The organism is Paenibacillus sp. LRG-1, assembly GCF_057220305.1.
In genome coordinates, this window is sequence record NZ_CM170126.1 from 3,560,416 (window position 1) to 3,617,399 (window position 56,984).

General features: G+C 46.5%; 63 protein-coding genes and 1 other annotated feature (2 of these 64 only partly in view). Of the genes, 5 read left to right on the top strand and 58 right to left on the bottom strand.

Going from position 1 to position 56,984, the window contains the following annotated elements; all coding sequences use genetic code 11:
• Positions 1 to 366, top strand: partial view of a YitT family protein gene (locus ACUUJN_RS15755; RefSeq protein ID WP_023989149.1) — the 3' portion only. Its footprint begins 504 nt before the window's first position; the window shows 366 of its 870 coding nt (coding positions 505–870); its start codon lies beyond the left edge, outside the window; its stop codon occupies positions 364 to 366.
• 77 nt (positions 367 to 443) lie between these two features.
• On the opposite strand, the gene ACUUJN_RS15760 is transcribed toward ACUUJN_RS15755, so the two are convergent.
• The 30 genes from ACUUJN_RS15760 to mtrB all read right to left on the bottom strand — a co-directional run bounded on the left by ACUUJN_RS15760 (position 444) and on the right by mtrB (position 26,743).
• A complete protein-coding gene (locus ACUUJN_RS15760) occupies positions 444 to 1,289 on the bottom strand; it encodes a sporulation protein YpjB (RefSeq protein ID WP_484668699.1) in 846 nt (281 codons plus the stop codon).
• Between the two features lie 80 nt (positions 1,290 to 1,369).
• Entirely contained in the window at positions 1,370 to 2,266 is an 897-nt protein-coding gene (locus ACUUJN_RS15765; protein ID WP_341057587.1) for a GNAT family N-acetyltransferase, read from the bottom strand.
• A 2-nt stretch (positions 2,267 to 2,268) separates the two neighbouring features.
• The gene (locus tag ACUUJN_RS15770; protein ID WP_484668700.1) at positions 2,269 to 2,913 is read right to left on the bottom strand and encodes a DUF1405 domain-containing protein; all 645 of its coding nucleotides are present in this window, start codon (positions 2,911 to 2,913) and stop codon (positions 2,269 to 2,271) included.
• A gap of 173 nt (positions 2,914 to 3,086) precedes the next feature.
• On the bottom strand, positions 3,087 to 3,266 hold the full coding sequence (locus ACUUJN_RS15775) for an IDEAL domain-containing protein (RefSeq protein WP_013371655.1): 180 nt from the start codon (positions 3,264 to 3,266) through the stop codon (positions 3,087 to 3,089).
• 22 nt (positions 3,267 to 3,288) lie between these two features.
• A complete protein-coding gene (locus tag ACUUJN_RS15780; RefSeq protein ID WP_025723088.1) occupies positions 3,289 to 3,795 on the bottom strand; it encodes a gamma carbonic anhydrase family protein in 507 nt (168 codons plus the stop codon).
• A gap of 52 nt (positions 3,796 to 3,847) precedes the next feature.
• Positions 3,848 to 4,957 (bottom strand): hypothetical protein, encoded by a 1,110-nt coding sequence (locus ACUUJN_RS15785; RefSeq protein WP_068941609.1) that lies wholly within the window; start codon positions 4,955 to 4,957, stop codon positions 3,848 to 3,850.
• A gap of 166 nt (positions 4,958 to 5,123) precedes the next feature.
• Positions 5,124 to 5,726 (bottom strand): histidine phosphatase family protein, encoded by a 603-nt coding sequence (locus tag ACUUJN_RS15790; protein ID WP_023989155.1) that lies wholly within the window; start codon positions 5,724 to 5,726, stop codon positions 5,124 to 5,126.
• 68 nt (positions 5,727 to 5,794) lie between these two features.
• Positions 5,795 to 6,421 carry a hypothetical protein gene (locus ACUUJN_RS15795; RefSeq protein WP_025723085.1) on the bottom strand — a complete coding sequence of 209 codons (627 nt, stop codon included), beginning with the start codon at positions 6,419 to 6,421 and terminating at the stop codon, positions 5,795 to 5,797.
• Positions 6,418 to 7,014, bottom strand: a complete 597-nt coding sequence (locus ACUUJN_RS15800) for an RNA polymerase sigma factor (RefSeq protein ID WP_179086207.1) — start codon at positions 7,012 to 7,014, stop codon at positions 6,418 to 6,420. Before ACUUJN_RS15800 ends, ACUUJN_RS15795 begins: the two co-directional genes overlap by 4 nt.
• An 808-nt stretch (positions 7,015 to 7,822) precedes the next feature.
• Complete coding sequence (locus ACUUJN_RS15805; RefSeq protein WP_068941606.1) at positions 7,823 to 8,911, bottom strand: prephenate dehydrogenase; 1,089 nt, start codon at positions 8,909 to 8,911, stop codon at positions 7,823 to 7,825.
• A gap of 26 nt (positions 8,912 to 8,937) precedes the next feature.
• Positions 8,938 to 10,041 carry a histidinol-phosphate transaminase gene (hisC, locus tag ACUUJN_RS15810; RefSeq protein ID WP_023989160.1) on the bottom strand — a complete coding sequence of 368 codons (1,104 nt, stop codon included), beginning with the start codon at positions 10,039 to 10,041 and terminating at the stop codon, positions 8,938 to 8,940.
• Between the two features lie 57 nt (positions 10,042 to 10,098).
• Positions 10,099 to 10,905, bottom strand: coding sequence for a tryptophan synthase subunit alpha (gene trpA, locus ACUUJN_RS15815; RefSeq protein ID WP_023989161.1), 807 nt, complete (start codon positions 10,903 to 10,905; stop codon positions 10,099 to 10,101).
• The gene (gene trpB, locus ACUUJN_RS15820; RefSeq protein ID WP_013310713.1) at positions 10,902 to 12,098 is read right to left on the bottom strand and encodes a tryptophan synthase subunit beta; all 1,197 of its coding nucleotides are present in this window, start codon (positions 12,096 to 12,098) and stop codon (positions 10,902 to 10,904) included. The genes trpA and trpB overlap by 4 nt, the downstream gene beginning before the upstream one ends.
• Positions 12,095 to 12,766: a phosphoribosylanthranilate isomerase gene (locus ACUUJN_RS15825; RefSeq protein ID WP_338532514.1), complete on the bottom strand. Its 672-nt coding sequence runs from the start codon at positions 12,764 to 12,766 to the stop codon at positions 12,095 to 12,097. The genes trpB and ACUUJN_RS15825 overlap by 4 nt, the downstream gene beginning before the upstream one ends.
• Entirely contained in the window at positions 12,763 to 13,557 is a 795-nt protein-coding gene (trpC, locus tag ACUUJN_RS15830; protein ID WP_069079970.1) for an indole-3-glycerol phosphate synthase TrpC, read from the bottom strand. Before trpC ends, ACUUJN_RS15825 begins: the two co-directional genes overlap by 4 nt.
• Positions 13,547 to 14,593: an anthranilate phosphoribosyltransferase gene (trpD, locus tag ACUUJN_RS15835; protein ID WP_075154393.1), complete on the bottom strand. Its 1,047-nt coding sequence runs from the start codon at positions 14,591 to 14,593 to the stop codon at positions 13,547 to 13,549. The genes trpC and trpD overlap by 11 nt, the downstream gene beginning before the upstream one ends.
• A 34-nt stretch (positions 14,594 to 14,627) precedes the next feature.
• Positions 14,628 to 16,178, bottom strand: a complete 1,551-nt coding sequence (trpE, locus tag ACUUJN_RS15840) for an anthranilate synthase component I (protein ID WP_028540639.1) — start codon at positions 16,176 to 16,178, stop codon at positions 14,628 to 14,630.
• Positions 16,179 to 16,564: 386 nt separating this feature from the next.
• On the bottom strand, positions 16,565 to 16,939 hold the full coding sequence (gene aroH / locus ACUUJN_RS15845) for a chorismate mutase (RefSeq protein WP_013310718.1): 375 nt from the start codon (positions 16,937 to 16,939) through the stop codon (positions 16,565 to 16,567).
• 2 nt (positions 16,940 to 16,941) lie between these two features.
• Positions 16,942 to 18,036, bottom strand: coding sequence for a 3-dehydroquinate synthase (gene aroB, locus ACUUJN_RS15850; protein WP_254347448.1), 1,095 nt, complete (start codon positions 18,034 to 18,036; stop codon positions 16,942 to 16,944).
• Position 18,037: 1 nt separating this feature from the next.
• Positions 18,038 to 19,207 (bottom strand): chorismate synthase, encoded by a 1,170-nt coding sequence (gene aroC, locus ACUUJN_RS15855; protein WP_028540638.1) that lies wholly within the window; start codon positions 19,205 to 19,207, stop codon positions 18,038 to 18,040.
• Positions 19,208 to 19,435: 228 nt separating this feature from the next.
• Positions 19,436 to 20,236: a CheR family methyltransferase gene (locus ACUUJN_RS15860; protein ID WP_023989169.1), complete on the bottom strand. Its 801-nt coding sequence runs from the start codon at positions 20,234 to 20,236 to the stop codon at positions 19,436 to 19,438.
• Positions 20,237 to 20,266: 30 nt separating this feature from the next.
• On the bottom strand, positions 20,267 to 20,710 hold the full coding sequence (gene ndk / locus ACUUJN_RS15865; protein WP_023989170.1) for a nucleoside-diphosphate kinase: 444 nt from the start codon (positions 20,708 to 20,710) through the stop codon (positions 20,267 to 20,269).
• Between the two features lie 110 nt (positions 20,711 to 20,820).
• On the bottom strand, positions 20,821 to 21,795 hold the full coding sequence (locus tag ACUUJN_RS15870; RefSeq protein WP_013310723.1) for a polyprenyl synthetase family protein: 975 nt from the start codon (positions 21,793 to 21,795) through the stop codon (positions 20,821 to 20,823).
• Positions 21,792 to 22,658, bottom strand: a complete 867-nt coding sequence (locus ACUUJN_RS15875; RefSeq protein ID WP_069079973.1) for a menaquinone biosynthetic enzyme MqnA/MqnD family protein — start codon at positions 22,656 to 22,658, stop codon at positions 21,792 to 21,794. The genes ACUUJN_RS15870 and ACUUJN_RS15875 overlap by 4 nt, the downstream gene beginning before the upstream one ends.
• Positions 22,615 to 23,274, bottom strand: coding sequence for a UbiX family flavin prenyltransferase (locus ACUUJN_RS15880; RefSeq protein ID WP_013310725.1), 660 nt, complete (start codon positions 23,272 to 23,274; stop codon positions 22,615 to 22,617). Before ACUUJN_RS15880 ends, ACUUJN_RS15875 begins: the two co-directional genes overlap by 44 nt.
• A complete protein-coding gene (locus tag ACUUJN_RS15885) occupies positions 23,274 to 24,146 on the bottom strand; it encodes a UbiA-like polyprenyltransferase (RefSeq protein WP_028540635.1) in 873 nt (290 codons plus the stop codon). Before ACUUJN_RS15885 ends, ACUUJN_RS15880 begins: the two co-directional genes overlap by 1 nt.
• Positions 24,139 to 24,867: a demethylmenaquinone methyltransferase gene (locus ACUUJN_RS15890; RefSeq protein WP_023989173.1), complete on the bottom strand. Its 729-nt coding sequence runs from the start codon at positions 24,865 to 24,867 to the stop codon at positions 24,139 to 24,141. The genes ACUUJN_RS15885 and ACUUJN_RS15890 overlap by 8 nt, the downstream gene beginning before the upstream one ends.
• 9 nt (positions 24,868 to 24,876) lie before the next feature.
• Positions 24,877 to 25,746 carry a heptaprenyl diphosphate synthase component 1 gene (locus tag ACUUJN_RS15895; protein ID WP_028540634.1) on the bottom strand — a complete coding sequence of 290 codons (870 nt, stop codon included), beginning with the start codon at positions 25,744 to 25,746 and terminating at the stop codon, positions 24,877 to 24,879.
• Positions 25,747 to 25,862: 116 nt separating this feature from the next.
• On the bottom strand, positions 25,863 to 26,414 hold the full coding sequence (locus ACUUJN_RS15900) for a hypothetical protein (protein ID WP_023989175.1): 552 nt from the start codon (positions 26,412 to 26,414) through the stop codon (positions 25,863 to 25,865).
• A gap of 98 nt (positions 26,415 to 26,512) precedes the next feature.
• Positions 26,513 to 26,743, bottom strand: a complete 231-nt coding sequence (gene mtrB / locus ACUUJN_RS15905) for a trp RNA-binding attenuation protein MtrB (protein WP_013310730.1) — start codon at positions 26,741 to 26,743, stop codon at positions 26,513 to 26,515.
• A 37-nt stretch (positions 26,744 to 26,780) separates the two neighbouring features.
• Between mtrB and ACUUJN_RS15910 the strand changes: the two genes are divergently transcribed.
• A complete protein-coding gene (locus ACUUJN_RS15910) occupies positions 26,781 to 27,074 on the top strand; it encodes a hypothetical protein (protein ID WP_068941599.1) in 294 nt (97 codons plus the stop codon).
• Between the two features lie 71 nt (positions 27,075 to 27,145).
• On the opposite strand, the gene ACUUJN_RS15915 is transcribed toward ACUUJN_RS15910, so the two are convergent.
• From ACUUJN_RS15915 to ACUUJN_RS15935, 5 genes are all read right to left on the bottom strand, one after another.
• On the bottom strand, positions 27,146 to 27,418 hold the full coding sequence (locus tag ACUUJN_RS15915) for an HU family DNA-binding protein (protein WP_013310732.1): 273 nt from the start codon (positions 27,416 to 27,418) through the stop codon (positions 27,146 to 27,148).
• Positions 27,419 to 27,665: 247 nt separating this feature from the next.
• Positions 27,666 to 28,652 carry an ABC transporter permease gene (locus ACUUJN_RS15920; RefSeq protein WP_013310733.1) on the bottom strand — a complete coding sequence of 329 codons (987 nt, stop codon included), beginning with the start codon at positions 28,650 to 28,652 and terminating at the stop codon, positions 27,666 to 27,668.
• On the bottom strand, positions 28,649 to 30,166 hold the full coding sequence (locus ACUUJN_RS15925; RefSeq protein WP_068941596.1) for a sugar ABC transporter ATP-binding protein: 1,518 nt from the start codon (positions 30,164 to 30,166) through the stop codon (positions 28,649 to 28,651). Before ACUUJN_RS15925 ends, ACUUJN_RS15920 begins: the two co-directional genes overlap by 4 nt.
• A 66-nt stretch (positions 30,167 to 30,232) precedes the next feature.
• Positions 30,233 to 31,348, bottom strand: coding sequence for a sugar ABC transporter substrate-binding protein (locus tag ACUUJN_RS15930; protein WP_013310735.1), 1,116 nt, complete (start codon positions 31,346 to 31,348; stop codon positions 30,233 to 30,235).
• Positions 31,349 to 31,681: 333 nt separating this feature from the next.
• The gene (locus ACUUJN_RS15935; RefSeq protein WP_068941594.1) at positions 31,682 to 32,614 is read right to left on the bottom strand and encodes a zinc-binding dehydrogenase; all 933 of its coding nucleotides are present in this window, start codon (positions 32,612 to 32,614) and stop codon (positions 31,682 to 31,684) included.
• Between the two features lie 131 nt (positions 32,615 to 32,745).
• Here ACUUJN_RS15935 and ACUUJN_RS15940 point away from each other — a divergent pair, with 131 nt between their 5' ends.
• Entirely contained in the window at positions 32,746 to 33,657 is a 912-nt protein-coding gene (locus ACUUJN_RS15940) for an MmyB family transcriptional regulator (protein ID WP_023989180.1), read from the top strand.
• Between the two features lie 331 nt (positions 33,658 to 33,988).
• Here ACUUJN_RS15940 and spoIVA read toward each other — a convergent pair whose 3' ends face one another.
• The 15 genes from spoIVA to ACUUJN_RS16015 form a co-directional block, all read right to left on the bottom strand.
• Positions 33,989 to 35,467, bottom strand: a complete 1,479-nt coding sequence (gene spoIVA / locus ACUUJN_RS15945; RefSeq protein ID WP_023989182.1) for a stage IV sporulation protein A — start codon at positions 35,465 to 35,467, stop codon at positions 33,989 to 33,991.
• A gap of 420 nt (positions 35,468 to 35,887) precedes the next feature.
• Positions 35,888 to 36,238 (bottom strand): 2Fe-2S iron-sulfur cluster-binding protein, encoded by a 351-nt coding sequence (locus ACUUJN_RS15950; protein ID WP_028540631.1) that lies wholly within the window; start codon positions 36,236 to 36,238, stop codon positions 35,888 to 35,890.
• Between the two features lie 39 nt (positions 36,239 to 36,277).
• The gene (locus ACUUJN_RS15955) at positions 36,278 to 36,928 is read right to left on the bottom strand and encodes a hypothetical protein (protein WP_068941592.1); all 651 of its coding nucleotides are present in this window, start codon (positions 36,926 to 36,928) and stop codon (positions 36,278 to 36,280) included.
• A gap of 178 nt (positions 36,929 to 37,106) precedes the next feature.
• Entirely contained in the window at positions 37,107 to 37,382 is a 276-nt protein-coding gene (locus ACUUJN_RS15960; protein ID WP_013310741.1) for a stage VI sporulation protein F, read from the bottom strand.
• 165 nt (positions 37,383 to 37,547) lie between these two features.
• On the bottom strand, positions 37,548 to 38,588 hold the full coding sequence (locus tag ACUUJN_RS15965; RefSeq protein ID WP_023989185.1) for an NAD(P)H-dependent glycerol-3-phosphate dehydrogenase: 1,041 nt from the start codon (positions 38,586 to 38,588) through the stop codon (positions 37,548 to 37,550).
• Entirely contained in the window at positions 38,581 to 39,189 is a 609-nt protein-coding gene (plsY, locus tag ACUUJN_RS15970; RefSeq protein WP_023989186.1) for a glycerol-3-phosphate 1-O-acyltransferase PlsY, read from the bottom strand. The genes ACUUJN_RS15965 and plsY overlap by 8 nt, the downstream gene beginning before the upstream one ends.
• 11 nt (positions 39,190 to 39,200) lie before the next feature.
• Entirely contained in the window at positions 39,201 to 40,523 is a 1,323-nt protein-coding gene (gene der, locus ACUUJN_RS15975) for a ribosome biogenesis GTPase Der (protein WP_013310744.1), read from the bottom strand.
• 147 nt (positions 40,524 to 40,670) lie between these two features.
• A complete protein-coding gene (rpsA, locus tag ACUUJN_RS15980) occupies positions 40,671 to 41,897 on the bottom strand; it encodes a 30S ribosomal protein S1 (RefSeq protein ID WP_013371699.1) in 1,227 nt (408 codons plus the stop codon).
• A 120-nt stretch (positions 41,898 to 42,017) separates the two neighbouring features.
• Positions 42,018 to 42,611, bottom strand: coding sequence for a lysophospholipid acyltransferase family protein (locus ACUUJN_RS15985; protein WP_013310746.1), 594 nt, complete (start codon positions 42,609 to 42,611; stop codon positions 42,018 to 42,020).
• A complete protein-coding gene (cmk, locus tag ACUUJN_RS15990) occupies positions 42,608 to 43,315 on the bottom strand; it encodes a (d)CMP kinase (protein ID WP_484668701.1) in 708 nt (235 codons plus the stop codon). Before cmk ends, ACUUJN_RS15985 begins: the two co-directional genes overlap by 4 nt.
• A 128-nt stretch (positions 43,316 to 43,443) precedes the next feature.
• On the bottom strand, positions 43,444 to 44,103 hold the full coding sequence (locus tag ACUUJN_RS15995; RefSeq protein WP_068941590.1) for a flagellar brake protein: 660 nt from the start codon (positions 44,101 to 44,103) through the stop codon (positions 43,444 to 43,446).
• A gap of 165 nt (positions 44,104 to 44,268) precedes the next feature.
• On the bottom strand, positions 44,269 to 45,654 hold the full coding sequence (gene ypeB / locus ACUUJN_RS16000; RefSeq protein ID WP_068941588.1) for a germination protein YpeB: 1,386 nt from the start codon (positions 45,652 to 45,654) through the stop codon (positions 44,269 to 44,271).
• A 264-nt stretch (positions 45,655 to 45,918) separates the two neighbouring features.
• Positions 45,919 to 46,614: a glutamic-type intramembrane protease PrsW gene (prsW, locus tag ACUUJN_RS16005; RefSeq protein WP_484668702.1), complete on the bottom strand. Its 696-nt coding sequence runs from the start codon at positions 46,612 to 46,614 to the stop codon at positions 45,919 to 45,921.
• A gap of 89 nt (positions 46,615 to 46,703) precedes the next feature.
• Positions 46,704 to 47,318 (bottom strand): genetic competence negative regulator, encoded by a 615-nt coding sequence (locus tag ACUUJN_RS16010; protein WP_013310751.1) that lies wholly within the window; start codon positions 47,316 to 47,318, stop codon positions 46,704 to 46,706.
• 197 nt (positions 47,319 to 47,515) lie between these two features.
• Entirely contained in the window at positions 47,516 to 47,893 is a 378-nt protein-coding gene (locus tag ACUUJN_RS16015) for a hypothetical protein (protein WP_023989191.1), read from the bottom strand.
• Positions 47,894 to 47,987: 94 nt separating this feature from the next.
• Between ACUUJN_RS16015 and ACUUJN_RS16020 the strand changes: the two genes are divergently transcribed.
• Positions 47,988 to 48,920: a polysaccharide deacetylase family protein gene (locus tag ACUUJN_RS16020; RefSeq protein WP_053325677.1), complete on the top strand. Its 933-nt coding sequence runs from the start codon at positions 47,988 to 47,990 to the stop codon at positions 48,918 to 48,920.
• A 140-nt stretch (positions 48,921 to 49,060) separates the two neighbouring features.
• Here ACUUJN_RS16020 and ACUUJN_RS16025 read toward each other — a convergent pair whose 3' ends face one another.
• Positions 49,061 to 49,402 carry a hypothetical protein gene (locus ACUUJN_RS16025; RefSeq protein WP_023989193.1) on the bottom strand — a complete coding sequence of 114 codons (342 nt, stop codon included), beginning with the start codon at positions 49,400 to 49,402 and terminating at the stop codon, positions 49,061 to 49,063.
• The gene (locus tag ACUUJN_RS16030) at positions 49,399 to 49,986 is read right to left on the bottom strand and encodes a type II CAAX endopeptidase family protein (RefSeq protein ID WP_025723057.1); all 588 of its coding nucleotides are present in this window, start codon (positions 49,984 to 49,986) and stop codon (positions 49,399 to 49,401) included. The genes ACUUJN_RS16025 and ACUUJN_RS16030 overlap by 4 nt, the downstream gene beginning before the upstream one ends.
• A 185-nt stretch (positions 49,987 to 50,171) precedes the next feature.
• Positions 50,172 to 50,421, top strand: a binding site (T-box leader).
• A gap of 261 nt (positions 50,422 to 50,682) precedes the next feature.
• On the opposite strand from ACUUJN_RS16030, the gene serA reads away from it, so the two are divergent.
• On the top strand, positions 50,683 to 52,275 hold the full coding sequence (gene serA / locus ACUUJN_RS16035) for a phosphoglycerate dehydrogenase (protein ID WP_053325678.1): 1,593 nt from the start codon (positions 50,683 to 50,685) through the stop codon (positions 52,273 to 52,275).
• 215 nt (positions 52,276 to 52,490) lie between these two features.
• On the opposite strand, the gene ACUUJN_RS16040 is transcribed toward serA, so the two are convergent.
• The 6 genes from ACUUJN_RS16040 to ACUUJN_RS16065 form a co-directional block, all read right to left on the bottom strand.
• Positions 52,491 to 53,933, bottom strand: a complete 1,443-nt coding sequence (locus ACUUJN_RS16040; RefSeq protein WP_484668703.1) for an ATP-binding protein — start codon at positions 53,931 to 53,933, stop codon at positions 52,491 to 52,493.
• A 1-nt stretch (position 53,934) separates the two neighbouring features.
• Entirely contained in the window at positions 53,935 to 54,651 is a 717-nt protein-coding gene (locus ACUUJN_RS16045; protein ID WP_013310758.1) for a response regulator transcription factor, read from the bottom strand.
• Between the two features lie 109 nt (positions 54,652 to 54,760).
• The gene (locus ACUUJN_RS16050) at positions 54,761 to 55,519 is read right to left on the bottom strand and encodes a pseudouridine synthase (protein WP_023989197.1); all 759 of its coding nucleotides are present in this window, start codon (positions 55,517 to 55,519) and stop codon (positions 54,761 to 54,763) included.
• 78 nt (positions 55,520 to 55,597) lie between these two features.
• Complete coding sequence (locus tag ACUUJN_RS16055; protein WP_023989198.1) at positions 55,598 to 56,128, bottom strand: spore maturation protein; 531 nt, start codon at positions 56,126 to 56,128, stop codon at positions 55,598 to 55,600.
• A gap of 7 nt (positions 56,129 to 56,135) precedes the next feature.
• Positions 56,136 to 56,879, bottom strand: a complete 744-nt coding sequence (locus ACUUJN_RS16060; RefSeq protein WP_279832695.1) for a nucleoside recognition domain-containing protein — start codon at positions 56,877 to 56,879, stop codon at positions 56,136 to 56,138.
• 57 nt (positions 56,880 to 56,936) lie between these two features.
• Positions 56,937 to 56,984, bottom strand: partial view of a D-alanyl-D-alanine carboxypeptidase family protein gene (locus ACUUJN_RS16065; RefSeq protein WP_076295281.1) — the end only. It continues 1,215 nt past the right edge of the window; 48 of the gene's 1,263 nt are visible here — the last part of the coding sequence; its start codon lies off the right edge, out of view; it ends in the stop codon at positions 56,937 to 56,939.

Genomic DNA, 56,984 nt, shown 5'->3' on the forward strand with positions numbered 1-56,984 from the left:
ATTATCGGTGCTTCACTACTTTACATACCAAAAGAAAAAATTCTATATACATTAGTCGCCGTGTTCATCGCGTCCAAGATTATTGATTTTATACAAGAAGGGGCCTATTCCGCCAGAGCCTTTATGATTATCAGCGACCACACGATGGACATTGCGGATATTATTATTAGGGACATGGATCGCGGAGTTACTATTATTCCGGCTGTAGGTGCATTTTCCAAGCAGGCCAAGCATGTTGCCTATTGTGTCGTGCCTCGTCAGGAAATACGACGTTTGCACCAAATTGTTAAATCGGTTGATCCACGGGCGTTTATTATCATACAGGATGTGCATGATGTACATGGAGAGGGGTTCAAAGAGGAATAGCCCGGAAATCCGGGCGATGGGCTAACCTATATGGATGGCTCAGCAGCCAACGACGCGAATGTTCGAATTTTGCATCGTTATCCAGAGAGACCAGCTCGATATTTACGATAACCTGCATAGACCAGCGCCAGCAGAACAATCATGCCGATTGCCAATTCTGCCCGGCGCTCACTTTCACGCGGGATAAATGGCGCCAGGGCAGTGGCGTCTTTTTCACGTCCAAACAAGGCATTAAACGTCGGATTCGCCTGATCCAACGCCCCTCTAATCGCTGAGGCATCTGCATTTTGCTGATCCCCCAAACCTTTGACGTAGGAAATCCATGAATCAGCCCGGACAACTTCACTTGTTCTGCCATGAATCAATGCTGCTGTACGGATCGTCTCATAGTGGTCCTCCAGCACTGCGGCTCCAGCTTTGAAACCCTTCATGTTACCTTTAGCAAACTGGCTGTTCAAGCCACTAACATCTTCTTTTAAAATCTTATAATACTGCTGCCATAAAGGCTGACGCGGATGTGCAAGCGCATCGGTCGCAAGTCGTAAATTGGCCGCAGCCTTCACCCACTCATCCGGTGATGCTTGGACGGACTGTGTAGCTTGCTGCACCTCAAGGATGCTGCCGGACAAAGCATGAATGGCCTCTACAGATAACGCTGCCTGCACCTGTCCGGTGCCAAACCATCGACTCACCTCGGCTACATCCGCGCGCGCTTTTTCAATGTTCCCGTCCATGACATCCCGGTACAGTATCGCAGCTGCATGATCTAGTTCCTCAATTTCTTTTGTATTTCCTATGGGTTTTGACTGATCACGCGCTTCTGCCACACCTGGAGGGACGCAGACAGATAGCAGCAGGACCATAGATAAAACAACACTCGAAACAATACGTATCATAATTTGAAACGCCTGACCCCTAAACATGGGACATCCCTCCTCACCTTACTGTATGGCAAGGTTACCGGGACTAGAACTTGCTTTAGGACGAATCGTTTGAAGCCGGGTTATGCCCGGGACAAAATAGGAAACATTCGTTGGTTTTCTTTACATGTGTTTTGATCTTTAGTTTTATAAAATAGCGTCGTATCTTCCTGTTTCAACAGAGAAATATTGCAGCCTTCCTGTTCTCTTGGTGTAAAGCCAAAAACAACCTTCTTCGTTTCTTGTTTCGTTACCGCTGACAGTATGATATCCATAGGAATTTCGCCCGTTCCATAAATATCGTAACAATTCATCGTATCCCCTTCAAAATCTGCAACCACAATCGTATCGTATTGAGGTATATACCAAAACTTATCATTAAAAAACGAGATGGCATAGAATAAGACCAGCCATTCACTACTTTTCGCAGCAAAAAGTGAATACGGATTTAATCTAGCACTTTTATTTTTCAGTAAATTTAAATCCGACTGCTCTTCCATGTTCAATTTCTCAACTTTAATGTCTACGTTGTTTGCGGTTACTTTCCGGTTTAATTGATATTCTTGTACCGAAACAAACCCGAATTTAGGGTAAAAATTCTTCACACTATCATTTGCGAACAAATACATAGCATCACAGTTGCCCTGCCAATCTTCTAATACACGTTCTATTAAAAACCGGCTCAACCCTTGATTTCTATAGTTGGTATCCGTCATTACAGTTCCGATTTGGATATACTTTCTTATTTCACCCGACAAACAAAAATCCATCAGACTTATAGATACATTAGCCACAACAGCCTCCCCATCTAAAAGTACGTAAGGGATATATTTATCATTCCAAAAGCCCAATTGATACCAAGCCTCAAAATCAAAACCAAAGCTTTGTTTGGCTAATTGATTAAAGCTTTTTCTTATTTTAAGATCATCACGGATTCCTTTTTTAAATATATATTCTTTTTGGTTTATAACAATATTCATCTCTATTTCTCCACTTCTACTCCCTTTCGATTGCGCCCAAACATGGCAAGCCATGTCGCTATGATACTGACAAGGGTCAGCATATAGGTAAAAGCACGCACTTGCGGTACATCATCCGTTAGCGTCTTCGGAAGATACGGATATATGCCAAATGTATAATCCATCGTATCATTTAACAATGTCCAGAGTGCAGCTAGGCATAAAACAGTCCATTTGCAGGTGAAAAAACGCACGAACAGTAACGCTTCGACCGCCATTGCCGTGTGAGATGCCACCAGCATCCAATCCTGCCATATCATATGTCCCCCCTGCGCGACTCCCCAAAAAATAATAGCTGAAGCCCAGATGCCATATTTTACACTCGTGACAACAGCCAACGCCTCCATGATCTGCCGAATGACCTTCAAGCTCTTGAGACGCGGAGAATAGAGCAAAAATGCTATAGAGATCGTAAAAAACAGACTCGCCGTCGGACTATCAGGCACAAATACAATCTGCCACAACGGGTGATAATTTAGTGTATATTCCAACTGCCCCCCATACCATATGTACCCATACACTGTTCCCACCAAATTACACCAGAACAGCAGCCACAAAAAAGGCCGGCTCGTCAAGAACGACCGGCTCCACAAATAAGATAACGACACGTCCTTCATCCTCCGTTCATACGACAGTTACCTTGTACAGGCTCCATCCTACAAAGACTATATCATATCCAAGCGTATCAAAAAAACCTGACCGCCGCTACAGTCAGGTTTGATGATTATAATCTCGAACTAACGATTTGTCTGAAATCCAACTTAGGGTTCCTAAAATTGTTCTAACTCATTGCTTTCAGCTCATCCGTAAGATGACGAAAAGCTACTTCATCTCCGGAGGCTAGCGCCTCATCAATATCCTTGTAGAGTTTTTCACTCCGGTGTTTACGTAATGCCTCGTCCAAAACCATCTCAGCAGACAGGCCCAACATTACTTCATAAGTAACCTTCATTTTATCCATAGGATGCACCTCCAACATGAGTTTAAGAGATCCTATATTCTTTTCCTTTCGCCACATAGCTGAGTGCCGTTCGTGACATCCGCTGCAAATCTGCATCTGTCAATTCGCGCACCACTTTGGCAGGTGTACCGAGAGAAAGAGTATAGGGTGGTATTTTGGTATTTTCCGTAACGACCGACCCTGCTCCTATTAAAGCATATTCACCAAGCTCCGCTCCGTTGAGTACAATGGCCCCCATACCGATTAAAGTGCCTTTGCCTACCGTACAACCGTGGATTATTGCAGCATGACCTACCGAAATGTCATCCGCCAGCAACAGGGGCTGATCCGTGTTCACATGTCCCACGACACCGTCCTGAATATTGCAGCGTTCACCGATGATGATAGGCGCCATATCTCCGCGCAGTACGGCATTAAACCATACAGAGGAATCTTGACCGATCGTTACTTTTCCGACAATTTTTGCTCCTTCTGCCACATAGACAGATGAATGGAGCTGTGGCATGTTTCCGTTATAGTGAATCAGCATCAACTTCACCCTCTCATTTTGGGTGAAATTCTATCAACATGTGTGCTGCTTGTCAATGGAGCCGTATACCCGAGTCGTTCCGCCCAATGCGGCACTCTCCCGCCAACTTCAGCCCCCAGGCCGTCATCTGTACAGATGGTCCTGTCGAATGATCACCCTGACGAAGCATACCCAAGTGAAGCATCATTCGTATAATCCTCTGATCAAAGACCGAACGGGGCGTATCATAGTAAAACGGTCGAATCAGTGGGCCGATATGTACAAAAAGCGACTCTGAGGACGTCCAAGGCCTGGCACATTCTCCAATCCAGTAGACTAGAGAGAGCAAATTAGGAACGGCTCCTTTATACAATCTTAACCAAAACCTGAATAGCTGTATCATTTCCTGCTCAATTGTATGCTCCTGATGCGCTTCTCCCTTTGTCGTCAGCACAACTTGGTCCCCTTTCTCCTCAATGTACTTGGAGTGACGGGCATAATCATACAGTAGTGCCATTCGGTCTGGATAAAACTTAAAAGAGGAGCCATACCCGAAACGCCATCCTCCCTTACCCAAAAGCGGCTCCGCAATGTGCAAATGCTCCATCAGCTGCTGCTGATTGCGACGATACCAAGCTCCCTCGGGATTTAGCGGAACCTCATGCTGCCCCATGTATTGAAGGAAAAGCCGTAAATCCTCTGCCAGCAGATGCCCTTCATCCCGGTACGACGACGGTTCGCTCACCCGTGTCATTCCGCTTTGGAAGTCATGTACCATAACACGTCGAAAGCGCTCCTTCATATCCAACGGAATTTGGAACAAATACCTCGTATTGTGCGTCGAACCATTGAACAACCAGCCACTAGAACGCAGACGGGTCACAATATCCCTTGGCCGCTCACCAGGACTTTCGTCCTCCTCAACAGACTGTTTGGCTATTGCAACCAATTCCTCCATGCTGAAATACGGTCGGTCATCGAACAGCAGCGCGTTCAAAAACCTTACCTCTGACAACCTCAGCTCCTTGACCTGCGTCTCAAAAAAACTACTGCTGCCGAGCTTCGTCAAAATCCCCTGGATCAACTCATGCTTGGAATTAGGTTTACAGTCACAATCGTAATACACCGCGATTCTGTTCAAATGCACAATATCCGCAAATGTCAGCATATCCGCCAGATTCATTGTTCCATCGCCTCGTCACTGGACTGTCATCCGGAATTGATTCTTACCTGTTGTACCCACAGCTTTGACGGATTGTTCAGACTCTAAACCTCTTTTTTTGCAAAGCTATAATTAAAAAATAAAAAAGACCACGACTCCTACAATGAGTAGAAGCCATGGTCTTTTACTAACTTTTTGAGTTACAGTCACTTTTCTCTTGCAAATGCTTCGTGCAGTTATACAAAAGTGGTGCCCAATCCATATCCTCACGCTGGAGTACACTAAGTGACAAATTGCCGATTCGTTCCGTGAATTTTTCCTGATACAGAGCCTTATACAAATTAGCCAAAAAACCGCCGTGGGAAACGACCAGCAGATTCTTGTCCCGATTTCCCGTCCAGATGGCCTCCATAAAAGCTAGCCCACGAAGCTGAAGATCCGCATCGCTTTCCTGCCCTAGATCCAGCAGATGCCAGTCGACTCCCCACTTCTCTTCACGCTCGGCCTGTGTCATGCCCTCGACCTGACCATAAGCACGTTCTCTTAGTCGATCATCAGGCTCTAACAACGGGAGATGCAGAGCAGAAGCAATAATCTCCCCAGTCTCTTTCGCTCTGGAGAGACTACTTGTAATAAGCCCGTCCCAATGATAAGGCTCTTCCTTTAATCGTTCTGCTAGCAAGCGTGCCTGTCGGCGCCCTTCCTCATTCAACGGAATATCACTGTGGCCCTGGATTTTCCCTACCGCATTCCAATCCGTCAATCCATGTCTGATCAAGCCAATAAGCATCGTGTCGTTTCCTCCGCTGTTTTGTTATTCAGTCATTGTTATGAATTCATATTGGACTAGCTGTCCTGCTAATTTCTGACCCTTCTCGCCCGATGGATCCAGCCCAGAGAAAATAAAGCAAGCGCAAGTGCCAATACAGACAACAGCATCCAGTATTGCGGATAAGTAGGAACAATGCTAGCAACCAGCGGGTCCATAATGCCACTATTCACATCTTTAATGTGGTATTGATATTGTGGAGATGTACTTGTAGTTTCCAACAGGCCTGTCGGTAAAATACCAGTGTCCATGACAGGAGCTGCTTGAGGGGGATTTTCCTGAGAGGAGCTTCCATTCCAGTTCAAAAACAAAAAGCTGCATAAAAATACGGCCAAGAAGCCGGCGATCCATACAGACATATACTTACGGGCTGCTGGGTTCACACGCGCACGTCGATGCTCGCCCGGAACAAGCCACGGTGATTCTTCATAAATTCGATCCATGACCCTGCGATTCATTGCCTCTAGCTTATCATCTGTTATTTCAAAGGAAATATCACGAATGGCGGATCGATTTTCTTTTGACAAATCCCACTCTTTTTCTTCCGAACCATGCTCCCACCCAGCAGACGAGCTTTTGGCCCGTCTGCGCTCCGAGTCTTGTTTCGATACATTTTTGCCTGTAGCGAACAAATCCTCAGTGTCCCTGGATTTCATTGGCTGCTCATCCCTTCGTTTTCCTCATAGAGAGGCTCAAAAAAATAAGGCTCCAACTGCGTCTTCACACTGGTTCTTGCCCGGAAAAGCAATGACTTCACCGCACTGACCGTCTGTCCTAAAATAGTCGCAATCTCCTGATAATCTAATTGCTCATATTCACGCAAAATCAGCGCAGATCGCTGCTTCTCAGGCAATTTATTGATCGCTTCACGAACCATCTCTACCTTCTCACCGCGAAGGACGGCCTGCTCCGGAATTACATCCGATGGAGCTACCGGTACATAACCGCTCTCCTCCAATGGAACCTGACCGCTACGGTGCTTGCGAAGCTCACTTAGCACCGTATTGCGTGCAATTGTATATAACCAAGTGGAGAACGATGCGTCTACCTCGCGAAAAGAGTGCAGGCTCCGATACGCTTTATAAAACGTTTCTGAGCATAAGTCCTCAGCAATCATTTCCAGGTTCGAACTTTTCAGCATATGATAAACAAAAGCTAAAATTTTACGTTGGTGCCGCCTCATTAATTCTGAATAAACCTCAACATTACCTTGTTTGATTTCCTGAATCATCTGGGAATCTGTCATCATCCGAGTGAGACCCTCCTCGCCCATACATGTGCTGTTTTCCCGTACGATTCTGTCTATATATACCGAACAGGTCAAAAAAAGTTGCGCCCTCTGCGCAAATGGATGAAACAGCATCATGGAACATTTGTTATTTTCTTACCCTATGTAGTGCCAACATTAACGGTGCTATCCCCAACAATATTCAACATCCAAAATGGACTTACCCATTGTACCACAAAATGACCGCCAGTAAAAAAGTCCAAAATCCCCACGATTTCCATCAATGCCTCCCTAACGCTGGCAACTAATTCATTTATACAGCTTTTCAATGGATTTTAAATTTTTTCAAGATTAAATGACTAACCGATTGAAAGTGTTCTATTCAAATGCACCAATAAGGATAAATACACAAAAAGAAAACGCTTTAAAAAATTATTGACAAAATGAAAACGTATACATATAATAAAAGTACAGTATGGTTTCTCTCCACTCCTATCCTACTCAGCTACTTCACTAAAAGTAGCTACCACCCGGGGCTTTACCCGGGTGGTCTTTTTTTTATTCAAAAAAAGGAGCTTTAAAAAAAGCGGACGAAGAAACCTTCGTCCGCTCTAAATCTTTTCTACTACTTCACTCCCAGAAAGTGCGTGTTGCTTTATAGGCGGTCAGTAGCGCAGAGGTTCATTTGAATCTGGAGAAGCGGAGCGTTCGCCTTTGCCACCGGATTTTCCCATTAAAGAATCTGATCGAAAAAAATCCGGCGGCAACAGCGATCGTAAGATTAAATGAATCGCGAAGCGGCCTCCTTACACAACACACACTTTCCTTTCTAAACCACCACTTTATAGCCCATCGAATCCAGCAGAGTCTTAGCACGCTCCCAATCCTGCTCTTGACGGAAGGAAAGCCGCATGATGCCTGGGACATCCTCCCGGCTTTCAATGATTTGCATATTGCTCAGATTAATGCTGTGATTACCGAGTTCCATAGCAATTCGCCCGATAATCCCTGGGGTATCCGGTACATCAATATACAGATCAAACGTGGAGACGATGACTCCTTTGCGACGCTCTGGCAGTTCACTGCGGAAGTGCCCAGCTGTCAAAAACTCGTCAGCTATTCCCTCACCGTCTTGTATTCTCAGTAAATGGGTAAAACGCTCAATCTGTCCGTTCCATTCTTCCAACAGACCTAGTAAAACTTCACGATTGCTCAGTAAGATGTCCCGCCACACAACCGGATCACTAGAGGCTATCCGTGTAATATCACGGAACCCACCGGCAGCCAATGTACGGTACAACGGATTTTCATCATTGTGCTTTCGCACCTGATTCACCAGCGCCGCTGCAATAATGTGCGGAAGATGGCTAATCGCGCCGACAATGTCATCGTGCATATCAGGTTGGACACGCACAACATGAGCACTAGTATATTTTAACAAACGTTCCAGTGAACTGTATGCTTCCTCTGGCACACCCTCTGCCGGGGAAAGCACATAATATGCGTTTTCAAACAGCAACGCGGAAGCAGCCTTTACACCGGAACGCTCTGAACCGGCCATTGGATGACCACCGATAAAGTAAGCGTTGCGCAAAGAAATTTCTGATGCTTTCTTGGCAATTGCCGATTTCGTGCTGCCTACATCAGTGATAATACAACCCGCTTTAAGCGGTAACTTGCTTAACAGTTCGAGATAATGCTCCAGTAAGCCCACAGGTACGCATAAAAAAATAAAATCGGCATCCGCTGCCGCTTCTTCAACCGAGAGAGTCGCGGTGTCCACGACACCACGGCTTAACATCGGTTCCATCAGTTCAGGGAGATGAGCATGGCCGACAACAGTAATATTCGGCTTCCCTTTAAAACAAAGTGCGAGGGACCCACCAATCAGTCCCACGCCGAAAATGGCAATCTTCATCAATTATCAAATCCCATCTGCGGAAATTATAGGCGTACTTTCGCCGCTTCCGCCCCCAGGACCTGTTCCAGCGCACGAATAAACAACTCATTTTGCGGCTGTGATCCAACCGACACCCTAATATATGTCGGATATTTGTGATGACCTGCGCGAATAATCACACCTTTACGAAGCAACTCCTGGAATACTTCACCGGATGGACGACGTACATCCAGCATAATAAAATTACCATGTGCCGGGAAAGACTCCAGTCCCAGACGCTTCAGCTCATTTTGCAAATAAGCTCTGCCCTCCGCATTACGATCCCGGCATTCTTGAACAAATTCCTGATCTTCCAAGGCAGCAATGGCCGCAGCCTGTGCTACCCGTGATGTATTAAACGGTTCACGAACCTGATTTATCAAGCGAATGATTGACTCAGCTCCCATACCATAACCAATGCGCAGCGAAGCAAGCCCATAGATTTTGGAGAAGGTGCGTAGTACAACCAGGTTTTCATACGCTGGCAACAAACGAATGCCGTCGGGATACGAGCGATCCGTCACAAACTCGGCGTAGGCTTCATCCAGTACAACCATGATATGCTTTGGTACTTGGTCCAAAAACGCAATCAGCTCTGCTTCGGGTACAATCGTGCCCGTCGGGTTATTTGGATTACAGATCCAAATAATTTTCGTACGGTCATTGATGTGGGACAGCATAGCATCCAGATCATGTACGCCGTCACGCAAAGGCACCTCAACTGCAACCGCTCCCTCAATTTCTACGTTACTTTTGTATACGGAAAATGTCTGATCGGCCATAATGCTTTCTTCCCCGGGAAGGAGAAAAGCACGCGTAATCAACGCAATTATTTCGTCAGATCCGCAGCCATAGATAAACTGTTCCTCTTTTAAACCCGTCCGTTTAGCTAGTGCCTGTGTCAAAGCTACGGCACTTCCGTCAGGATATACACTAATGTTAGCAAACTCCTGCTGAATGGCCTGCAACACTTTGGGAGAGCTACCATACGGATTCTCGTTCGAGGCGAGCTTGATGACTTCATCGAGTCCCAGCTCACGTTTTACGTCTTCAATCGGTTTACCGGGCTGATATACTGGCAAATGTACAATATGCGGTTTAGGTTGCATGCCCCTACCTCCTCTATCCAATCAGAACATATTTATTACTTTCTATTTTAACAGCCATTACTGCTTTAATTGTGCCACAAAATTATGAATTTGCAAAAGACCTTCTTGCCTGCGCGCAGAATCATTCAGCAATGGAATGGCTTCTTCCACCTGACGTACAATAGCACTGCCGACCACAACTCCATCGCAAATGTTTGAAAACCGGGCTACCTGCTCTTGAGTAGAGATCCCAAAGCCGACCGCTACCGGAATATCCGTATGCCGTTTGACCTGCGCGATAAAGCCCTCTATACCTTCAAAAAAGGAAGCTCTTTCCCCGGTTACACCCAGCGAGGATACACAGTATACAAATCCTCTGGCCTGACGGACAATTCGCTCGATCCGCTGTTCAGAAGTTGGAGCCACCAGAGGAATCAGATGCACACCCACCTCTGCTGCCCGTCCTCCCAGTTCCTCCGCTTCCTCAAGCGGAAGGTCCGGAATAATCAGACCACTGATACCGTGCTCCTGCAAGCCTGCAAAGAAAGCATCCATACCCATCTGTAATACAGGGTTATAATACGTGAACAGAATAAAAGGCAGGCTTGAACCTGCCGCCCTAGCCAGAGAAGCTGTCTCCATGCACGTGCGGATGGAAATTTGCCGTTTCAGTGCACGCTCAGACGCGCGCTGAATTACAGGACCGTCAGCCAGTGGGTCGGAATAGGGTACACCCAGTTCCAATATGTCAGCTCCGGCCGACTCTAACTGCCTAATGATCTCTATTGTAGTATCCACATCCGGGTCGCCTACCGTCAGAAAAGGAATTAATGCCGTTTTGCCTTCATTTTTAAGGCGACCAAACGCCTGATCAATTAAATTCATGACGGATTTCCTCCCAAATACTTGATAATGGAGTCCACATCTTTATCCCCGCGTCCAGACAAACATATGACGATAATATCATCTGCCGTCAACGTAGGTGCCAGCTTGACGACCTGTGCAACTGCATGTGCCGACTCTAATGCAGGAAGTATTCCTTCGGTACGGCAGAGAAGCTGAAGCGCATCCAGCGCTTCCTGATCGGTAATCGGAACATACTTGGCCCGCTCAATATCTTTCAGGTATGAATGCTCCGGTCCAACACCTGGATAATCCAGTCCAGCCGAGATGGAATGCGCAGGCTGCACTTGTCCGTACTCATCCTGAAGCAGATAACTCATAGATCCTTGGAAGACCCCTTGTGTTCCCTTGGTCATTGTAGCTGCATGGAATTCCGTTTCGACACCTTTTCCAGCGGCCTCCACGCCAATCAAAGCGACGCCCTGATCCTCAATAAAAGGATAAAACATGCCGATGGCATTGCTTCCGCCACCGATCGCTGCCACGATGACATCCGGAAGTCTGCCTTCCTTCTCTAGGATCTGGCGACGTGTTTCATCACCAATCACACGTTGGAAGTCCCGCACCATCATCGGATACGGATGCGGGCCGACAGCTGAACCCAAAATATAGAACGTATCATGGACATGGCTGACCCAGTAACGCAAAGCTTCATTCCCGGCATCCTTAAGTGTACGTGTACCCGATGTCACCGGAATGACCTCTGCACCCAAAAGCTGCATCCGAAAGACGTTCAGCTGCTGGCGCACAGTATCCTCTTCGCCCATAAACACCTTGCATTCCAATCCGAGCAACGCAGCCACAGTCGCTGTCGCGACACCATGCTGTCCTGCGCCTGTCTCAGCAATGACCTTCTGTTTACCCATACGCTTCGCCAACAAACCCTGAGCTAATGCATTATTGATTTTGTGGGCACCGGTATGATTTAAATCTTCGCGCTTCAAGTAAATTTTAGCCCCGCCCAAATGCTGACTCAGACGCTCCGCATGATAAAGCGGCGTTTCCCGACCAGAATAGTCCTTTAGGAGCCCGTTCAACTCTGCTTTAAACTCGGGATCATCCGCGTACTTACGGTAGGATTCCTCCAATTCAATCAGTGCGTTCATCAACGTTTCCGGTACAAAACGTCCTCCAAATGTTCCAAAACGTCCGTTGTTATCAGGTAATTGTGTCATGCCTGCTTCACCCTTTCTACGAATGCTGTGATTTTTGCAATGTCCTTGACTCCGTTCGTCTCTACACCGCTGGATACATCCAGCCCATCGGGATGATACTCATGAACTAGCTTTTCCGCATTATCGGCAGTCAGCCCGCCGGCTACAAACAAAGGAATTCCATGTTGATGAGTCCAAGCCTGATAGGCAGGAATTCGATCCCACGCAAACGTTTTTCCGGAGCCGCCACCATACAGGGGATCGTATGTATCCAGCAGTAAAGCGTCAATTGCCCCGACATAGGCATCCAATTCGTCCGCCGAGCGTTCTAGCTGCCCTTGACTGTCCACAGACCATGCCTTGAATACCTGTATACCAAAACGCTCCCTGATCTCCCGACAGCGCTGCGGACTTTCCTGCCCATGCAGCTGTATGACATCCAAGGGTGCTTTCTCCATCACATCATTTAACAGTGCATCACCAGGGTTCACAAATACACCCACGCTGCGCGGTCTGCTGCCTGAGGTCCATTCATCCAATACGCGAAGCAGCACTCCAGCCTGTACGCCGTCAATCCGGCGCTTGCTGTTGGCAAACACAAAACCTATATAATCGACCGGTAAGTTTACCATAGATTTTAGCACTTCAACGCTTTGAAGTCCACAAATTTTTATGCCCGTTTTGTTCATGCTTTAACCCCGTCCATCAATTCGGCTACAGCCTGTCCTACATCTTCCTTGCGCATCAGATGCTCCCCCACCAGGATACCGTGTGCACCTACCGAATGCAGATACTTAACATCTTCCGGTCCCGCAATTCCGCTCTCACTGATGAACGTAATCCCTTTAGGAATTAGTGAGATCAGCTCCTCTGTCGTCTGGAGACGAGTCTCGAATGTCCGCAGATTTCGGTTATTTACACCAATCAAGGTTGCTGTCCCCAGCTCCAGCACCGCTTTAAGCTCCTCGCTGTCATGCACCTCTACCAATGCGTCCAGCCCGAGGTCCTTGGCGATCTGTAAAAAGGACCCTAATACACGCGGTTCCAGGATAGCGGCAATCAACAGCACCGCATCCGCTCCCAGCAGACGAGCTTCATATATTTGCCGTTCATCAATGATAAAATCCTTTCGCAGCAGCGGAATCTTCACCTGATCGCGAATTTGCTGTAAATATTTAGGGCTCCCCTGAAAATACGTCACATCTGTCAGTACAGAAATGCAATCCGCTCCTGCTCCCTCATATGCACGTGCAATGTCCACAGGATGGAAATCCGGTCGAATCAACCCTTTGGATGGGGAAGCCTTCTTCACCTCAGCAATCAGTCCGAGCGGACGGTTGCGTCCGCTCGCGATCGCATTTTCGAATCCTCTCGTCGCAGGTAAATCAGCAATTAATCGTTCAGCTTCACTTATTTGAAAATGCTTCTTAAGCTGCTCCACTTCTTGTCGCTTCGTCACCACAATTTTATCAAGATACATATTGATATTCCCCCGTTGCCTGTATTAATTGATCCAGCTTGGAGAGTGCCAGTCCCGAGTCAATGGCTTCTGCCGCTCGTGCTACTCCGTCCGTCAAGGTGTCTGCTGCCCCTGATACATAAATGCACGCTCCTGCATTCGCTAGCACAACATCCCGATAAGCTCCATGCTCTCCGTTCAAAATTCGTCGTATGATATCTGCGTTAACCTGTGCGTCGCCACCCAGCACCTGATCGAGAGAATGCGTCTGCAAGCCCAGATCCGACGGATGAAGCTCGAACGTGCGAACCTTGCCGTCCTTCAGCTCGGATACTCGTGTCGCAGCTGAAATACTAATTTCATCTAGCCCATCCAGACTACTGACAACCATGGCCCGTTTGGAGCCGAGCTGGTTCAATACCTCGGCAATGACTTCCGTTTTGTTGGCGTCATAAATGCCCAACAGCTGCCGATCCGCACCAGCCGGATTCGTCAATGGACCAAGCATATTAAATACCGTCCGTACACCCAGCTCGCGACGCGGCGCGGCGGCATGCTTCATAGACGGATGATACAGCTGCGCGAATAAAAAGCAGATGCCGATTCGGTCCAGACATGACCTAGCCTGATCACTCGTCAAATGAATGTTGACTCCCAATGCCTCCAGGACATCAGCGCTCCCAGCACGGCCACTTGCAGAACGATTGCCATGCTTTGCTACCCGCACTGACACCGAAGCTGCGATGATCGCGGATATCGTGGAAATATTAAACTTGTGAATACCCGAACCTCCAGTGCCACATGTGTCCAGCAAACGACCACTACCTTCTTCAGCTTGCACTGGACTAGCGTAGCTACGCATAGCCTCGGCAAAACCAGTGATTTCATCTACCGTTTCCCCTTTGAGGCGAAGAGCCGTCAGCAGCCCGCCAATTTGCGCCTGTGTAGCACTTCCACTCATAATCTGTTCCATTACGCTACGGGCCTCCGTACGCGAAAGATGCTGTCCCTCAATGATCCGGCTTAACCCCACTTGCATCATGTCATGTCGTTCCATTGTCGTCTCCTCCTCAAAATCAGATTTTTGTGTGTTACGGAGTATACAAATAATCCTGGTTGATGACGCTGTTATAGGGCTGTGTCGTTGCCGGGAACATCACTTCTGCCGTGCGGATTGCCTTCAGCAATGCCTTTGCTTTGTTTACCGTCTCCTGATACTCGCTTTCCGGAACCGAGTCCCACACAATTCCAGCGCCTGCCTGGACATAGGCCCGGTTCTTTTTAAACACAATCGTGCGAATCGTAATGCAAGCGTCCATATTGCCCGAGAAGCCCAAATATCCAATCGCCCCTGCATAGGGTCCGCGTGCTTCCCGCTCCAACTCAGCAATAATCTCCATGGCCCGTAGCTTCGGAGCCCCCGATACAGTGCCAGCTGGCAGACAAGACAGGAAGGCATCGAAGAAATCTTTGTCCTCACGTAGCTCACCTGACACATTGGAAACAATGTGCATGACATGGGAATAGCGTTCAATTTCCATAAACGTATCGCATTTGACTGTGCCAAACTGTGATACACGGCCCAAATCATTTCTTCCCAAATCGACCAGCATCAGATGTTCTGCACGCTCTTTTTCATCGTTTAACAGTTCTTCAGCAAGTGCCGCATCTTCTGTCTCCGTTACCCCACGCGGTCTCGTTCCTGCAATAGGACGGGTTTCTACCCGGCCGTTTTCCACCTTGACGAGTGCCTCAGGCGAGGTACCTACGATGATCTCGTCATCCATTTTCAAATAATACATATATGGCGACGGGTTCATCGTGCGCAGCACGCGGTATACCTGTAAAGGAGAGGCCTCTGTATCAATGTGAAAACGCTGGGATAGTACAACCTGAAAAATATCACCGGAGCGGATATACTCCTTCGCCTGCTCTACGTTTGATATAAATTGTTCCTTCGTCATATTGGATTGGATCTCACCTAGTTCCACATCATCAGGAATGGAAGCCGATCCTAATCGCTCAGGCGGGGTCTGCTTGCGCAGATACTGCGCCGTTTCCTCCAACCTGCGTTCCACATCAGCATAAGCAGCACGAATGTCCTCATCGCGAAACCCTTCGCCTATATGAACATTGCCGACCAGCAAAATTTGCTGTTTCACATGATCAAAGACAATTACTTGATCGCAGAACATAAAACGAATATCATCCATATTCAAATCATCTACCGAATGCTCTGGCAGCTTTTCATAGTATTGAAGCAAGTCATATCCAAAAAATCCGATAGCCCCGCCTGTAAATGGAGGCATTTCTTTCAGTTTCGGACTACGGTATTTACGAAGCAATGCTTTGAGCGCTTCAATCGGCTTGTCGTTTAATATTTGCCGTTTACCGTGTTGCTCCAATATCAAACGTCCTTTTTTACCCGAGACCATTAGAAACGGGTCTGTACCGATGAATGAATGTCGCGCCCACTGTTCGCCTCCCTCTACACTCTCTAGCAGAAAGGCACGGTCCCGCTCGGCATACCGACGGAAAATCCGAATCGGCGTCTCCATATCAGCCAGCACTTTTTTGTACACAGGAATCAGGTTAAATTCACTCGCCATCGTTATCACTTGCTCCACATGCGGCGTTAACATGAGATCACTTCCTTTCCAAATTGGCGCAGAACCAAAGGAGAGAATATAAAAAAGCCTCTACCGATAAGGTAGAGGCTGTCAGTTATCGAAATTATAAGAATGCTCCATATGTAAAATGACTACAGCAAATAGATAAGTATACACTCATCCCTTTTGTATAACCGCACAGGTTGCCTTAAATAAGCTTCTCTGTAGAAGAATATCTCTTCATAGACAAAAGCTTACCCGCTACCGCCGATCTCTGTAATCTCATATGGAATTGGCTAAGGCTGCACTCTTCTCATCTCAACTCTGTCTCTGGCTAACTCTACTCTACTTAACTCTGCTACACACACTATATCTCATGGGATGTTACTTTGGCAACCATCAACTTTAAAAACGGGCACTTATTTCCCTTGGGAAGCCAGATCCGGTCTTAACGCCTGTGCTCCGTTCAAATATACATGTTTAATTTCCCGCTGGGATTTATCGGTGTTCACCTGTACCATCAAACGGATGCACTTGGGTAAACTGCCTGCCACAGGAATTTCTAATGCACACATGAGCGGAACCATATCCCAGCCATCAAGCTGACGAATGGCCTTGGCTGGAAAGGCAGTATCCAGGTCATGGGTCACCGTAATCCATACGTTACTAATATCCTCCGGCTGAATTTCATTGTAGGATACAATTTCCTCCAGTAGTTGGCATGTTGCTTCCAAAATTTCGTTTTCTTCATTATTCACTACGGTCGTCGCGCCACGAATTCCCCGATTGTACATCGTTACGCCCCCTCTTTTAACTGTTCAATAACTCGTCGGATGTAAGAGACGGAAATATCCTTCACAACCTCCACGTGCCCGATGCTACGTGGGACGACAAAAGTAATGCTGCCTTCTTTGAACTTTTTGTCATGCATCATCGCGTCCAGCAGCCGATCTGTATCGAGATGTGACGGAAGGGAGGTCGGTAGCCGTAGCGAAGACAACATATCCTTCGTTTCATCTACCAAAGAAGGATCTGCCCCCAGCTTCACGCCCAAAAGTGCGGAGCCGACCATACCAATAGAAATGGCTTCTCCGTGTAAAAACTCACCATATCCCGCAATGGCTTCAATCGCATGACCAATCGTATGACCTAGGTTTAGAATAGCGCGTAAATCATTTTCTCGTTCATCGCGCGACACCACTTCGGCTTTTACGGAACATCCCTTTTCCAGACCGTACTCCAGAGCTGTCGCATCCAGCGCAAGCAAATCAGTCGCATGGTCACGGCACCACTGGGCGAAATCAGCATCCCAGATCAAACCATGCTTGATCATTTCAGCAAGCCCCGCAGATACCTCACGAGGAGGTAAGGTAGACAACGTATCTACGTCATATAACACAAGTTCCGGTTGATGGAAGGCTCCTATCATATTCTTCGCCAAAGGATGGTTGATGCCGACCTTACCGCCCACGCTACTATCATGGGCAAGGATCGTAGTGGGGATCTGTACAAACTTGACACCTCTCATATAAGAAGCTGCCACAAATCCAGCCAAATCACCCACCACACCACCACCAAGTGCAATAACGGCTGAATTGCGATCCAAACCGCCCTCAATGGCTGCTGTTATGACCTGCTCAAATACAGCAAGCGACTTGGAGGTTTCACCTGGCTTAACGACAAAGGACACTGTCTTGTAGCCAGACGCCTGAAGATTGCTCTCCAATGTTGCCAAGTAGAATCCCGCTACATTTTCGTCAGAAACAATTAACAACGGGCTTTTTTGCGCAATTCCTCGTTCCTTCAACAACTCTCCGGATCGATGTAACAGCCCTCGTCCGATATGAATAGGATAAGAACGTTCGCCAAGTTGTACCGTCAGCGTACTCATCTTAGTACCGCCCCAGTTGTTCTTCGTAGGATGCAATATTCGCGCGAATCTCTTCAATCGAATCCCCACCGAATTTTTCTAGCAAAGCTTTCGCAATCTCCCAAGCTACGACATGCTCCATGACTACGCTTGCCGCTGGCACTGCACATGCATCCGAACGCTCAACCTGTGCGGTGAACGCTTCCTTTGTATCAATGTCGACGCTTTGCAACGGCTTGTAGAGTGTGGGAATCGGCTTCATTACGCCACGAACCACAACTGGCATTCCATTCGTCATACCACCCTCAAAACCACCCAAACGATTGGTACGACGGTGATATCCACGTTCCTCATCATATAGAATCTCGTCATGCACCTGTGAACCGCGCAATTCCCCTGCTTCAAAGCCGATGCCAATCTCCACGCCTTTAAAAGCATTAATCGACATGACGCCTTGTGCGATACGTGCATCCAGTTTCCGATCATACTGTACATGACTGCCCAGACCAATCGGAACACCTTCTACAATACACTCCACTACCCCACCGACTGAATCACCTTCTTGCTTGATCAGATCAATGTATGCTTCCATTTTCTTTTCGGTTTCTGGATCGGTTACTCTCACCGAGGAGGCTTCTGTCACGGCAATCAGCTCATCAATCGGCAAATCACGGTAAGGAGCTTCGATTTCCCCAATACGGATGACCTGACCTGCCACCTTGATTCCGAACTCAGCCAGCAATTGACGGGCCAAACCGCCGCATGCCACACGAATTGCTGTTTCACGTGCACTGGAGCGCTCCAGCACGTTACGAAGGTCCTTCAGGTTGTATTTCATTCCGCCATTCAAATCCGCATGACCCGGACGTGGCCGGTGAACCCGACGCTTGTCTTCATCACTGCCTTCAATAGGCTCAATATTCATAATGTTCTGCCAGTGCTTCCAATCGTTATTTTCCACAACCAGCGCAATCGGTGCACCTGTGGTATAGCCGTGACGTACGCCTCCGGCAATCTTCGCCGTATCTTTTTCAATCTGCATACGCCGACCCCGTCCATACCCTTTCTGACGACGGTGCAGCTGAAAATTCAATTCCTCAAAATCCAATTTTAAATTGCTCGGCATACCCTCTACAATGGCAGTTAGCTGGGGACCATGCGTTTCCCCCGCGGTTAAATAACGTAAACTCATGACGCGTTCCCCCTTTAAACTGTTAAACTGTGCATCGCTAAAATCTTTAACTGTGCTTCATTATAGTATACGCACCTTTCTTTGACAAGAAAAGCCACGTGTATGCAGATAAACAAAAACACGCCTCTTAGCCAAAGGGGCTAAAGGACGTGCTTTGCTGATAAGCCAACCATCAATTACTCAAGGATATAAATAAGTTCCTACAAACTTTGGATGATACATGCAGGCTTATGCTTTTTTGCGATAAAAAAAGGTTTCCGTCGATTCCAGACCATATTGGTTAGGAGAAAAGATTTGCTCTGTACTACCGACAAATAACACACCGCCGGGACGAAGACTGGCTGCAAACTTTTGATACAACGTATGTTTTGCCTCTTCTGTAAAATAAATCATTACATTTCGACAGATAATGAGATCATAACCATCCTCAAACCGATCCAGCAGCAAGTTTTGCTTTTGAAATTTCACGGCTTGTTTCAAACGGTCATCAATTCGATACATCGCACCATCCGGCTTAAAATATTTGCTAGCCACCTGCTCAGGTACATCCTTGAGCGAACGCTCCAAATATTTGCCTTCCTTGGCTTTTGCCAATGCACCGTCATCAATGTCGGAAGCTGTAATGGAACAATTCCCCAAAATCCCTTTACCGTCGAGAACCATAGCCAGGCTATAAGGCTCTTCACCAGTCGAGCAGGCAGCACTCCACAGCTTAAGCTTCTGCTTCCCCACAAGCAGCTGTGGCAAGATTGTATCTCGCAGCACTTCCCACCGATTGGGATTTCGCCAAAATTCCGAAACATTGATCGTCATTCGATCCAGAAATTCATAGAATAGAGGTTTTTCCTTCATCATGGCATCATAAAAAGAAACAAAACTGGGAAACCCGTTTTTGTTGCGAAGCGTAGTTAACCGCCTTTTCATCTGTGCTTCTTTGTATTGTGCAAGATCAATACCTGTGCTGTCCTTGATTTTGCGGATAAACGCTGTGTAATCGGGGTCCGTCTGACCCAGTTCCATATCCGTCATGCTACCATCCTTCTTCATACGTAATTTAACTTACATCCAGGTCGCCACACTTTTTTCGTACCGAATGGATTCTTCCGGCATGAAAAAATTTGCAATCTCGCGCTCTGCGCTCTCCGGTGAATCTGAACCATGAATGAGGTTAAACGGTGTATGTGCTGCAAAGTCTCCACGAATTGTGCCCGGAAGAGCTTCAGTTACTTGTGTTTTACCAATCAACAAGCGGGAAAGCGTAACGATGTTATCCCCTTCCCATACCATAGCAAACACAGGGCCTGATGTGATAAAACCTACAAGCTCTTCAAAAAAAGGCTTGCCCACATGCTCCGCATAATGCCGTTCTGCCTGTTCTCTAGATACTTGCACAAGCTTGCCAGCCGTCATTTTGAAGCCTTTGTCTTCCAGTCGACTGATGATACGTCCAATCAATCCACGTTGTACACCATCCGGTTTAACCATCAAAAAAGTACGATCCATCGGCTCACTCCCAATCCAATCTAATGTATTTATACAGTACTAAACTGTATTGTAACAGAAAGCTTGGAACTGGTTAAAGCATTTTGTCACAGCAAACCCAAAACACAACTTTAGTAGGAGCGGCGTGTTACAAAATGAGCAATATCGCGTAGCGTCTTTTTTGTTTTGACATCTGGTAGTAAGTCCAGCGCGTTTAGCGCTTTATTAATATATCGGTCGGCGAGAATTTCAGCTTTAGCGATTCCTTCACTTTTTTTGATCATATCCACCGCTTTGCGTGCGTCTCCTTGCCCATCTCCATCCTGAATGCGGCGGATTTCAGCCAGTAGATCGGCACGCAACTCAGGCTGTTCAAGCGCATAAATCACCGGAAGCGTAATATTCCCCTGTCTCATATCGCTGCCCGGCGGCTTGCCAATCTTTTTTTCCGTGCCACACAGATCAAGCAGATCATCCTGAATTTGAAAAGCCATACCTACGTTATAGCCATAGCTGTACAGCAGGGAATTGACACTTTCTCGTGCCCCTGCAGCCATAGCTCCCAGCTGGCAACTAACCGCAATCAACAATGCCGTTTTTCGCCGTATGCGAAGCAAATAATTCCGCACACTCTGATCCACATTAAAAAAATCACGAATTTGTTCCATTTCACCAATGGACATCTGTACCAGCGCTTTAGACAGTACCCTGTGAATGTCGGGATTCGGCAGTCCAGCAGCAATAGACAGCGCACGTGCATATATGTAGTCTCCGGTGTACATAGCCACCCGATTGTCCCATTTGGACTTCACGGTGGGTTGACCGCGTCTCATTTCCGCATCGTCAATCACATCGTCGTGAACGAGAGAGGCAGAATGAATCAGTTCCAGAGGTACCGCTATACGCTTGAGCTTGTCCAGATCATATTCTCCAAACTTGCCTCCCAGCAATACAAATACGGGACGCAAACGCTTGCCCCCTGCTTTAAGCAGATGAAGCGACGTATCATTAATCAACGGCTCCGTACTGTCGATACTGCGATACAACTCTTCTTCTATAAAGTTCATATCCTTCTTTAATAAACCGAACAAATCCAATCGTTTCATTCTTTCACCCGTGTCAGCGTATTGTCACTCCAGAGAAGCGGCTTCACTCGTCGGTCAAGCAGCCCCAGTTCATGCGCATACTGAAAATATAGCTCTAAACCTTGTTGTTGCTTCTCTCCAAAATCATAACACAGATTAGTAAAGTAGCGCTCCCAATAATCTCGCAGACCTCCAATTTCCTCGCATGCTTCAGAAATAACAGGCGTCAGGTCCGACAGACTACGCTGCTTGCTTACGCGGAACGCACTTGCAATTTCAGCCACCGCCGCGGGATTTTGAGCAGCAACAGCACGTCGTACTGCCCATACAGCAAAAGTCATACTATAGCCCGTCCAGCGCTTCCACTCTTCTCCGAGGTCCGTAACATACAGACCTTCGCTTCGCCAAGATGCCTTAATCGCGTGATCTCCAATCAGCAGCCCTGCATCTGCCTGTTCCAGCATCAAGTCAAGATCCGGTTCACAGTCAAAATAGGAAGGCTGACCTTCCCATGCCTTTTGCATCAAAATTTTCAACAAATTCACGGATGTAGCAGACGTATTCGTTAGTGCAATGGTTCCGTTTTTGATTTCGTCCAGCGGCTTGCGTGAAAATAGTAAAATGGATTGCACAGGACCATCTGCACCGACGGATAAATCCGGCAACAATAGCATTTCCTCAGCACCCGATGCATACGCAAAGGAGGACATCGCACTGATATCCAAACTCCCATTCAGCATACCTCGATTCAATTCAGCCGGAACTTTAGAAACCATCTCCGCCGAATGGAGAAGCTCAGAAGGATTAAAATAATGAAAAATAGGCCAAGCGTTTGTATATTTAATTTTTCCGATTGTGATTGTCTTGGTGTCCGGCGTCGGCATCGGAATCCCCCCATCTCGTAAACAGTTGATGTTCTATACGCAAGCTGTCCAATACTTTGCCTACGAGGAACAGCACAATATCATCCAGCGTCTTCGGATGAAAGTAAAAAGCCGGCATAGCCGGAATCATTTTGACGCCGAGTCTCGCAAGCTTAAGCATGTTTTCCAAATGAATGGCATGTAGAGGTGTTTCACGAGGCACAAGGATCAGCGGACGACCTTCCTTCATCATCACGTCCGCTGCTCTCGCCATAAGGTTATCGGACGAACCGTGTGCTACTGCTGACAACGTCCCCATCGAGCATGGCATAATAATCATCGCATCCACCAAATAAGAGCCACTCGCAATCGAAGCTCCAATATCTGTGAACGGATGGTATACAAGAGAACCGGGACGGCCTCCGAATTGTTCATTCAAAGCCCCTTCCCGGTCAGTCACATTCCAGCCCAACTCCTCTTTCAATACCCGCCAGCCAGCATTGGAAACGATCAGGTGAACTGTGTATTGCAAGTCCAGCAAAGTCTCTACCAGTCGCACACCATAAATGCTTCCGCTCGCGCCTGTAATGCCAATAACGATTCGTTTGCCTTGATGTCCGCTCACCTGATTATTCATTAGTATTGACGCACCACCAAATCAATCAGTGTAAAGGCAAACACGACAGTGCTAAGTACACCGTTCATAGTAAAGAATGCCGTCTGCAAACGACTCAAATCTTTTGGAGATACGATATAGTGTTCATAAAATAAAATAATGTACGAAATAATCATGCCCGCCAGATACCACCAGCTTAAATCTGCAATAAAGAACAGTACAATAAATCCGATTGCCGTAATGACGTGGAATGCCCGAGCGATGTTCAACGCACCTGCTACACCAAAACGGGCAGGAATAGAATAAACTCCTTCGTTTTGGTCAAAATCTATATCCTGACAAGCATAAATTACATCAAATCCCGCCGTCCAAAATGCAATCGTGAGATATAGTACGATAGCAGTCAAATCTATTTGTCCCGTTACTGCAACCCACGCGCCGAGTGGCGCCAAACCAATGGTCAGACCAAGCACAATATGGCAAAGCCAAGTGAAACGCTTGGTGTAAGAATAAAAAACGAGCATAAAAAAGGCCAGCGGGAACAGCTTGAACGCCAGCGGACTTAACTTGAATGATGCCCAGAATAACAACACCAAACTGACGATAATGAAAATCACCACTTCGCTCGATTTGAGCAACCCCGCCGGGATAGCGCGTCCTGCTGTGCGCGGATTTTTCCCGTCAATCACCCGGTCAATCATACGATTGAAGCCAAAAGCCGCGCTACGTGCGCCAACCATAGCTAGCAGAATCCAGCCGATCTGCGGCCAAGAGGGAAGGTTGCCTGTCACGATAACAGACCCCAATACAGCCCCCATGAATGCAAATGGGAGCGCAAATAACGTATGTTCAATTTTAATCATTTCCAAAAAAATAGCAATTTTCTTAAACATGCTGACTCTCCTTGATTCCAATGTGCAATGCCGCAATGCCTCCGGTGAGAGAATGAGCCTGAACATCCTTCAATCCGACTTCACGGAAGATGCCAGCCAACTCATCCCTTCCTGGAAAAAGCGCCAACGAATCAGGGAGCCATTTATACTGCTCATAACGTTTGGCGAACAATTTGCCGAGCATGGGCAAGATGTGTTGAAAATATGTGTAGTAAATTCCCTTGAACGGCTGCCAAGTAGGTTTGGACAATTCCAGACATACGACCTGCCCGCCAGGTTTGACGACTCGTTGCATCTCCTGTAACACGTGGCGCAGATCAGGCACGTTGCGCAGACCGAAACCAATCGTCGCATAATCAAATGAATTATCTTCAAAAGGTAGTTCCATCGCGTTGCCCTGAACAAGCTTAATTTGCTTTTCACGGGATTCTGATGTAATCTTACGCTCGCCAACATTGAGCATGTTCTGACTAAAATCGAGTCCTACGATGTGACCACTTTCACTTGCTCGTGCCATCGCAAGCGTCCAATCACATGTACCACAGCAAAGATCAATTGCCGTATCGCCGCGATGCATGTTCATTTTTTTCATCGTAAATTTCCGCCAAGCCTTATGTCTGCGAAAGCTCAGTATATCGTTCATCAAATCGTATTTACCTGCTATGCTTTCAAACACACCATGAACGAATTGCTCTTTCGGCTTGGTGTCGCTTGATCCCATCACGTTCACCTAACCTTCCCTCACAACTGGGTGCGGACTATTTAGCAGCTTTTGGAAAGGCTCAAGCATGCGTTCAAATTCCTCGATCCCTGTATTTTGATCATCTGACAGGATATGCCTGATGTGTGTAACAGCCGTGCGAAGCTTGTCCAGTATCGCATCCTCGGCTTTGTATTTCAGAACAAGCTTACGCCATGCTTCAGTGTCAGTACCACTCCCTGAAAGCAATGCCTGCTCGTTCCGGTCCCCGTTACCATAAATATGCCAGAACATATATCCGAAACGGGACTTGTCCGGTTCTGCCCGCTTGCCCCATTCCTCCACCAAGGTATCACAGAGGGCAAATTTGTTGAGAAGCTGCTTCCAAATTTCCTGATCCTGTTCTGCTACAAGTGAAGTGAATGATAAAAAAAGCTCCTTTTTGAAACGAACCATCTGAGTTAAATACTGAGTTGCATCCAATCGGAATTGCTTCATTCCCCAGTACAGATTCATTTTCCCTGCGTTCACTTCACATACAGCATCACTCAGCTTCGAAATGGCCGTGATGCGGCCTGCCAGTGCAAGCAGCTGATAAAAACGACTGCTAAAATAGTCCCCAGCTAACACTTTCAGCTGTCTGGAACGCATCTCCTCCGGGCTCCGTATACCGGATAAAGTATCAATCATATCATGCGTATCCAGCCCCATCTGCACAAGCGAGGTTACCAATGCGTACAGTTCGTCCTCACTGGCATGCAGCTCCTGCGCATTCCGGTTCAAAAACACAAACATCAAACGGGTACGGCTGTCAGGAAAAGCCGGCATTTCCGTATGTTGTTGAATCATGTCGTATTCCACATATTTCCTTGCTAATTGGGGTACGCGATACGGTTTCATCCTAAGCCTCCGAGACATGACTTTCTGCTATACTCAAATAATTGCAATGCCTTATATTATATCACAATTTAAAATGATTCGCGACTAAAGTACTGTAGGTCCACCGGCAGAAACATCTAATCTGTATATACACCGTTAAACCTGTTTTGCCACATGGGCGTTACCGTAATGCGGAAACGGGACTTCAAATCCTCTGGCAATTCCGCGCCTTCCCGGCTTCTCAGCTGTTCCAATGCCTCGTTCGTCCACTCGTTCCGGCGTATATCGGATGCAAGCAGCAAATGACGTTCTCCTGACCATTCGTCCTGCGTTACCACCCGAAGCAGCAATTGCCGTACATTCGTCGTTCCGTAAAAGCTAAAAGCGGCAAGCTCCGCCATGTTTTGATAAATCTCTAGTGGGGCAGTTTCTTCCTTAGACAGCTTGACATCCAGGGTCAGGACTGAATGTTCCCAGCTTGCGCTTGCAATCGGTGTGGTCAACGGCAGCTCATTCAGCGTATCCACCAGATTGTCATCCGACAGCAGCACCCGTTGCTGAGGCGAAATCGTCGCCTGTGTCTCGCGAACTGCTGCGGTTCCTGAGTCCAGCACCTGTAAGGACGGCAGCAACACAGCTGCTGCGATGGTTATGAGAATGGAGCCACCGAATACAATCCAAGGTTTCATCAGAGCCTCCCCTGACCTCTACCTCATAATGTGGGTTTGCTACGGTAAAGGTCCTCACTCTCATTCTACAACAAAAAAAAGCAGGCTATGCCTGCATTTTAATCCTCCGTATCTACTACCCCGTGCTTGGTCATCACAACGGCTTTGCCGCGAATTTTAATAGCAGAAGTATGATCCGTAAATTGGACGATCAGTACTTCGCCCTTGTCCAATTTTTCTGAATGATGCAAGCGTGTATCCTGACCTCTGGTCAGACCAAAAACCTGACATCCGTTGCTTTTCGCTTTAATTACGACGTACTCACTACTACCCGTCACGTTATCTTCCATGTCCTTTTCCTCCCTGAGAGCCGAAGCTATACTTTTTATGATGGAGATTCAAGCTTGTTTTGTCAACTACATGCTTCCTTCGCTACCTGCAACAATTAGCGTGTCCCGAGCCATACTATCCGTGCAGTCCCATCCATTAAAGAAAGGAACGGATCTGATGAAAAACTATCTTCCCGCCAATCTCAGTCCTGCCCAAATCGAACGACTTCAACAGCTGGAGCATGAATTTGCTGAGCTAACAGGTGAACCCCTAGTGCTGATCGCTTATTCCTCGCGAAACGGCAGAACAGCTTCCTCTTCTCCAGTCCATAGCACCTCTACCACGAAGTAAACAGGACAAAAAGAAAAGGCCGTGAATCAAATTCACGGTCTTTTCAGCGCATTGGGAATATGTAAGAAATCTTATTTAATTCCGTCTTTGAGCGCTTTACCCGGTTTAAATGCCGGAATTTTGCTCGCAGGGATTTCGATTTCTTCTCCTGTTTGCGGGTTACGTCCTTTACGTGCGGAACGTTCACGAACCTCAAAGTTCCCGAAACCTACCAGTTGCACCTTATCTCCGCTTTGCAGCGCTCCAGAGATCGCCTCAAATACTGCATCGATTGCTTTGGTTACGTCCTTTTTGGACAATTCAGTGCTTTCAGAAACCTGATTGATCAAATCCGTTTTATTCATAATATTCACCTCCCAATTCAAGTGTAGTCCAGCATTAAGGTTATCGGTGTTAATGACCGATATGAGGTCGCCTGTATAAAATAACCCGGGCGGCGTACTGCCTTCCATAATGTTATCATCTGTTTCCGTTTCGTCGTTAAATATACATAGAATATACCTAACCTCCGCAATATAGGCCGAAACTGGCGTTTTATGGCACCCTTCTTGCGTGGAACAAGGTTTATAGTAATACAGTCCACAGACAATTTCAAGTACGACGACGGTTTAACACGTAAAAAGTAACGGCCAGCGCAAGTACCAGCACTACTCCTTTGACAATATCATGGGCAAAATATTGCACATTCATCATCGTTAGTCCATTAACCAACACACCGATCAACACTGCACCAATAAATGTACCAATGACATTGGGTTTACCAGCACCAAAGACCGAAAAACCGACGAATACTGCAGCTACCGCCTCCATGAGTAAGGGGGAACCCGCGTCAATTTGGCCTGAGCCTACTCGCGAGGCATACAAAATACCGGCAATCGCCGCAAATACGCCTGAAGCAACATAGGCCAGAGTACGGACTTTTTTTACCCGTATGCCCGACAGACGAGCAGCTTCCTCATTTCCACCCGTTACATACATTTGACGCCCATGCTTTGTATAGGTCAAGAAAACATGCACCGCTGCCACAGCCAGCAACAGTAAAATAACTGAAATCGGGATACCCAACCATTTACCTTGCCCCAGCAAAAGAAATGCAGGAGATATCTCCCCCGGCGCCTTGCTGCCATCGGGAAACTGCATATGATTGTATATGGTATAGCCCTGGGCGTACGTTTTGTGAATCCCGCTTACAATATACATGATTGCAAGGGTTGCGAGCAAATCAGGAATACGCAGTTTAATAATCAGTAATGAATTCAACAGTCCTACCAAAGCACCGACAACCAGAGACACAATAATGACCACCGCAACAGGCTGCTCATACCAGACCATCAAAGAAGCTGAAACGACCGTTGTCAAAGATACTGTAGCTCCCACCGATAGGTCAAAACCGTCCACAATAAGTGACAACGTCACACCAATGGCAACGAAAGTCACAATGGCAATTGAGCCAAGAATGTCCATTAAATTATCATACGTCCAGAAATAAGGTAATGTAGATGAAAAAAACGCTAACACACCTATAATGACAACTACGGCACCGTAACGAAATGAGACGTTTAACCATTTTTCCTTCATGAATGCACCTCTTCACCGCCGCTGGCATACAACAGAAGCTGTTCCTGTTCCACTTCGCCCCGCGCAAATTCCTTTATAATTTTGCCATCATACATCACTGCAATCCGATCACCAATGCCAATCCCTTCAGCAAATTCACAGGTTAGATAAATGATCGCTTTTCCTTGCTCCGCCAACTCGCCAATGATACGGAAAATATCACTTTTTGCCCCTATATCTACACCTTTGGTTGGCTCGTCAAAAACAAATACATCCGCTCCAGAATGTAACCATTTTCCAATCGCAACTTTTTGCTGATTCCCACCACTTAAATATTTAACATTCTGGCGGAGCGATGGCGTCTTAATACCGAGAGAGGCGACAATCCCATTACCGTTATTTCGTTCTTTATGCCGACTGATGAAACCAAGGACACTCAGTTTGCCCAAAAGCGGAAGGCTGAGGTTTCTTTCCACACTCTCCTCAATTAGCACCCCCTGCTTACGCCGCTCCTCAGGTATCGACACAATTCCTTGAGCTACCGCGTCCGCTGGCTCTCTCAATCGAATGGAGCGACCTTTAAAGGTCAGCTCTCCCTTATCCGGCTTGTCTGCTCCTGTAAGAAGTCGTGACAGCTCTGTCTTGCCTGCACCAACCAAACCCACAATAGAGAGAATTTCACCACATCGGACCTGTAAATCAACGCCGTGCACTCGTAAGCCTTTGTGAAGCCCTTTCGCTTCCAATACCGTTTCACCAATCGGTGCCTCTGTTTTTGGGAACTCCTCTTCAAATGTTTTCCCAAGCATATGCGTTACGATGTCGCCTACACTTAAATCAGAGGCAGGCCCCGTGAACACGCGCTCACCATCACGCATCACCGTAACATGGTCACTGTGTTCGATAACCTCCGGCAATCGGTGTGTGATGAGGATACATGCAACTCCCTCATCCTTGAGTGTATGGATTGTGCGGAACAAACGTCGCGTTTCTTCCTCGCTGAGCGGCGCCGTAGGCTCATCAAAAATGATGGTATTTGCTTGCTGTGTCAGAATGCGTGCAATAAGCACAAGCTGTTTTTCTGCCAACGTCAATTCAGACACATATCGTCTTACGTCAATATCTACCTCCAGACGTGCTAATGCCTCACGCGCTCGTCTGCGCATAGAACCCGGTGCAGCCCACCATCGACCATCAGGTGCAGATAAATCGTCCATTACAATATTTTCAGCGACACTTAACTGAGGTACAAGCGCTGAATCGACCTCCTGATACACACAGTGAATTCCCGCCCTTTTGGCCTCCCACGGTGAACTAATGTTCAGTTCCTTCCCACCAACTACGATAGCTCCCTGATCGGAACGATACGCACCGGACAAAATCTTCATCAATGTGCTTTTCCCTGCCCCGTTGGCGCCCAGCAGAGCGTGAATTTCGCCACCCTGCACCGTAAAATCCACAGCTCGCAGCGCATCTACACCAGCAAACTGTTTGCTGATTTTTTTCATTTCCAATGTATATACTTGTGAACTCATGGTGCCCCCTCACGCCTGCTTATGATAAAAGCGCGCCGAAGCGCGCCTTTGCGTTATGCAAACATTTTATTTGGACGTTTCATATTCCTTCATCCAATCCTTATAGCCCTGCTCGCTTTGGCCCCATCCCTTCACATATTGGGACAGCTCGGATGTGGAAATTTGCTTATCTGGCAGCGCTTCGCGTTGCACATATACAGCCTTCAGTACAACTTTCTCCTCCGGATTATCCCCATGCAACTTCTGATATGCATAGCGCACTTGTACGCGCCCGATATCTGTTGGATCTACGGCTGCCGAGGCCACCCAAGGATTTTTCGGGTCCTGGATCATTTGCAAGTCCTCGTCGCTCATGTCAATGCCGTAGACTTTAATTTCCGTACGTCCCGCTTGTTGGATGGCACGGGCTGCACCTTTGGCAAACTCATCCCACGCCGCCCAGACGGCTGTAATTTCGCCCTTAGGATATTGCTTTAATACAGCTTCCATTTTGGCTTGCGTATCCAACGCAGGATTCTGAGCCGAACCAAAAGTCGCAATTTCTTTAATATCTGGATTGGATTTCAAAAATGCACCATAAGCAACCTGACGACGTTCCATCGGTGCAAATCCGGCAACCCATACTTTCACAATGTTGCCTTTGCCACCGATATCCTTTTTCATTTGCTCCAGCGTCAGCTCAGCCATGCTTTGGTCATCCTGTGAGAGCACTACCGCACCCGGAACATTGACGGCAGCATCAAACACGATAACCGGAATATTGCGGGAAATTGCTTTTTTCAGCCCTGTCTCCAGCAATGCATCACCGTGATCAGTCAAAATGACATCAAATTGCTGGTTAATCGCACTATCAAGCAGAGAAGCCATTTTAGCCTTATCGTTATCTGCCACAAACTTAGTCAGCGTACCGCCAAATTTCTTAACTTCCTCTTCCACACCTTGAACATACTGTTGCGAAAATGTGCCCGTGTTAAACTCCATGATCAACGCAACCCGTTTACCCTTTAGATTTAAATTGTCCGTTTTTCCGTTTGTTGTATTCGATCCTGCAGTGCTTGTCCCTTGAGTGCCGCTCTCTGTCTTCGGCACGCCACATGCAGTGACCAGCAAAACCAGCACCAGTAGCATGATAGCCCCCAGCCCTAGCTTTTTGTTTCTTTGGAGCTCTTTTTGGATATTCATGATTTCATTTCCCCCTCGTTCAATCCACAAAATAATTCAAATTTGATACTTAATATATCGCTTTAAACCAAGTATGTAAATAGGTTTTATGAAATATAGAAAAAATTCCGACTACATATGACAAAATACGACAATTCCACAAAAAAATTAAACAACCGCCCCCGATTGAATAACGGGGAACGGTTGCTGCATAGAGGTGTCTTTTTAGTTCTCTATTTGACAGGGTACGCCACAGGGTCGATTTTTGCTTATGCTTAAAATGTGAACATCATGAGCGGAGACTAGCCTGGAGATACAATCTCCTTGTCATTTTCAATATGAGGACGCTCCCATCTAACTTATTTGGAGCACTGCTTTACCAGAAAACTTCCGATCTATCAGTTGTTGAGCAATAGTTCCAATTTCCTTCCACGATGCCTCCACTTCGATCCTTGGTACTAACTGGCCTTTTGAAACAAGCTCACCTAGTAATTTCAGATCTTCCGCTGGCGAATAGCGATTTATCTCCTCTCCTAGAAAGAAGCTGTACAAGGTCCTACCCCCTAAGCCCCTGATATTAATCGTTGCGTAAGGTGAGGACGAATGTCCCATGGATACACAAATCCCTTCTGGCACAAGCTGAGGTAGTAATGCAGCTAGCGTATCACCACCTACTGAATCCAAAATTAGATGATAAGGTCCAAATGTATCAACCGATGAAATCGCCGTATCTCCAACGATAACCTCATTAGCACCAGCCTCTTGAACAAGTAGAGCTTTTCCCTTGGTTCTGGCTACACCTACTGTAAAAGCTCCTGATTGCGCTGCTAGCTGGTGTGCAAAAATCCCAACTCCGCCAGTCGAGCCAGTTATCAATATTCGCTTACCGAGCAGCATTCCTCCTTTTCTAAGCGTATAGAGCGCTGACAGACCGGCTACCGGTAAAGTAGCAGCCTGGGCGAAGGTAATATCATCGGGAAATTCAGCCAGTAATGAAGTAGGGGCAGCAACTTGTTCGGCCCATGCTCCCATTTGGAGAAGGCCTACCACACGGCTTCCTTGTTTCGGACCCGTGCCATCTTTGGCCTGCTCGATGACGATCCCAGCAAAATCCCAGCCTGGTCTGATCTGTCTTCCATTATTCCTTGCATCTACAACTTCACCCCGATTAAGAGAGAAGGCCTGTACTTGAACGATCGCTTCCCAAGGCTGGGCCTGTGGGGCGACAGCTTCCTTTATCGCGAAATATCCTGAAGCAAACGGATCTGTTACAATTGCACGAATCATACGATCTCCTCCATGATTATCATTGAGAACCTCTTGTAAATAGCTCACCTTTTTCACAATGTAGTATACTGTAGGGAATCATCTGCACCAAGTGTAGAACTACACCTCATTATGAAAAGGATTGAAAAAGGATGACCATGCACAAGGACGAGGACTTCCAATATAAAACATTAAAAATCGTATTGGGAGAGATTGAAGCTGTTCGCATGAAACGTCAACGGGAATATACTGAGCTATCTCACCCGTTATTGAAACGATTTACTCAGCAGGAGCTTAATGATGAGGCATGTCCTACGTATAAAAATCTATTGGTTGGACGGTCTCGTCGAATACCGGATCGGCAAACGATGATCCATATTGCTGAGTATCTGGAGTGCACTTCAGATGAGCGCAATGATCTTCTTCTCGCCGCTGATTATCTTCCGATCCATTACGAATTGGAGGGACGGTCTCTGGAGCTGGCTCTGGAGCAAGCGCAGCAGATCATGAGTAATTTGCCATTTCCGGCAATGATCGTTACTCATACCTTAGATATCAAGGGGTTAAATGAGCCGTTTCGCCATTTATTTGATATCCCCTCCGATTCTTTTATGAATGGAAAACTGAATAAAGTTGATTTTCATTTTAACTCCGATTTTTCCATTCGTCCCCGTTCTACCTTCGATGCTGAGTCGTTCGAAGAGTGGGAGTCTCATGCTATTTACGGGATACAAGCTTTCAAAAGGTATAACATGTTTTCCCGATACGACCATTGGTATAAAAAGTTAATTGACAGATTTCGAAAATACGACGATCTTAATAAATATTGGAGTATGCAGCCAAAGGACTCATCAAATGAAGTTGAGCACTCTAAAATCATTTTGGCCAGAATGGGAGCCATGGCCGATTTAGCCCCCATTCGCTACAAGCAAATTCATCTTTCTGTAAGCAGCCACATGTATCCTGGAATTGAAGTGTACTTACCGATTGACGAACCTGGACGCAGAGTATTTGAATATTTGGGGTGTCCTGCCGAATGCCAGAACAACGCTTTTAATAAATAGCCAGTCAATTGCTATATCGATTATAAGAATCGTTCATTGCAAATTAAATAAGCCTCGGTGCTACGTTGAAAGAGACCAAATATGAAAATGACTACCAGGGTAATCACGTTGTGAAACTCATTAATCGGATTGTTACATTTGAACCTAAATCCCGCTAGGAGAAACGAAAAGCTCAATAAAAACAGAGGTAGTCTAGGACTTTATTTTCTCGTCCATGGCTACCCCTGTCTGGTTTTAGAGGTCAGTCTAATATTTTGTTTTTGCGAACCATAGAGAGCCAATTGCTCTCCACGGTATTTCTCTTATACATTTTTTTGGGTGTGGCTTAGCCTTAAAGAATAATAGCAATGAGACCGCCGGAGCCTTCATTAATGATACGACCCAGCGTTTCCTGCAGCTTATAGCGTGCATTGTCCGGCATCATAGCGATTTTACCCTGAATGCCTTCCCGTACAATGGAATGCAGCGAACGTCCGAAAATGTCTGACTCCCAAATTTTGATTGGGTCATTCTCAAAATCCTGCATCAGATAGCGCATAAGCTCCTCACTTTGCTTCTCTGTTCCGATAATCGGAGCAAATTCCGATTCCACATCCACACGGATCATGTGTATGGAAGGTGCTGTTGCCTTGAGCCGCACACCAAACCTTGTGCCCTGACGAATCAACTGCGGATCGTCTAGTGCCATTTCGGACAATGACGGCGCTGCAATGCCATATCCCGTTGTCTTGACCATTTCCAGCGCCTCGGCGAAGCGGTCGTACTCCCGTTTGGCATGGGCAAAATCCTGCATCATTTGCAGCAAATGATCCTTGCCGCGAATCTCTACCCCGACGACTTCGACCAAAATCTGGTCATATAGCTCATCGGGAGCATACAGATCAATTTCAGCTACGCCCTGCCCCATATTCATCCCGCTCAATCCGGCCCTGTCGATGAATTCATATTCCATAAACTGGCCAACCACTCGATCTACATCACGCAGACGTCGAATATCTTTAACCGTATCGCGAACGGAATTTTCATAATTGCTACGCAGCCAGTGCTCTTCGTTCAGTACCATGACCCAGCTCGGCAGGTTTACATTCACCTCATGCACCGGAAATTCATACAATACTTCACGAAGTACGCCTGTAACATCATCTTCCGTCATAGTCGCCGCGCTGAGTGTCATAACTGGTATATCGTACTTGGCAGCCAGCTCACTGCGAAGCTGGAGTGTTTCATCACTGCGCGGATGCGTGGAGTTGATAACCAAAACAAATGGCTTGCCAACTTCCTTCAACTCCTCAATGACGCGTTCCTCCGACTCTACATAAGAGCTGCGAGGGATTTCCGCAATCGTGCCGTCTGTAGTGACTACCACACCGAGCGTCGAATGCTCCTGAATAACCTTGCGTGTACCAATTTCCGCCGCTTCCTGAAAAGGAATGGGTTCTTCGAACCATGGTGTGGAGATCATCCTCGGACCATTTTCATCCTCGTACCCTTTTGCTCCTTCTACTGCATATCCTACACAGTCAACCAGACGTACATTCACGTCCAGTCCTTCCGTTACTTTGATCTGGACGGCATTATTCGGTACGAATTTAGGCTCCGTCGTCATGATCGTCTTGCCTGCCGCACTTTGCGGCAACTCGTCTACGGCGCGGGCACGGTCCGCCTCACTTGTAATGTTCGGCAGAACAATCGTCTCCATAAACCGCTTGATAAACGTTGATTTTCCTGTTCGGACTGCGCCGACGACCCCAAGATAAATGTCTCCTCCGGTGCGTTCGGCAATGTCTTTAAAAATGTCCACTTTCTCCAATGAAATCCCCTCCTCAAAAGTCTCCGAAGGAAAAATGCTTAAAGAGCATCCGCTTCGTGTTCAACCAACTGCTTGATCCCAGATGCGGCAGAACAGCCTTTAAAATGCCCGGAAGTCGTCCGCCGCCGAGATTCAGGAGACTGATGGAATCGGCGAAACGGCGTAAACTCGTACATGCATTTGGACTGATATCATCATATGTATCCCCTCCGTAAAATATGTTTAGTTTTTTAAAAAATAGATTACGACACAGCGATCATTGCAGAAACGATATTTTACGTTTGGGTCCACTCACCTAATATATGCGGGGCAAGACTCTCCCATGACTTCGTCGCTAGACTAAATAAAAAAAGGATGTTTCTCCTGACCGTTTAGAGTCGTCGGAAACCATCCTTTTTTATTTTCCTGATATAATCGGCATTACCACAGTTCATCATCCATCGCCTGACGCTCCAGTTGCCGCCTGATGGCCGCCTTAAGCCTATCCTCCGGTACGGTTACCTGCATATCGCCTTGGACACGCGCCTGGCAGGATAAGCGTATTCCCTCATCCAGTAAAGGTCCCAGCTTACGCTGCTCTGCATCGCTGGGTTGGCCTGCGAATTCAGCCCATTCCGGTGATATTTGTACCTTACACATCAGACAGGCTGCTTTTCCGTCACAACGAGTGGGAATATATACACCCGCTTTACGGGCAGCCTGAAGCAATGACGTACCCTGACCGACCTGTACGCGCCTGCCTGACGGCTTGAACATAATCTGCACATTCATGAACGGTCCTCCAGTCGTCTTTCTCCTAACACACACAGCTTATACTTCATTGCCCATCAGGATGACGGAGTGCAACTCTGGCCAAGGCAGAAGTTCTGCAAGCTTGTCCAATTGCTCCTCATTCCAAATATTACTGACTAGTAGCTGCTTCAGTACAATGATATGACGTCGCGGGTCGCGCTTCATAACATCTGCAATCGCTTTATATCGGTCGGGTCGATTTCGCAATATATTGAATAAAAGTTCATGACTGAGCGGCATCAGACGCAGTGAAGCACTCCCCAGCTCAAGCTGAACCCCAGCCGACCAAAGTAGTCGCTCGATCTCTAAGCGGTATAACGCTCCGCCACATAATACCTCAAATCCCCCCACCAACTCGACTGGAAAACCCTCCAAGTCATAGTGGCTCAGCAATGAAACGTAAGAGCCGCTACGGTCAACCTGCTGTCGATCTATACTCATACCCAGGGGGTGCGCATGGAGCTGCTTTGCAGCATGAATATCCGCATAAATATCAATGTCCCGAGGCAGGCGATCCAGTTCAACTTCTTGCACAAGTAGTGAACAGCTCCCCCCCAGCATCCACGGAACCGACACTTTTGACCAGCTCTCAGCCAAGCTACTCAGCGCAACTGCCAGATTGTGAGGAAGCCTGTCTACTAACACTGATGATATTGCCTCCTTCAACATCGTTTCCTCCTTTGCTGTCTTTCCTTCCGTTTCCTGATGGGCATCATTATAACATGTTCGACAGGGCAGTTCGATATTTTGTGTACTGAAAAAGAGGTTAGCTGCTCCAAAATATAAAAAAAACCGCGAACCTTCCCGGTTCACGGTGAATAATACTAACCGGCGTGCGGCCAGCGGTCTATTTTTTCATCATCATTTTCATCAACGCTTCCATATTGGAAGGATTCATTCCGCTCTTTTTGACGGCACCAACGATATCCCTTACTGTATCTTCCGACACCGGAATGTTGGCCATCGCAGACACCTGCTTGATAAGCTGACGCAGTTGCGCTTCGCTTTGAAGCGTGTCCGCCTTTACCGTGCCTGCCAGCTTTTTCACTGCATTTTCGGATATGTTTTTGCCACCTTTTTTGTTAATGGCCTTCAATGCATCTTTCGGAAAGTTTTTATTCACAATCTCCCCTCCTCCGCCATTGCTCAACTCAGTCTATGAGTGGCGGAGACAAAAGGTGATTAAGCGTACATAAGACATGCCAAACGCCTAACTAAAAAAGGCTATCTCATTATAGAAAAAATCTACCATGAGACAGCCTTTATATTATTAAAGCTCATCCGACCCTTAAGAATGCCATTGCTCCCAAGTTTGAAGTGGCATGACTTCCATCTCGGTCTTAGGATCGCGACCCATCAGCGCCTCAACGGCCTTACGGACGTCACGTCCTTCAAACAGTACTCCATACAGCACCTCTGTAATAGGCATCTGAACACCTAATTTTTGAGAGATGGCGTATGCAGCTTTTGTCGTTCGAATACCTTCTACGACCATGCCCATCGATTCTAGCACAGCATCAAGCTGCTGGCCCTGTCCCAATAGGGACCCTGCACGCCAGTTGCGACTGTGACGACTCGTTGCAGTGACCACTAGATCGCCAATACCAGCCAGGCCGGCAAAGGTTAATGGATTAGCACCCATCTCAACTCCGGCACGGGTAATTTCAGCCAATCCACGAGTCAATAAAGCCGCTTTGGCATTATCACCGAAACCAAGTCCGTCTGACATTCCCGCACCCAATGCGATAATGTTTTTTAGCGCCCCGGACAGTTCCACGCCGAGCAAATCACGGTTTGTATAGACGCGGAAATAGGAGTTCATGAACAGCCCCTGTGCAGCCTGTGCAGCCTTCTCATTAGAGGAAGCTACAACGACCGTTGTAGGACACTTCTTCACCACTTCTTCCGCATGACTCGGACCAGACAGCACGGCAATATCGCCCTCCGCGACTTCCAGTTCTTCCGAGATCACCGTGGACATACGTTTAAGCGTTTCAGTTTCAAAACCTTTAATGGCATGCACTACCAGCATATCCTTGCTAAAATGAGCTTTCAGACTACGTGCTACCTGACGAGCAGCAGCCGAAGGAGATACGATAATCACTGCTCTAGCACCAGATACCGCAGTCTGCATGTCAGTTGTAGCTGAAATGCGATCAGACAAAATGGAGCCTGGTAAATAATGCTCATTCGTATGCTTCTCATTGATTTCAGCTGCTTGCTGCTCGTTTCTCGTCCAGACAGAGACATTGTTGTTATTGGCCGCAAGAACGGAAGCCAGGGCTGTTCCCCAACTCCCCGCGACCAGCACAGCTATTTTCTCAGACAAGACGATCTCCTCCTTTGGAGCCAAGCTTATTCTCATTCCCCCGTACCAGCTTGACTATGTTGGTACGGTGTCTCCACACAGCGAACAGACAAATGATTAGAGCCGTCCAGAATAACGGCCATGCATAACCAAGCACGAGTAATATCCAGGGGGTCAAAATGACAAAAATGAGCGATCCCAAGGATACGTAACGCGTCATTACGATTGCAAGTATCGCAATGATTCCGGCATATAGTGCGGGCAGTAAGGCAAGCGATGCCAATACACCAATAGCAGTCGCAATACCTTTTCCTCCACGGAAGTGAAAATATACCGGCCAGTTATGGCCCGCAATCGCCGCAATGCCGCACAAACCCGGTCCCCAGGATGATTGTCCACCTAACCAGTGCCCTATTAGCACTGCAATAACCCCTTTAAGTACGTCCAGCAGCAGCACCAGAATAGCTGGGCCTTTTCCAAGCACACGCAGCGTATTCGTCGCACCGGCATTGCCGCTTCCATGCTGGCGAATGTCGATTCCTTTTAATTTTCCATACAGCAAACTAAAGCTGACAGAGCCAAGCAAGTAACTGAGTACGATGGCAACGATTTGTAAAATCAACCTATTCGCTCCTAACTTTCGTCAGACTTGCGCCGTGTAAAGATACGAATTGGAGTTCCTTCAAAATTGAAGGCGGCGCGAATTTTGTTCTCCAGATAACGCTCATACGAGAAGTGCATTATTTCTGGATCGTTTACGAATACAACCATCGTAGGCGGCTTAACAGCAACCTGGGTCACATAGTTAATGCGCAGACGACGTCCCTTGTCTGTTGGTGGAGGATTGATGGCAACCGCATCGGAAATTACATCATTCAGCAAATGTGTCTGAATACGCAACACATGCTGCTGCGCCACATGCTGTACAACAGGAAGCAGCTTTTGCAGGCGTTGCTTCGTTTTTGCAGACAAGAACACAATCGGAGCATATGTCATAAACAGAAAGTGATCGCGAATTTTCGTTTCAAACTGGTGCATCGTTTTATCGTCCTTGTCCACGACATCCCATTTGTTAACGACAAACAGCGATGCTTTACCCGCTTCATAAGCATAGCCAGCAATGTGCTTATCCTGCTCAATAATGCCTTCCTCGCCGTTAATAACGACCAGTACAACATCTGCACGCTCAATGGCACGCATGGCACGCATTACACTATATTTTTCGGTCGTTTCATAAACTTTACCACGTTTACGCATACCTGCCGTATCAATCAGCACATACTTTTGACCGTCTTTTTCAAAAGGTGTATCAATTGCATCACGAGTCGTGCCTGCAATGTCACTAACGATAACCCGTTCTTCTCCCAAAATGGCGTTAACCAGTGAAGATTTACCTACATTTGGGCGGCCGATCAAGGCAACACGAATAACGTCTTCATCATAGTGATCTTCTTCCAGCTCAGGCAAATTGGACGTAATGGCATCTAACAAGTCGCCTATCCCTGTTCCATGACTACCAGAAACAGCGATTGGATCACCAAATCCATAAGAATAAAACTCATAAATCAGATCGGCGCGACTGAGGTTGTCCACCTTGTTGACAGCTACGATGATCGGTTTACCCGAACGATATAGCATTTGAGCTACCTCTTCATCTGACTGTGTAATTCCTGCTTTCGCATCACTCATGAATACAATTACATCTGCTTCTTCTATTGCAAGTTCGGCCTGCATACGGATGGATTTTAAAATGACATCCTCACCATCAATCTCAATGCCGCCGGTGTCAATAATACTGAAGGATTTACCATTCCACTCCGATATACCGTATATACGGTCACGAGTGATTCCGGGTTTATCTTCCACGATGGACAAACGATCCCCGATAATCCGATTAAAAATAGTGGACTTACCCACATTCGGACGACCAACGATAGCCACAACGGGTCTTGCCATAAATTCACTCCTCCTGTCAATTCTTCCGCTATCATCATAGCAAAAAACATACCTATTGGCGATATGGTCACGTAACAACAATCGGCGAACCCTCTGGGTCCGCCGATGGTGTACGTTATGCTTATTATAAAATGTATTGATTTAAACTCATTTAAATTTGTTCAGCTTATCGCCAAAACGCTCGCCGAGCGTAATGCTCAGACCGGAATTATTGAGGGAAACGTTAGGATTATTCAGTTCCTCACGAGGTGCACGAGATGCACGTGGTGCTCTTTCTGCTTTAGGAGCAGCTTCAGGAGCTTCCTCAGTTTCTTTAATGCTCAGGCTAACACGTTTTTCGGAAGGATTCATTTCAAGAATTTTAACTTTCACTTCTTGTCCTTCTTCCAGAACTTCTTGTGGAGTTCCAATGTGTTTGTGGGAAATTTGGGAAATATGAACCAAACCTTCCACGCCAGGAGCGATTTCAACGAATGCGCCGAAGTTAACCAGACGTTTTACAACACCTGTTACGATGTCATTGTTGTTGAATTGTCCAGCAGCCGATTCCCAAGGACCAGGCTGTGCAGCTTTCATGCTCAGGCTGATTTTTCCTTTTTCAGGATCTACTTTCAAGACTTTCACTTTCACTTGATCTCCTTCAGAAACTGCATCAGAAGGCTTATCGACATGAGTCCAAGCAATTTCAGATACGTGAACCAGACCGTCCACGCCGCCAACATCTACGAAAGCACCGAACTGTGTAAGACGTTGAACCGTACCTACGATTTCTTGACCTTCTTTCAGCTCAGCCATTACTTTAAGCTTGTTGGCTTCGAATTCTGCTTCCAGAACGTCTTTTTGAGAAAGGATCACTTTGTTATTTTCACGATCCAGTTCTTTTACAACAACACGCAATGTGCGGCCTTTGTAATCACTGAAATCTTCAACGAAGTGACGTTCTACCATGGATGCAGGGATGAATCCGCGCAGACCTACGTCTACCACGATGCCACCTTTAACGACATCATTTACAACGACTTCAAATACTTCTTTGCTTTCGAACAGTTGCTCCAACTTTTCCCAAGCATTTTCACTGTCGATTGCACGTTTGGACAGAACAAGTTTTTCTTTTCCATCGTCGATGCTGATAATTCTAGCTTCAACCTCTTGGCCTACTTGTACTGCTTCTTCTGCGTTATCCAGACCAGAAGACAACTCGCGAATTGGAATAACTCCATCGTATTTATATCCAATGCTTACTACCGCTTGGTTATCTTCCAATTTCACGATTGTACCCTTAACGGTGTCACCTTTTTTCAGGGAGACGATTTGATCGAGCTCGTCTTGATTTGCCGCTTCAGCAGCTTCTTGATTTTTAATTTCTTCCGACATGTCAATACCCTCCTCAATTCAAAAAAAACCATTTATTTAAACCTGCGCATGGCAGAGTTCAAAACATAAATAAACTTTTGTTCTAGTTTTCCGAGCTTAGACACAATTCATGCAAGCCTTTCAGTTATTCGTAGGCTTACCCGTTTCCTTCATCGTGCGAATACGAGACATAATTGCTTCTGTTGCCAGTTCAAGCGGATCTCCTTCGATATCGGCACCCTTTTGGTAAGCGTCCAAATTGACAGGTTTACCGTATAACACTTTCGTTTTACGGAAAAGCTTGTAATCACCAATGATGGCGACCGGAACGGCAGCCGCTCCACTGCGTAGCGCAAAGCTTGCAGCACCCTTTTTACCGATTCCCCCAGCTCCTCTGGAGCCTTCGGGAAAGATCCCCATAACCTTACCGTCACGCAAAATGTTCAATGCCAGCTTAATGGATTCCTTACTTACACCACCGCGTTTGACTGGAAAAGCTCCCAGTTTCCCAATGAGTGGACCTAGTACAGGAACATTAAACAGCTCGGCTTTTGCCATAAAGTGAACCTTTCGCTTCAACAAAATACCGACTGTAGGAGGGTCAAGATTACTAATATGATTAGAACACAACAGTACTCCGCCCTCGGCAGGAACATTTTCCCTGCCTACCGCCTCAAGTCTAAACAGAACGCGGTAAATGAGACGCAAAATACTGGCGCATACAGTATATATCATTGGCTGATCTCTCCATCCTTCTCCGTTAAGCAATAAGATACGATCGTATCAACGACATCCTGAATGCCCATATGGGTCGTATCGAGCACGATGGCGTCCTCACTGCAACGAAGCGGGGATACCTCCCTCTCCTCGTCAAGCTTGTCACGTGCCGCAATGTCACGTTCTAGCTGCTCCAGAGTGATATCATCAGTTTCGCTCAGTTCTTTAAAACGGCGAGAGGCACGTTCCTGAACACTTGCGGTCATGAACACCTTGACTTCCGCATCGGGAAGTACAGTTGTTCCAATATCGCGACCATCCATAACGACACCCTTGCGTGCAGCCATTTCACGCTGGTTTTCAGTCAAACGTGTACGTAAACCAGCAATACTTGAATACTGTGACACGTTGCTAGTCACTTCCATCGAACGGATCACAGTGGTTACATCTTCCCCGTTACAATAAACCTTTTGGCCTGTGGGGTCCGGTACTAATTCAATCACCAGCTCAGGTACATGCTGAAGCACTATTTGTACATTTTCTGCAGGAATTTCCTTACACATCATGTACCACGTTGCTGCTCGGTACATGGCGCCGGTATCTACATATACATAAGAAAGTGCTTTCGCCACCAGGCGGGCCACTGTACTTTTCCCTGCACCAGCAGGTCCATCAATGGCTACATTTATTTTGTTACTTGAAGATACATGTTGCCTTGCCAACAGGGAATTCCTCCTAACCTAACCTCAAGAAAAAAGCAGGCATTGCCTGCGACGTGAAAATTATACCACACATTTATAGGCGATGCAAAATAAGCGACAGGTTACTAAAAAAGAAAAATTTCGGATGATTAAGATTTTTCCCGGAATTCCAGCTGCCGTTCAAAACAATATTTAATCAGTTTTTGGCGCTCCTGATCAGCAATTTTCTCATATTTCAGCATAATGAGTCTGCGCCCGTTTTCCATCTGCTGAATACGTACAATTTCAGATTGGAACGGAACATGCTCTTGAGTTCCGTTTTTATAAGGGACCAAAATCCAGCAAGATAATGATTCTCCTTCTTCAAGATGATGAGTTCCCTGGGTCTGAAAAGAAACGCCTCCGCCTCCCACATCATGTGTCTCTGCTACAAATCTGGACTCGTTCTCAACATGCTTTACCGCAATTTCCAAGTTGGCCTTAACCCGAAGAAAGTTTCGGCGCTGAATTTTGCTGATGCTGTCTGGAGCAGGTTTGTGGATGCGAACCATCCGGAGGATATCCTCTTTAAAACCCGTAACGTGGGTATTGAAATAATTTTTAATACCTCCCTCGCTCATAAAAAATATAGACAGTTCTTCCCCTAGAAACAATTTTTTCAAATGCCCACTTGTTTGTGACATAGGAATTTCAATTAGAAAGTTCTGTGACTCCTCTTCCGCAATACGAGACTTAAATTCAAAAATCTCGTCCTTATGGTCAGTACCAGCCACTTGTATGTATAACACATCATTAATTTTGGGAAACAAATGATCCACCATCCTTGTCCATTAAAAGCTCTAATTAAGGTATATAATACCACGACTTTATGCCTATATTAAGCATTATATTTGTTCGATCTATGACTAAAGCACAAAAAACCTCCTTCATGAAGGAGGTTTAGAGTGACTATTGATTCATTTTCATGTAATCAACTACGCATTACTTGCAGTAACCTGAGGTTCATCTGAATCTTTAACCTCTTCAATCGTTTCTTCCATCCCTGTATTGGCGTTAATGTATATCCGGTAAACGGAACCATTGATTTTACCACCAAATTCATAACACAGAACTTCATTCGAAAGTTCATTTTCAATTAAGGCTTTACGGTGGTAAGTTTCACGAAACTCAGGATTCAATTTTGCTCGTGCTGCATTCAAATCCAATTTCGCTTGCGGAATGTGGCGGAGATGACTATGCTCATACACATAATCACTGGATTGAAAACCGATCACTTGTCCGTTATCAAGGCCTGATCTGACTGTGATTTTTTCTGGATAGATAATCACGTCCCCTTGTTGGCTCGCAAATGTAATGTTAGCTAAATTCCCGCTTTCATCATACGCAACTGGCTTCATTCCTTTGTAACCTTTTTGTTCAAGGTATTCACTAGCATAGCGAATCGCTTCATTACGTGTTGCTTTTTTAGGACCTACTGCCCTCATGTCATGATAAGAAATAAGCTTGCCGCCTTTTTTCGTGAAATCCATACTGGCCACGGGTTGCTTCTTATTTAGCAGGGTAGCTGTATAAGATGCCCATTCCGTTCCTTTACCGTTTTCTTGTACACGAATCTGGCTTTCTGGTTTTCCTGTAAACTGGGCAGCATTCCGCTTAATTTGCGCCGCATCCACGACCGGGAGATTCAATTTTTTCACTGAGCGCTTGTCATAGATACTTGCTACAGAAGGTCCCCAATCCAGTTCCTTGTAGCCCTCCACCTTTTTGTCCACCGTCTTGAAGCCATCAACAATGGTGTTATCCTTTGGACCCGTTTGGGAGCCTGGGGCAGCTTCCACATCCGTCCATCGCAAGTTTTTGCTAAGAACTTTTTGCCGGACTTCATGCATATTTTTCGAAATTTCTCTGGAATTTTTATATAACGTTTTTAGATTGGATATTTCTTTCTCATTCAAAGGCTCGTGATCCAGATCACGTACGGCAGTCTGATACGAAAATGTAGATACATGTGACAGCAAATCCTTGGCATGGTTAAACGGCATTACATTGAGAGGCAACTGATTGACCTCATTTTGGGCCTCACTTGTAATTCTCCACACGTTCATCAAACACTTGCGATGCATCGCGTGTGAAGTATTATGGACAGCAACCGCATTACCAAGTTGGGAATGCAATTGATCCATATGAAACGACAAATCATGAAACGCACGCTGATATTGATTTTCCGCTTTAATCGACATGCTTTTTGCCTGAAGAGACACCTCTTTTCTCATCTGGCTTTCCCGATAACCCCACACAAATGCTCCTATCATGAGCAGGGCAACAATCGGGAACAATACCGAACTAAGTCGCTTATACATATTGGGAGTCTCCTTTCTTCAATTACACTACCGATAGTGTGACAAGAAGAAAGCTCTCTTATGCATGCTTTTCCATGACTTCAACAATAAACTCACAGTTATCGCAAATGCAGCGTTTAAAGCCGGTCTGAATCTGTCCTTGCTCTATACGTCCTCTCAGCACAAAACGTTCCCCGCATCTTTTACAATGAATTCTTACTTTTATACGCAAAAAAAAGACACCTCTTTCTCTAACAGGTTGTCAGATCAGTGTGTCCCATTTCGTTACATATTAACCTTTTCTTCCCGCTTTAACAAGCGAAAAGGAGAACGGTTATTGGCTCGACTAATCTTCGCCATTCCCCCATACCATAGAAATGCCATCAGTGGAATGATAAACCAGATCCAGTCATGCGAAAATTTCGTCAAAATCAAATCGTATACTCCGTGCCAGAACCATGGAAGCACCAATGACAGCAACAACATGTATTTGCTCCTCAAGCCCTTTGAAAACTTGGCCTTCCCTATGTAGTAGCCCATCATTACGCCAAACATCGCATGACCGGATACCGGTAGCAATGATCGCATCAGCATCATGCTAATCGAAGCATGCCCCGCCCAGGCATATAACAGATTTTCAACCGTTGCAAATCCGAGTGAGACTGCGGCTGCATACAAAATACCATCATAAGGCTCGTCGAACTCGGTATGATTATAGATGATGTGATACAACAGAAACCATTTAAAAAACTCTTCCACTCCGGCTGAAATGCCAAATACCTGGATTAACGTGTGATCCCCTAGCCAAAGCAGCAGCCCGCGTTGAAAAATCATGACAGGAAGAACCACCAAAAAGCCGAGCAAAAACACTTTAATAACCATGTGCAGTGGCTCCGAATCATACCTGTCCTTCAAGTAAAAATACATCAATAAGGCGAGACCCGGCGCTGTGGCTGCCGCTAAAACCGAAAACAGAAGCACCGATCATCATCCCTCCATAAAAATGAGTCGGCCCTGCTTTCAGCGCAGAGCCGACAAATTCACTTCGATATCACTTTCAATAAAACGAATCAAGAACGGCTGTCAAAATGAGTGCAGATGACAGCAACTGCCTGTTCAGGAATGACCAGCTTGCCGTATTCTTCCAACATAGCTGGTGTAACGGATGAGCCTTCTCCAAATTCAGCAAGAACCGCGATTAAAGCCGCAAGCTTGGACTCCTCTACTTCTTCTGGTTCCAAATGCAGAATCCATTTTCCTCTATAATGATACAGCTTACCTGCTTCCGTAGTGTTGCTACGAAGCATATGAGCCGCTTCTATGAGAACTTCGAAATCGCTAAACGCGTAAACGATGGAATCGCTATGCTCCAGCGTGACTTCCATTTCGTAGACTTCTTCTGGAAGCTCCTCATCGGGACCCGAACCATACTGTTGATGGTCATATTTTCCCCGGGTGACGATAACAACCATTCCTTGAGCAGGAAGCGCAAAGACTTCGACAGCTAACGGTCCCGTGGCGTCGAAGCCCAGTTCACTGTATGCCTGATCCATCATTTCGGTAAACAGCTCATGAACTCTTGGAATTTCTTGCCACATATCGTCTTTTTGAATACCGCGTTCGCTCAAATCGTCAAAGGTAAGGAAAATCCGTATCTTGTCCTGACTTAATCTTTCTATTTTCATACTGGACCCTCCTCCTGGCAGCCGAGTGTTATTAACAGATTATGATGCAATTATGATGCCTGTGATGAAAATGGTTCTATGTAATCATGTTATCATTTTATAATCGTAAATGCACGCAATAAAAAGATAAAAAAAAGAATCATTTGAACGGCTTTTACAAAAAAGCCGCAAAATGATTCGGAATAAAGGTTTCTGGGTTACAATCCCGGTACGGCTGTATGAGTTTCTTTCAAAATTTGCTCGACCTCACGTTTAACATCGGGACTTGTGCTGATGAAGTCTTTAATCAACTTCATATTCTCTTCTTTGTTCTTGGCAGTATGGGCGTTATGAGCGGTTTTATCTGTTTGTAAATGATGGTCTTGATCCTTATGGGTGTCTTCTTTATTGAGCGTTATCTCGCCCATTCCGGGGAATGCCGCGTCCATCATTTTAGTACGGGCTTTCTGCACTAAATTGCCGCCTTTTTTTCCACCCATGTCCATAGATAAGCCCAACATGTTGCGGTTGCGGGAGATCAAAGAGCTTGCGACAGCGCCCAAGACGATTCCCAGGAAAAATGAAGATGTTTTCACAATTAGAACCTCCCTTTGTGGTAGAATCAAGCATAGTGTTCGTCAGTAGTGACAAACTCATACGGTATAAAATACAGGAAGGTGAGATGAAATAATGGGTACAAAAACAGCAGCCATTTTGTTCACCGCATGTCTGCTGCTTAGTGCTTGCACTGCAACCAAGCCGGAATCTGCGGCAACAAGCAACCAGCAGGATTCGGCAGCGTCTGACTCAAGTAACAGCGCTAAAGATCAGAGCAACGTCTCTTCCCCAAAAAGCAGCAGTAAGCAAGCAGGCAGTGATGATCATAACTCAGCGGGTAAAACCAATGCACAAAATGATAAAACCAGCGAAAGCAACGAAACAGGAGCTGCGACATCTGCAACATCTGCAACTACCAATAACAAAATGTATCACTTGGATAAAGCCTACAATGTAATCCCTAACCAACAAGGTACCGAAAAAAAAGTCGTGTTACTGACCTTTGATGATGGTCCTAAGGAAGCAGCCATGATTAACAAAATCATAGATGTACTGGACAAACACAAAGCGAAAGCAATTTTCTTCGTAAACGGTTACCGTGTAAAAGAGCATCCTGAGTTGCTCAAGCTTATCCATGACCGTGGGCAGCCCATCGGCAACCATAGCTGGGATCACATCGTGCTGAAGAATAAATCTGAGCCCGAGGTCAAAAAACAGATTGAAACAGTACAAAAAGCTGTTAAGGACATTACAGGACAAGCCCCAGTATTCTTCCGTCCCCCTCATGGTGCAGGCGGAGACGTAGGTCGCAAGGTCGCTAAGGAAAACGGTCTCCTATACATGACATGGTCCGTCGGTTCTCTGGACTGGACAATGAAAAAGAATCAGCCTAATAAAACGGAGGCACTCCTCAAAAACGTAACAGAACAACTTCATCCAGGCAGCAATATTTTGATGCATGAACTGCCATGGACAGCTGAGGCGCTGGACAGTATATTGACGCGTCTTGAGCAAAAGGGTTACCAATTTGTCGATCCGCAAGGCATTGAGGTTCCTGCCAGCTAATAGACACTTGCGTATACTCCGGATTAACTATAGATGATGCAATAAAGGCCTCCATTCTCCGCTATTCATGCGGAGATGGAGGCCTTTACCGTATCATTACGCGCCTTGACCTAAGCACAGACGTCCATAATAACTTTATATTACCAAAGCATTTCACTGATGGGTGGTGCACCCTTGATGCCCCACCACAGTAACGCTGCAGTAATCAGCACAAAAAGAGTGCTCAAAAAATTTAAAAACCACTTACTTACCCGAATACGGCGGGAAGGAAACATTTCCGCCCGCGTTCGATACTCACTGGCAGGAGTGTCATTCTCCATCGTCACAGCAACTTCTGGTGCAGCGGCAACGTGAGCCAATTCTGGCACGGGCCGTGAAGCACGGGAGCGAACTGGTTTAGATTTTGACCTGTCCTCCTCCTTGCCTTTGCGACCATTTCGACGGCTACCATAGGTCTGCACTCTGCTAAGTTCCTGATTCATTCTTCATACCTCCGAAAACGTAACGCTAAACCAGATATAAGGTCAATCACAAAATGACAAATGATCGGTGCCCACAGACTACCGGTCTGCACATATATGTAGCCCAATCCATAACTGCTAAGAAAAACCCAGCCAGTGGGAATCCAATGCCGTAAATATCGGATATGAATCACCGCAAACAAAATGCTTGTCCAATAAGGACCAAAGCTGTACTGAATCGCACCTCTGAACAAGAGTTCCTCACAGATGGAGACGATAGCTGCTATACAAATAATATGCCAAACCGGACGATTTTGAAACAGCATTTGGTTAATACCACCGTCATCCATAGCATCCTCAGGCATAATCCGGGATAGCAACAGATCCACAAGTAACATAGCGGCGGCCAAGCCCAATCCCCACCATAAGACGTGCAGAGTGTTCGGCAATGCAAATAGTTCTAACACATTTCTTTTCTGAAAAATAATCCAGATTGCGCCAATCAGCAGGGTCAGACCCTGAGTTAGATACAAATTGTAAAGCAGCAAGCGGTCATTCAATTCATGAATTTGCGCTCTTTTCCATTTCACTTTAAGCTTTTTCATAGTTAGTTAGTCCTCTGCATAGTCTTCTTTAGCATCATAGCCAAAAAGTCGGACGGATTCAAGAAGACTTAAATCTTAATTTTCCGCATTCTGTAGCTATATATCTAGCCGGCTATCCACACATGTCGCATGTCCTATTGACATGCCCATGTAAGCCATGATACATTATGAAAAAATTATTAGCGACAACAACAATGATGGAGAAAAGGTATTGATTTCGTCCTCAGAGAACCGGTGCTTGGGTGGAAGCCGGTGACGAAGTAACTACTTTCAGCGCTCCTGAGTTATTGCACCGAGGTCTGGGGAATATTTCCCGGCATTAGATGCAATCGGCAGAAAACCGTTATCCTTTCGGTCATTTTATGACCGCTGAAGGCAGTCCATTGCGAAATGGCTGCGAATTAGGGTGGTACCACGATAACTCTCGTCCCTTACTATGGAGATAGTATGTGATTCGGGAGTTTTTTTGATGCCCGAAAACCGCAAAGTGTCTCCGCATAAGACTTTTGGTCGTTAGTTTGGTGCATAATGCTATTCCATCCCTTTTCTGCGTCAATGCGTTATCACACTAGTATTTCACACCGCTCTCCTGTACTTTTAGAAGCATTTCAAGTTTTTTCATGTTCTTTATGGAATGTATTTCAGTTTGAAGTACATCCTGTCCATAAAAGAAGTTAACTTTGAGGAGGAAACCAAATGTTTAAAGTGTTAGTATCCGATCCGATCAGTGACCTGGGCATCCAGCAACTGATGGATGCAGACGATGTCACAGTGGACAAGAACACAGGTCTCAGCGAGGATGAATTGGTTCAAATTATTGGTGACTATGACGCGTTACTCGTTCGAAGCCAAACTCGGGTAACCGAACGAATCATGACGGCAGGTAAGAACCTCAAGGTTGTAGGGCGAGCTGGGGTCGGAGTGGACAATATCGACCTTGAAGCAGCAACACAGCGCGGGATTATCGTTATTAACGCTCCTGACGGCAACACGATTACGACATGTGAGCACACTTTTGCGATGATGATGGCTCTAGCACGTCATATTCCACAGGCGTATGCCAAAACCATTGGCGGTACATGGGATCGTAAAACATTCCTCGGTGTCGAACTGCGTAACAAAACACTTGGAGTCCTCGGCATGGGACGTATCGGCAGTGAGGTGGCTAAACGTGCCAAAGCATTTGGCATGAGTATCCTCGGCTATGATCCATTTCTAACGGAAGAACGCGCTGAGAAGCTGGGCATTAAGCTGGCGAGCGTGGACGAAATTATCCGCAACGCAGATTTTATGACCGTACACACACCATTAACACCGGAAACGAAACATATGATTGCTCGTCCACAGTTTGAAGTGATGAAAAAAGGAATGCGCATCATCAACTGTGCCCGGGGCGGAGTTATCGATGAAATGGCTCTTGTTGAAGCCATTGATGAAGGTATCGTTGCCGGTGCAGCCTTTGACGTATTCGAATCAGAGCCGCCAGCACAGGATCACCCATTCCTGAGTCATCCGAAAATTATCGTCACACCACATCTGGGTGCCTCAACTGTCGAAGCTCAGGAGAATGTAGCTATCGATGTGTCCGAGCAAGTGCTGCATATTTTGCGTGATGAGCCTTTTAAAAATGCGGTCAACATGCCTCCAGTACCATCCAACGTCATGACGCAATTGCAGCCATATTTCTCGCTTGGAGAGAAGCTGGGTAGCTTTGCCGCTCAGATCACGAATCAGGCTGTACGTGAAATTCAGGTAGATTACGCTGGTGATTTGTCCTCTGTGGATACACAGCCGCTGACACGTTATATTTTGAAAGGTGTACTTAGCCGTCATCTGGGCAGCGATGTGAACATTGTAAACTCTGTACATTTGGCCAAAACACGTGACATCCATCTTGTCATGTCTCAGGCGCCCGCTACCAAGGGATTTACCAACCTGATTACCGTTACACTCAAAACCCAGAGCGGCGAAGAGCAACGTGTATCTGGCACCCTGCTGGCAGGCTATGGCGAACGTATTGTTCGGTTGAACCAGTTCCCAGTAGATGTGGCACCGGAAGCTCATTTCCTGCTCATCTCCCACAATGATAAACCAGGCATTATCGGTCGTGTCGGCACCTTGCTTGGGGAGAACGGCGTCAATATCGCTTCCATGCAAGTAGGGCGTAAAATTGTCGGCGGAGAAGCCATCATGATCTTGACCGTCGATAAAGCCGTGCCTAAAGATGTGCTGGTTCAACTCGTTGGTTTGCCAGAACTAAATACTGCCCAAGAAGTAGTGCTAGATTAGTTCCAGACAGTATTGAGAAGTCCAAGGTTTATAATAAAGAGAGGCGCCTGGCTACCCAGGCGTCTTTTTCTTATACCGTTATCTATCATGAGAGCAATTATCTTGAAACAGGATGTTCCACGTTGAACAAGATAAATGTTGATTTTTCAACAAAAAGCACCCTCTTCCGAGGATGCCTGCAAACCGGGGTATATCAGTTGGGGCTTATAAGCCTGTTACAGACCCAGCTTTGTTTTGTTGGAGATCGGCAGCAAAATAGTAAATTTCGTCCCTTCCCCCAATGCGCTGGCAGCAGAGACAGAGCCTCCGTGAGCCTCTACAATATTCTTGACAATAGCAAGCCCCAAACCAGTCCCTTTATCCTCACCACGTACTCTGGCCTTATCTGCCTTGTAGAAGCGGTCGAAAATATAAGGTAGATCCTCGCTGGCAATGCCTACACCTTCATCCTTAATCCGAATACGGATTAACTCATGCCGTTCTCCCAAAATTCGATCCGCCGCAATAGTAACCTTTTTCCCGCCGGGTGTATGTCTGAATGCATTATCCAGCAAATTGGTCAATACCTGCTCCAGTCGGTCTTCATCTGCCTCAGGCAGCAGCAAACGTTGGCCTTGCTCATGGTAATCGAGTGTCAGTCCCTGTTCCTTCGAACGTACCGTAAATTTACGATGAACACGCTCGATCAGCTCATTCACATCCACTTCCTGTCGGTGCATGTCTGTATGACCAGCCTCCATTCGGGCCAGATCAAGCAGATCTTTGACTAATCTTCCCATGCGTAATGATTCATCATGGATGACCTGTACCAGCTCCTCGGATTCTTCAGGTGAACCCGCCATACCATCCAGCAACGCCTCGCTGTAGCCCTGCATCATAGATAAAGGTGTACGGATTTCATGAGAGACGTTGGCCACAAAATCACTCCGCATCTTCTCAAGCTTCACTTCTTCCGTAATATCTCTAAGCACAGCTACTGCACCGCGGATTGCATTATCCGTATACAGAGGCGCCATCTGCACCGACCAGGAGCCCTTCTTGACATGGATATAGTCTCCGACATCCTCTCCCCTGTCCATAACGGTATGGAACAGAGACTGCAAAGGCTCAGGTACAGAAGCTCCAAACTCCTCCAGATCACGCTCCTGCCACTCCAGCTTTTTCCAGATATCCAACAGACTTTGTGCCGGCGGATTCGTCAAGATGATTTGTCCGCTTCTGTCGAAGGTGATTACTGCATCAGACATGCTTCGCAGTACACTGGATAAATGGTTTTTTTCCTCATTCAGACTGCGGATCATTGCTTCCAGTTCCGTAGACATATGATTAAAAGTTTTCGCCAGTTCTCCAATTTCATCACTGGTCACCAGCGAAAGCCGAGTATCATACCTTCCCTCACGAATCGCATTCGCCGCCTGAATCAACAGCTGCATAGGCTGTGTGATTTTAGTAAAAAGGAATAGGGCAAAAAAGGTCGTCAATAAAAATCCGACAATGCATGTATAGGTGAACAAATGCTTGATTTCCGTCGATTCATACGCCGCAAAATTTCTGTTGATGTACGGCAATAAAAAAAGCCCTAGAAAAATAAGCACAGAGCCTACAAGACAAATGATGGTGATCCACAGCTTGCCTACCAGCGATCTCCAGAAGTTCACGTTATTTTGGAACCTCCAGCTTATAACCTACGCCCCACACGGTCGTAATCATAGCCGCTGCCTCTGGCGATACCTTATTCAGCTTTTCACGAAGCCGTTTCACATGCGTATCCACAGTGCGCAGATCACCAAAAAATTCGTAATTCCAAACGTCTTTCAGCAGTTCTTCGCGCGAGAAGACTTTATCTGGTGACACCGCCAAATAATGCAACAGCTCGTACTCTTTAGGCGTGAGACTGATTTCAATTCCACCCGCAGTTACCCGGTGCGCATCATGCTCAATGATAAGATTCGGAAAAACAATACTATTGCTTGGTACCGCCTCTTTCGTTAAAAAGGCAGTTTCCGACGAACGGCGTAAAATCGCCTTCACCCGGTAAATGACTTCTCGCGGGCTAAAGGGCTTAACCACATAATCATCGGCTCCGACTTCAAAGCCTTGTACACGGTTCACTTCCTCGCCTTTGGCAGTCAGCATAATCACAGGTGTAGCTTTGGTCTGACGCAGCCGTGTACATACCTCAATTCCATCCATCCCCGGAAGCATTACATCGAGCAAAATAATGCTGTAATCGCTTGCAGTCGCTTTTTGGAGGGCAATCTCACCATCCTCAGCTTCGTCAATTACATATCCTTCTTTTTCCAGATACATCCGCAGAAGGCGGCGAATGCGTTCTTCATCGTCTACAATTAATATGCGGTTGCTTTGTTCTGACATATTCCCAGCCCCTTCGCTAAAAAAAGCATTCTCTCTATTTTACTATTTTCCTGTGCTTGGTCAAACTTTACTCTCATCCAACAGTCTCTTTACACCAAAAAGGCCGGGGTTATGACCCCCGTCCTGTCCGTTTCTTTTTCGTGTTGTCTGATTTGGCAAGTTGAATGAGACGGTTGATTTCGTCCTTAGTTAGGGGTCTGGTCAGACCGCGCTTCAAGTTTTGTAGCAAAAGATCTCCGAAGGCAATCCGCTTGAGTCTGATGACTGGGTGTGAAATGGCCTCAAACATCCGTCTTACCTGGCGATTTCTGCCTTCATAAATGGTAATCTGGATCACAGACTCCTTACCATTCGGATCTACATCTTTATATTCTACCTCGGCTGGTGCAGTAATGCCATCTTCCAGCACGATTCCTTTTTTCAGCTTGTCCAGCTCAGTACCATGCGGAACGCCTTTGACTGTTGCCACATATGTCTTGGGCACATGATGCTTGGGATGAGTGAGCAGATTGGCGAACTCGCCATCATTGGTAAGCAACAGCAGTCCTTCGGTGTCGTAATCGAGACGTCCTACCGGATATACGCGTTCCTTAACGCCTTTCAGATAGTCTGACACAATTTTACGGCCTTCCGGATCGGAAGCACTCGTAATAACTCCTTTAGGTTTGTTCATCATCAGATAGATTTTTTTCTCGGTTTTGATCGGGCGTCCCTTTACCGTAATCATATCTTGATCAGGGTCTGCCTTCGTTCCCAGTTCAGTTACGACAACCCCGTTCACTTCCACGCTGCCCGCCTGAATAAGCTCCTCACATTTACGTCTGGAAGCTACACCAGCTTGGGCCAATATTTTCTGCAATCTTTCCATGTTCGCTAATTCACCTCATGCTAATGATACCCATCCATGAGCAAAATCACAACCCCCGTTCAAAAAACGATACAGAAATTAAAATATAAGCAGGCAAATCGCAATAGCTGCCACAAAACCAACCACATCTGAAAATAGTCCTACCTTCAAAGCATACCGTCCATTGCGGATACCTACGGCACCAAAATATACAGTTAGCACATACAGCGTCGTGTCTGTGCTGCCCTGAATCGTTGAAGCGATCCGACCGATCATGGAATCCGGGCCATAGGTGCGAATTAGATCCGTCGTGAACGCAAGTGAACCAGTGCCCGTTAATGGACGAAGCAAGCCTAAAGGCAATACCTCGCCCGGTACACCCCAGTGTTTAATCCATGGCGTTACCCAGGAGATCAAATAGTCCAGGGCGCCGGATGCTCGAAAAATGCTAATCGCCACCATCATGCCTACGAGATGAGGAATAATGCTGATGGCGGTAGAAAAGCCGTCTTTAGCTCCATCCACAAAAGAATCGTAGACAGGCACCTTTTTGGCATATGCATATAAAGGAATAAAAGCGAGAATAACCGGGATAGCCCAAGTTGATACGAGGTTAATAAAATAAAGCATGCCTCCCTCATCCTTTCCAAGTGGTGTCCCTGCCCTTGGCAGCCGTGATTCCCGTTCGCGGAACGGCAGGTGAAGATATGGACGACGTTGTTGAAGAGGCAGCAGATGTTGATGCTTGTGAGGTGAGTGGCGCCAAGGATGTCTGGGACGGCGGAATCGCTGGAGGACGTCGGCGCAATTCTCGACTACGGTACCAACGGTCCGCCGCAATTGCGGCAAAGGTGGCTATTGCGGTCGCTACCAGTGTTGTACCGACGATTTCTGCCGGATGTGCGGAATGAAAATTAAGCCGTATCGCGATCAACGTCGTAGGAATAAGCGTAATACTGGCTGTATTCAGGGCGAGCAGCGTACACATGGCTGGTGTGGCGGTTTGCTTATCTGGATTGAGCGTCTGCAACTCTTGCATCGCCTTGATTCCCATCGGTGTGGCTGCATTCCCCAGACCCAGCAGATTGGCGCTCATATTGGACAAAATGTAACCCATAGCGGGATGATTACGCGGAACATCAGGGAAGAGAAAGGCAACCAAAGGAGAAAGCAGCTTGGATATTTTCTGTAAGAGCCCGCCATCTTCAGCCAGCCTCATCATGCCCATCCAAAACACCAGCACACTTATCAGTCCAAAGCACACTGTAACCCCCGTAGTTGCCCCGTCAAAAGCCGCTTTCGTCACCACCTCAATATTTCCCTGCGCGGCAGCAAATACAAATCCAATACAAATCAAAGCCACCCATATGAGATGAATCATGGCTGATTCCTCCTTTACCCAATGATGTGACACGTGCAGCTCTATTTCCTGCTTGCCCTAGGCTCCAAACAAATTTTTAAGAATTTCGTTCCATCTGCTCGTCCA

What these genes read in the sequence shown, in the direction of transcription:
- ACUUJN_RS15760 (WP_484668699.1), bottom strand. Translation starts at nt 1,289, where the DNA reads ATGTTTAGGGGTCAGGCGTTTCAAATTATGATACGTATTGTTTCGAGT.
- ACUUJN_RS15765 (WP_341057587.1), bottom strand. Translation starts at nt 2,266, where the DNA reads ATGAATATTGTTATAAACCAAAAAGAATATATATTTAAAAAAGGAATC.
- ACUUJN_RS15775 (WP_013371655.1), bottom strand. Translation starts at nt 3,266, where the DNA reads ATGGATAAAATGAAGGTTACTTATGAAGTAATGTTGGGCCTGTCTGCT.
- ACUUJN_RS15780 (WP_025723088.1), bottom strand. Translation starts at nt 3,795, where the DNA reads ATGCTGATTCACTATAACGGAAACATGCCACAGCTCCATTCATCTGTC.
- ACUUJN_RS15785 (WP_068941609.1), bottom strand. Translation starts at nt 4,957, where the DNA reads ATGAATCTGGCGGATATGCTGACATTTGCGGATATTGTGCATTTGAAC.
- ACUUJN_RS15790 (WP_023989155.1), bottom strand. Translation starts at nt 5,726, where the DNA reads ATGCTTATTGGCTTGATCAGACATGGATTGACGGATTGGAATGCGGTA.
- ACUUJN_RS15795 (WP_025723085.1), bottom strand. Translation starts at nt 6,421, where the DNA reads ATGAAATCCAGGGACACTGAGGATTTGTTCGCTACAGGCAAAAATGTA.
- ACUUJN_RS15800 (WP_179086207.1), bottom strand. Translation starts at nt 7,014, where the DNA reads ATGATGACAGATTCCCAGATGATTCAGGAAATCAAACAAGGTAATGTT.
- ACUUJN_RS15805 (WP_068941606.1), bottom strand. Translation starts at nt 8,911, where the DNA reads ATGAAGATTGCCATTTTCGGCGTGGGACTGATTGGTGGGTCCCTCGCA.
- hisC (WP_023989160.1), bottom strand. Translation starts at nt 10,041, where the DNA reads ATGCAACCTAAACCGCATATTGTACATTTGCCAGTATATCAGCCCGGT.
- trpA (WP_023989161.1), bottom strand. Translation starts at nt 10,905, where the DNA reads ATGAATTTAATTGATCAGGCGTTTGGTCGCCTTAAAAATGAAGGCAAA.
- trpB (WP_013310713.1), bottom strand. Translation starts at nt 12,098, where the DNA reads ATGACACAATTACCTGATAACAACGGACGTTTTGGAACATTTGGAGGA.
- ACUUJN_RS15825 (WP_338532514.1), bottom strand. Translation starts at nt 12,766, where the DNA reads ATGAACAAAACGGGCATAAAAATTTGTGGACTTCAAAGCGTTGAAGTG.
- trpC (WP_069079970.1), bottom strand. Translation starts at nt 13,557, where the DNA reads ATGTATCTTGATAAAATTGTGGTGACGAAGCGACAAGAAGTGGAGCAG.
- trpD (WP_075154393.1), bottom strand. Translation starts at nt 14,593, where the DNA reads ATGGAACGACATGACATGATGCAAGTGGGGTTAAGCCGGATCATTGAG.
- trpE (WP_028540639.1), bottom strand. Translation starts at nt 16,178, where the DNA reads ATGTTAACGCCGCATGTGGAGCAAGTGATAACGATGGCGAGTGAATTT.
- aroH (WP_013310718.1), bottom strand. Translation starts at nt 16,939, where the DNA reads ATGTACAATCGGGGAATTCGTGGCGCGACGACCGTAGTGAATAATGAA.
- aroB (WP_254347448.1), bottom strand. Translation starts at nt 18,036, where the DNA reads ATGAGTACGCTGACGGTACAACTTGGCGAACGTTCTTATCCTATTCAT.
- aroC (WP_028540638.1), bottom strand. Translation starts at nt 19,207, where the DNA reads ATGAGTTTACGTTATTTAACCGCGGGGGAAACGCATGGTCCCCAGCTA.
- ACUUJN_RS15860 (WP_023989169.1), bottom strand. Translation starts at nt 20,236, where the DNA reads ATGACGGATATGGAACTGGGTCAGACGGACCCCGATTACACAGCGTTT.
- ndk (WP_023989170.1), bottom strand. Translation starts at nt 20,710, where the DNA reads ATGGATCGTACTTTTTTGATGGTTAAACCGGATGGTGTACAACGTGGA.
- ACUUJN_RS15870 (WP_013310723.1), bottom strand. Translation starts at nt 21,795, where the DNA reads ATGAAACGATTGGATTTGTTCGGTTTATTAAAGAAGGATATGAACTTT.
- ACUUJN_RS15875 (WP_069079973.1), bottom strand. Translation starts at nt 22,658, where the DNA reads ATGCCGACGCCGGACACCAAGACAATCACAATCGGAAAAATTAAATAT.
- ACUUJN_RS15880 (WP_013310725.1), bottom strand. Translation starts at nt 23,274, where the DNA reads ATGAATAATCAGGTGAGCGGACATCAAGGCAAACGAATCGTTATTGGC.
- ACUUJN_RS15885 (WP_028540635.1), bottom strand. Translation starts at nt 24,146, where the DNA reads ATGTTTAAGAAAATTGCTATTTTTTTGGAAATGATTAAAATTGAACAT.
- ACUUJN_RS15890 (WP_023989173.1), bottom strand. Translation starts at nt 24,867, where the DNA reads ATGGGATCAAGCGACACCAAGCCGAAAGAGCAATTCGTTCATGGTGTG.
- ACUUJN_RS15895 (WP_028540634.1), bottom strand. Translation starts at nt 25,746, where the DNA reads ATGAAACCGTATCGCGTACCCCAATTAGCAAGGAAATATGTGGAATAC.
- ACUUJN_RS15900 (WP_023989175.1), bottom strand. Translation starts at nt 26,414, where the DNA reads ATGAAACCTTGGATTGTATTCGGTGGCTCCATTCTCATAACCATCGCA.
- mtrB (WP_013310730.1), bottom strand. Translation starts at nt 26,743, where the DNA reads ATGGAAGATAACGTGACGGGTAGTAGTGAGTACGTCGTAATTAAAGCG.
- ACUUJN_RS15910 (WP_068941599.1), top strand. Translation starts at nt 26,781, where the DNA reads ATGATGGAGATTCAAGCTTGTTTTGTCAACTACATGCTTCCTTCGCTA.
- ACUUJN_RS15915 (WP_013310732.1), bottom strand. Translation starts at nt 27,418, where the DNA reads ATGAATAAAACGGATTTGATCAATCAGGTTTCTGAAAGCACTGAATTG.
- ACUUJN_RS15920 (WP_013310733.1), bottom strand. Translation starts at nt 28,652, where the DNA reads ATGAAGGAAAAATGGTTAAACGTCTCATTTCGTTACGGTGCCGTAGTT.
- ACUUJN_RS15925 (WP_068941596.1), bottom strand. Translation starts at nt 30,166, where the DNA reads ATGAGTTCACAAGTATATACATTGGAAATGAAAAAAATCAGCAAACAG.
- ACUUJN_RS15930 (WP_013310735.1), bottom strand. Translation starts at nt 31,348, where the DNA reads ATGAATATCCAAAAAGAGCTCCAAAGAAACAAAAAGCTAGGGCTGGGG.
- ACUUJN_RS15935 (WP_068941594.1), bottom strand. Translation starts at nt 32,614, where the DNA reads ATGATTCGTGCAATTGTAACAGATCCGTTTGCTTCAGGATATTTCGCG.
- ACUUJN_RS15940 (WP_023989180.1), top strand. Translation starts at nt 32,746, where the DNA reads ATGACCATGCACAAGGACGAGGACTTCCAATATAAAACATTAAAAATC.
- ACUUJN_RS15950 (WP_028540631.1), bottom strand. Translation starts at nt 36,238, where the DNA reads ATGAATGTGCAGATTATGTTCAAGCCGTCAGGCAGGCGCGTACAGGTC.
- ACUUJN_RS15955 (WP_068941592.1), bottom strand. Translation starts at nt 36,928, where the DNA reads ATGTTGAAGGAGGCAATATCATCAGTGTTAGTAGACAGGCTTCCTCAC.
- der (WP_013310744.1), bottom strand. Translation starts at nt 40,523, where the DNA reads ATGGCAAGACCCGTTGTGGCTATCGTTGGTCGTCCGAATGTGGGTAAG.
- rpsA (WP_013371699.1), bottom strand. Translation starts at nt 41,897, where the DNA reads ATGTCGGAAGAAATTAAAAATCAAGAAGCTGCTGAAGCGGCAAATCAA.
- ACUUJN_RS15985 (WP_013310746.1), bottom strand. Translation starts at nt 42,611, where the DNA reads ATGATATATACTGTATGCGCCAGTATTTTGCGTCTCATTTACCGCGTT.
- ypeB (WP_068941588.1), bottom strand. Translation starts at nt 45,654, where the DNA reads ATGTATAAGCGACTTAGTTCGGTATTGTTCCCGATTGTTGCCCTGCTC.
- ACUUJN_RS16010 (WP_013310751.1), bottom strand. Translation starts at nt 47,318, where the DNA reads ATGAAAATAGAAAGATTAAGTCAGGACAAGATACGGATTTTCCTTACC.
- ACUUJN_RS16020 (WP_053325677.1), top strand. Translation starts at nt 47,988, where the DNA reads ATGGGTACAAAAACAGCAGCCATTTTGTTCACCGCATGTCTGCTGCTT.
- ACUUJN_RS16025 (WP_023989193.1), bottom strand. Translation starts at nt 49,402, where the DNA reads ATGAATCAGGAACTTAGCAGAGTGCAGACCTATGGTAGCCGTCGAAAT.
- ACUUJN_RS16030 (WP_025723057.1), bottom strand. Translation starts at nt 49,986, where the DNA reads ATGAAAAAGCTTAAAGTGAAATGGAAAAGAGCGCAAATTCATGAATTG.
- serA (WP_053325678.1), top strand. Translation starts at nt 50,683, where the DNA reads ATGTTTAAAGTGTTAGTATCCGATCCGATCAGTGACCTGGGCATCCAG.
- ACUUJN_RS16045 (WP_013310758.1), bottom strand. Translation starts at nt 54,651, where the DNA reads ATGTCAGAACAAAGCAACCGCATATTAATTGTAGACGATGAAGAACGC.
- ACUUJN_RS16050 (WP_023989197.1), bottom strand. Translation starts at nt 55,519, where the DNA reads ATGGAAAGATTGCAGAAAATATTGGCCCAAGCTGGTGTAGCTTCCAGA.
- ACUUJN_RS16055 (WP_023989198.1), bottom strand. Translation starts at nt 56,128, where the DNA reads ATGCTTTATTTTATTAACCTCGTATCAACTTGGGCTATCCCGGTTATT.
- ACUUJN_RS16060 (WP_279832695.1), bottom strand. Translation starts at nt 56,879, where the DNA reads ATGATTCATCTCATATGGGTGGCTTTGATTTGTATTGGATTTGTATTT.